We start from the raw sequence: 56,410 nt of genomic DNA on the forward strand, positions 1-56,410 counted from the left end.
CAACCTGGACGGTTCGAAAGTGACGGCGACGCAAGTGGCCGTGGCGCCCGCCGGCGCGGGCAATATCCCGTATCAGCTGGTGAAAGCCAATCCGGCCACGGGCAGCGGCGCCATGCAGGGCGTCAGCTACATCCAGCGCGTGGCCACCAGCGGCGGCGTGGCCCCGGCAACGCCGTGCGGCATGGACACCGTTGGCGTCAAGCAATGGGTGCCCTACCAGGCTGACTATATCTTCTGGAAAGCCGCATAAATCAGTGAAAACGATGGTTGGCAAGCCCGTTTCTGGCCTATACTCGGCACTGAAAACTTGCTAACCGTTAACTCTTGACGATTGCGCCCACCTTGCCAACGCTAGCCACCCCGTTCGATTACGATGCCGCCCTGCGCGCCTGCGCCAGGGGCGAGCAGCAGGCCTTGCACGGCCTGTACCAGCAAGAAAGCCGCTATCTGCTGGGCGTGGCCCTGCGCATCGTGCGCCAGCGGGCACTGGCCGAAGACGTGCTGCACGACGCCTTCCTGAACATCTGGCGCCGCGCCGGCAGTTTCGACGCCACGCGCGGCAGCGGCAAGGGCTGGATCTATGTGGTGGTGCGGCATCAGGCGCTGAACGTGGCGCGCGCCCGCGCCCATGAAGTATCGGCCGACGAGGATACCGTGGAAACCCTGCTGCACGAACGACAAGGCCATGATGCCGGCGACGCCTACGCCCTTCAGGCGGACATGGGCAAGCTGCACGATTGCCTCGGTCACCTGGACGAATCCAAACGCAATAGCATTCTGTACGCCTACGTGGATGGCTGTTCCCACAGCGAAATCGCGCAGCGCCTGCAAGCGCCGCTGGGCACCGTCAAGGCTTGGGTCAAGCGTGGCCTGGCCGCCTTGCGGGAGTGCATGGGATGATGAATAGCGACGAGGAATTGCAAAGGCTGGCCAGCCAATACGTGCTGGGTACCCTGGAACTGGCCGAGCGCGCGGAAGTGGAACAGCGCTTGCCGCGCGAGCCAGCGCTGCGCGACGCGGTTGCTGCGTGGGAACAGCGTCTGCTGCCATTGACCACGCTGGCGCCGCCCGCAGCGCCCTCTGCGCAACTGTGGCCACGCATCAGCGCCAGCCTGTTCACGCCGAAAACCGTGCAGCAGGCGGGCGGCTGGCAAGCGTGGTGGAACAGCCTGGCTTTCTGGCGCGTGCTGGCCGGCGGCGGCCTGGTGGCCACGGCAGCGCTGGCCGTGCTGGTCACGGTGCAGCTGCAAGCGCCAAGCGGACCCGGCTACCTGGTGGTGCTGGTGGCGCCGCAGGATAAATCGCCGGGCTGGATCGTGCAGGCGGGCGGACGCGGCGGCAAGAACCGCGACCTGAGCCTGATCCCGCTGGGCCCGACTAGCGTGCCGCAGCAAAAAGCCCTGCAATTCTGGACCAAGGGCAAGGACTGGGGCGCCCCCGTCTCGCTGGGCCTGGTCAAGCCGGGTCAATCCGTCAAGTTGACATTGGACAAGCTGCCGCCGCTGCAGCCGGAGCAACTGTTTGAAATCACGCTGGAACCGGCTACGGGTTCGCCCACGGGTCGGCCGACGGGGCCGATTTTATACATCGGCCGCGCCGTCAAGGTGATGTAAGCGGAACTTATTTGCCCAGCTCGTCCCCCATCTCGCGCCCCCGCTGCGCGGCCGCCTTGATGCCCTTGACGATGGCAGCCTTGACGCCGCTCTCTTCCATACTGGTCAGCGCCGCATACGTGGTGCCCCCTTTCGAGGTAACGCGCTCGCGCAGCAGCGACACGGGTTCGCTGGAGTTCGCCGCCAGCTGCGCGGCGCCCGTAAAGGTGGCAATCGCCAGCTGCGTGCCCTGCTCCGGCGTCAAGCCCAGTTCTGCGGCCGCCTGCTGCATCGCTTCGATAAAGTAAAACACGTAGGCGGGGCCGCTGCCCGACACGGCCGTCACAGGGTCGATCTTCGCCTCGTCGTCGAGCCAGACGGTCTGGCCGACGGCGCGCAGGATGGCGTCCGCCGTCTTTTTCTGTTCCTCGCTGACGCCGCTGCTGGCCACCATGCCCGTGATGCCCATGCCGATCAGGGCCGGCGTGTTCGGCATGCAGCGCACGATGGCGGGATAATCACCGAGCCAGCGCGACAGGTCTTGCGCGCGGATGCCGGCGGCGATCGACAGGATCAATGGCGCCCGTTCCCCATCGAGGAAGGGCAGCAACTGCGCCGCCACTTCGCGCATGCTTTGCGGTTTGACTGCCAGCACGATCACGTCCACGGCGCGCAGCGCTTCGTCCGCAAGCATCGCCGTCGTGACGCCGAATTGGGCCTGCAATTTTTCCAGCGCTGGCGCGTGCGGGTCGATCACGTGGATGTTGCCGCCCAAGGTCAACTTGCCGGCCAGGCCGGCGATCAGAGCCGCAGCCATATTGCCGCCGCCCACAAATGCGATATTCAATTCTGTCGTCATGGCGATGCTTTCATTCAATCAGTGAGAGTAATTACGGGAACCGAAGATGGCACTGCCCACGCGCACGATGGTGGCGCCTTCCAGCACGGCGGCGCGCATGTCAGCCGACATGCCCATGGACAGGGTATCGAGCGCCAGCCCTTCAGCCTTCAATTGTTCGTACAGCGCACGCAATTGCGCAAAGGCCCGGCGCTGGAGGGAGACATCCGTTTCCGGCTCGGGAATCGCCATCAGGCCGCGCAGGCGCAAGCGGGGCAGCTGCGCCACAGCGCGCGCCAGCGCCGGCAATTCCGCTGGCGTCACACCGCTCTTGCTGGCCTCGCCGCTGATATTGACTTGCAGACAGATATTCAGGTCCGGCAAGCCGGCCGGGCGCTGTTCGGACAGGCGCGCGGCGATCTTTTCCCGTTCCACCGTGTGCACCCAGTCGAAATGTTCGGCGATGGGGCGCGTCTTGTTGCTCTGGATGGGGCCGATGAAGTGCCAGACGGGTGCGCCTTGCGGCAGCGCAAGCTTGACGGCGGCGATCTTGTCGAGCGCTTCCTGCAAATAGTTTTCGCCAAACGCCGCCTGGCCCGCGCGCATCGCTGCCAGCACGGCGTCCGCGCCAAAGGTCTTCGAGACTGCCAGCAGGGTCACGTCGGTCGGCGCGCGCTGCGCGTCAGAGGCGGCCTGCGCAATACTGTCGCGCACGGCTTGCAAGTTCTGTTCGATTGTGGACATAATCATTTTCTAGTGTATAGGGGCGGCGGCACAGTGCGCCAGCCCATCAATGCAGGCACAGGGATTATAAATGGACATCTCCGAATTACTCGCTTTCTCCGTCAGCAACAAGGCTTCCGACTTGCATCTGTCTTCCGGCCTGCCGCCGATGATACGGGTCCATGGCGACGTGCGCCGCCTGAACGTGGCCCCGCTCGAGCACAAGGAAGTGCACAGCATGATCTACGACATCATGAACGACAGCCAGCGCAAGGTCTATGAAGAAGCGCTGGAATGCGACTTCTCGTTCGAGATTCCTGGCCTGGCCCGCTTCCGCGTCAACGCCTACAACCAGGAACGGGGTGCTTCGGCCGTGCTGCGCACGATTCCGTCGAAAGTGCTGACCCTGGACGAACTCAACGCCCCACGCATCTTCGGCGAGCTGGCCATGCGCCCGCGCGGCCTCGTGCTGGTGACGGGCCCGACGGGTTCCGGCAAGTCGACCACCCTGGCGGCCATGGTGAACCACGTCAACGAACGCCTGAACCACCATATTCTCACCATCGAAGACCCGATCGAATTCGTGCATGAACCGAAAAAATGCCTGATCAACCAGCGCGAGGTGGGCTCGCACACGCATTCGTTCAGCAGCGCGCTGCGTTCGGCCCTGCGCGAGGACCCGGACGTGATTTTGGTGGGCGAATTGCGCGACCTGGAAACCATCCGCCTGGCGCTGACGGCGGCCGAGACGGGCCACCTGGTGTTCGGCACCCTGCACACCTCCTCGGCGGCAAAATCGATCGACCGCATCATCGACGTCTTCCCCGCCGAAGAAAAGGAAATGGTGCGCGCCATGTTGTCAGAATCCTTGCAAGCCGTCATTTCGCAAAACTTGCTGAAAACCAAGGACGGCAACGGCCGCGTAGCCGCGCATGAAATCATGCTGGCCACGCCGGCCGTGCGCAACCTGATCCGCGAAGCGAAAGTGGCGCAGATGTATTCGGCCATCCAGACGGGCAGCAACGTAGGCATGCAGACGCTGGACCAATGTCTCACCGACCTGGTGCGGCGCGGCACGATTTCCGCAGAAGCGGCCCGCGCGGCCGCCAAGTCGCCTGAAAACTTCCCCGGATAAGCCATGCAAACGACGCACGAACACTATGAAGCCATGCACGCGCTGCTGGCGCAGATGCGCGCTCGGGGCGGCTCGGACCTGTTCATCACGGCAGGCTTTCCTGCCGCCATCAAGCTCGATGGCAAGCTGACGCCGCTGGCCGGCGGCGCGCTCGCCGCGCAGCAGGCGGCAGGCTACGTGCGCGCCGTCATGAATGCGCGCCAGGCCGCCGAGTTCGAGTCCAGCCGCGAAGCCAATTTCGCCATCAGCCCGGAAGGCCTGGGGCGTTTCCGCGTGTCCGCCTTCGTGCAGATGGGCCAGGCAGGCATGGTCTTGCGATTGATCAATACCGCCATCCCCTCCCTGGACGCGCTGGGCTTGCCCGCCATCCTGCAAGACATCGTGATGAGCAAGCGGGGCCTCGTCATCATGGTGGGCGCCACGGGCTGCGGCAAGTCGACCACCCTGGCGGCGATGGTGGGTCACCGCAACGCCCACAGCCACGGCCATATCATCACCATCGAAGATCCCGTGGAATTCATCCATCCGCACGGCAACTGCATCGTCACCCAGCGCGAAGTGGGCGTCGATACGGACGACTGGGCCACGGCCCTGAAAAACACCCTGCGCCAGGCGCCCGACGTGATACAGATCGGGGAAATCCGCGACCGCGACACCATGGACCACGCCATCGCGTTTGCCGAGACGGGCCATCTGTGCCTGGCGACCTTGCACGCGAACAACGCCAACCAGGCACTGGACCGCATCATCAATTTCTTCCCCGAAGAGCGGCGCCAGCAGCTGTTGATGGACTTGTCGCTTAATTTGAAGGGCATGATTTCGCAGCGATTGATCCCCAACAAGGAAGGCGGCGGGCGCAAGGCGGCGCTGGAAATCCTGCTCAATTCGCCGCTGATGAGCGAGCTGATCTTCAAGGGCCAGGTGCACGAGATCAAGGAATTGATGAAAAAATCGCGCGAGCATGGCATGCAGACCTTTGACCAGGCCCTGTTCGACCTGCACGAAGCGGGCGCCATCAGCCATGAAGATGCGCTGCGCAATGCGGACTCCGTCAACGACCTGCGCCTGACGATCAAACTGAAGGGCACAATGGCACCGGCAGCGGCGCCGTCGGCGAACGCCACCACACTGGGACTCCTCTGACATGAGCAGCATCCACGATTTCCAGGCCGAGGCGCTGGACGGCACGCCCGTCGATCTGGCGCAATACCGAGGCAAGGTGCTGCTGATCGTCAACACGGCCAGCGCCTGCGGTTTCACGCCCCAATACCAGGGCCTGGAAGCGCTGTACCGCGAATTCCATGAGCAGGGCCTGGTCGTGCTGGGCTTTCCCTGCAATCAATTCCGCCAGCAGGAACCGGGTTCGCGCGGAGATATCAAAGCCTTTTGCGAAAAAAATTTCGGCGTCACCTTTCCCCTGTTTGCCAAGGTTGATGTGAATGGCCCGCATGCCCATCCCCTGTTTGCGCAATTGAAACAGGCGGCGCCCGGCATACTGGGCACGCAATCGATCAAATGGAACTTCACCAAGTTTTTGGTGCGCAAGGATGGCAGCGTATTTCGCCGCTACGCGACGGCCAGCAAACCGGCCGGCCTGGCGGACGATATTCGGCAATTGCTACAGGAATAGCAATGCGATGCTTTTAATTTCTAACAATAAATGCTGAAATCAATCAATCTGCATTTATTTCATGCTTGATATCAATATTGTGTTTCCAATAGCAAATTTCGGTGATAATGTTGACATAATTATTCGCAGATATCGATCAAAAAACGATGCCAGTCTTTGGGAAAATAATATCTTCATGGATGCGGATGGGCATTTATTCCCGCCTATTCATTCCTATTTTCTTCCTGATACTCGCCGTTTGCGCTGTCCGCTATCACGCCCTGCTCGGTACGGAAAGCGCGCTGGCCAACGCGCGCTATCAGAGCGATGCCCGGCAACTCGACCTGTTCCTGGCCAATAGCGTGCTGCCGCTGACCGTGCACACGAACAGTCACGCGATGCACGACAAGGTGCGCCAGGTGCTGCGCAGCGCCCTGCCGCTGAACCGCAGCCTCGCCTCCGCGCACTGGGATACAACTGGCGGGCATGTCGAAGTGCTGGCCGACAAACCGCTGGCCGACAGCGTGCCCGCCTGGTTCGCGCGCCTGGCTGGCATCACGCCCATCCGCAGCCGCCTGACGGTGGCGCTGCCGGACGGCGGCGACGGCATCCTCGCCCTGCACTACACGCCCGCACTGCCTCTGGAGCAGGTATGGCACCGGGTGCGCGAACAGGCCGTCCTCAGCACCATCAATATCGCCCTGGTCTTCCTCCTGCTGGGCTTGATCCTGGCGTCGCACCGCCGGCTGCTGGCGCGGCTCGTGCAAGCGACCGATCGCTTCCGCGAAGGCAATTTCGCCGTGCGCCTGGCAGTCGGCGCCACGCCCGAAGCGCGAGCCGTGTCGGACTCGTTCAACAGCATGGCGGGCGATGTCGAAGAGCTGTTGACGTCACTGAAGACCAGCCAGCGCCAGCTGGGCGAACAGCTGAACGAAACCATGCACATGCAGCAGGCGCTGCAAAAACTGTCGTGGCAAAACTACAATGATGTACTGACGGGTTTACCCAACCGTGCCGCGCTGGCCGCCCGCTTCGAACAGGAACTGTTCCTGGCGCGCGAACGCCAGCGCCTGCTGGCCGTCTGCCTGTTCGACCTCGACCACTTCCAGGCCATCAACGACCGCCACGGCGCCGAAGCGGGCGATGAAATTCTCAAGCAGGTGGCTGCCCGCCTGCACAGTTTTACGGGCCAGGTCCACTACGCGGCGCGCCTGGGCGGCGATGAATTCGTCATGCTGCTGTGCGGCCAGGCCAACATCGCCAGCATCGAACAGAACGTCACGCAATTGATGCAGGAACTGAGCCACCCCTACCAGTGCGACCAGCAGGCGCTGCACATGACGGCCAGCGTCGGCATCGCCGTCTATGCGGGCAAGGACTTGAATACGGAAAGCCTGCTGCGCCACGCCGACCACGCCGTCTACCAGGCGAAATTGACGGGGCGCAACCAGTACCACTTCTTCGACACCAATCTCGATGAAGAAGTGCGTACCCAGCACAACCAGCGCACGGAAGTGCGCCAGGCCCTGATCAACGGCGAACTGCGGCTGCATTACCAACCCAAGGTGAACATGCGCGCCGGCACGGTGGTGGGCATGGAAGCATTGCTGCGCTGGCAGCATGCGCGTCGCGGCCTGCTGGCGCCCGCGCAATTCCTGCCGCTGGTGGAGCAGACGGATTTGATCATCGACATCGGCGAATGGGTGCTGCGCCAGGCCCTGTGGCAGACGCATCGCTGGGCGGCTTGCGGCAAGCATTGGGTAGTCAGCGTGAATATCGCGGCGCGCCACTTCCAGCAACCCGACTTTGTCTCGCGCCTGGAAACCATCCTCGGCGAATTTCCCAGCGTGTGCGCCAGCATGCTGGAACTGGAAATCCTCGAATCGTCTGCCCTGCACGACATCCAGGACGTGCGTCGCATCATCCGCGCCTGCCAGGCGCTGGGCATCACCTTTGCCCTCGACGATTTCGGCACCGGCTATTCATCGATGTCCTACTTGAAGCGCCTGCCGGCAAACATCGTCAAGATCGACCAGAGCTTCGTGCGCAATATGCTCAACGACCGCGACGACCTGCACCTGGTGCGCGCCGTCATCGGCCTGGCCCGGTCATTCAGCTTGACGGTGATCGCCGAAGGCGTGGAAAGCGTCGAGCATGGCGCGCGCCTGATCCAGCTGGGCTGCGACCTGGCGCAAGGCTACGGCATCGCCCGCCCCATGCCGGCCGACGCCGTGGTGGAATGGGCGAACAATTTCGTCCCAGCCCCGCAATGGCGCATCGCGCAGTACAGCGAAGTGCCTATGTAGAGCTGATTCCAGCAGATGAATACATCTCCTGCTGGCGCTCCCTACCGGGATAGGCTCTTAGGGGTTCAAGGCCGCGTCGATCAGCTCGATCCAGTGCCGCACGGGCGTCTCGGTGCCAGACTGCAGGTGGCTCAGGCAGCCGATATTCGCCGACACGATCATGTCCGGCTCGCACGCTTCCAGGTTCGCCACCTTGTTGTCGCGCAGCTGCTGCGACAGTGCCGGTTGCAGAATCGAATACGTGCCCGCCGAACCGCAGCACAAATGGCTGTCGGCGCACAGGCGCACATCGACGCCGACGGCGCGCAGCACCTGCTCCACCTTGCCGCGCACCTGCTGGCCGTGCTGCAGGGTGCAGGGCGGGTGATACGCCACTCGCTTGCCGATGCGCCCTTTCAGCAGGTCCACCAGCTCCGTTTCAAACGCCGGCATGATCTCGGACAAATCGCGCGTCAGTGCGGCGATGCGCCGCGCCTTCTCCGCATAGTGGGCATCGTGCGCCAGCAGATGTCCATATTCCTTGACCGTGGCCCCGCAGCCGGATGCCGTCATGACGATGGCTTCTGCGCTGTCCACATACGGCCACCAGGCGTCGATATTGCGGCGCATGTCATCCAGCGCCGCTTCCTGGTCATTCAGGTGATGGCGCAGCGCGCCGCAGCAGCCCGCCTTCGGCGCCACGATCAGCTGCACGCCCAGGGCATCAAACACGCGCGCCGTGGCCGCGTTGATGTTCGGCGACATGGCCGGCTGCACGCAGCCGTCAAGCAGCAGCATGCTGCGCGCGTGCTGGCGCGTGGGCCATGCGCCGGCGGTGGCGCCCGGGCGCAATTTGTCCTGCAAACTTTTGGAGAGCAAGGGCCGCAGCGCCTGCCCCGCCTTGTACACGGGCGTAAACAGCCAGCGGCGTGGCAAGGCTTCCTTCAGGGCGAAGCGCAAGGCCCGTTCGCGCAAGGGGCGCTGCACGCGCTGCTCGACGACATTGCGGCCGATATCGACCAGGCGCCCGTACTGCACACCCGAGGGGCAGGTCGACTCGCAGTTGCGGCAGGTCAGACAGCGGTCCAGGTGCATCTGCGTCTTGGCGGTGACGGGCGCGCCTTCGAGCACTTGCTTGATCAGGTAAATGCGTCCGCGCGGGCCATCGAGTTCATCGCCCAGCAACTGGTAGGTGGGGCAGGTGGCCGTGCAAAAACCGCAATGCACGCAAGCGCGCAAGATGGCTTCGGCTTCGTCGCCTGCCGGCGTGTTCTTGATGAAATCAGCGAGATTGGTTTGCATGCGCGCTCAATACATTCTGTGCGGGTTAAAGATGCCGGCAGGGTCGAAAGCCTGCCGCAGGCGCTGGTGGATGGTGGCAACGGCCGGCGCCAGCGGGTGGAACACGCCCACCGCCTTGTCGCCGCCGCGGAACAGGGTGGCGTGGCCCCCAAGCGCAGCCACCGCCTGGCGAATGTGCCGGGCGCTATCGGCATCGGCGTCGCCGTCGAGCTTCAACCAGCGCTGTGCCCCGCCCCACTCGATCAGCTGGCGCCCCTTTAAAATCACGGCACTGGCGTGCGGCGGCAGAGACAAGCGCCACAGGCTGCCCGCGCCCGCAAAGAAAGCGTGCGTCTGTTCGCGCACGTCCAGCCAGAAGGCGGCCGCGTCATCGGCTGCCAGCAGTTCTCCGTCCAGCGTGCGCAGCGCCGCCGACACGGCCGCTTCGGCGCCGGACAGGCGTACCGTCAGCACGCCGTCGTGCCAGCAGCTGGCCGATATCGGCAGCGGCTTGCCCGCCCATTCATTGAGCAGGCGCAAGGCGGCGATTTCAGCGCACGCCATGCGAAACGTCGCTTCGCGCAAGGGCAAGGGCAGCACCTTCAGCGACACTTCCAGGATCAGGCCCAAGGTCCCCAGCGAGCCGGCCAGCAGGCGCGAGACATCGTAGCCAGCCACGTTTTTCATCACCTGCCCGCCAAACGCCAGGCGTTCGCCATGGCCATCCATCAGCACGGCACCCAGCACAAAATCACGTAAAGCGCCCGCACTGGCGCGGCGCGGCCCGGACAGCGCGCTGGCGACGACGCCGCCCACCGTGGCTTGCGAGCCGAAATGCGGTGGTTCGAAGGCCAGCATCTGGTTGCGCGCGGCCAGCGCCGCCTCGATCTCCGCCAGCGGCGTGCCGCAGCGGGCCGTGATCACCAGCTCCGTTGGTTCATAGTCGATGATGCCCGCATACGCGCGCGTATCGAGCACCTCGCCGTCGAATTGCTGGCCATACCAGTCTTTCGTACCGCCGCCGCGCAGGCGCACGGGACTGCCCGCCGCGCTGGCGGCCAGGATGGTCTGCCTGAATTGTTCCACGATTGCTTGCAAGGGAGTCTCCGGCGGTTAAAAACGGGGCAGGTTGGCGAACGGCAGGCGTCCTGCGGTCACATGCATCTTGCCGAATTCGGCGCAGCGGTTCAAGGTGGGGATCGCCTTGTCCGGGTTCAGCAAGGTGTGGGGATCAAACGCGCGCTTGACGGCAAAGAAGGCATCGAGTTCGGCGCGCGTAAACTGCACGCACATGGAATTGATCTTTTCCATGCCCACGCCATGCTCGCCCGTGATGGTGCCGCCGACGGCCACGCACAGAGCCAGGATGTCCGCGCCAAACGCTTCGGCGCGCTCGAATTCACCGGGCTTGTTGGCGTCGAACAGGATCAGCGGGTGCAAATTGCCATCTCCCGCGTGGAACACATTCGCGCAGCGCAAGCCATGTGTCGTTTCCATGCCGGCGATGCCCGTCAGGACTTCCGCCAGTTTTTTTCTCGGGATGGTGCCGTCCATGCAGTAGTAGTCGGGCGAGATGCGACCAGCGGCGGGAAAGGCGTTCTTGCGGCCGGACCAGAACTTCATGCGCTCCGCTTCCGACTGCGAGACGGCGATGGCGCTGGCGCCCGCCCCTTCCAGCACGGCCGTCATGCGGGCGATTTCCTCTTCCACTTCCTCGTGCGTGCCATCAGCCTCACACAGCAAAATGGCCGCCGCGTCGGTGTCGTAGCCGGCCTTGACGAACGGTTCGACCATGCGCGAGGACGTCTGGTCCATCATTTCCAGCCCGGCCGGGATGATGCCGGCGGCGATCACGTTGGCCACGGCATTGCCACCCGTGACGACGTCGCCGAACGAGGCCATGATGACACGCGCCGTAGCCGGTTTCGGTATCAGCTTGACCGTCACTTCCGTGACGATGCCCAGCATGCCTTCGGAGCCGATGAAGACGGCCAGCAGGTCGAGGCCGGGCGAGTCCAGGCATTCGCCGCCCAGTTCCAGCACATCGCCAGCGATGGTAACAACGCGCACGCGCAGCACATTGTGCACGGTCAAGCCGTATTTGAGGCAATGCACACCGCCCGAATTTTCCGCTACGTTGCCGCCGATGCTGCAGGCGATCTGCGAGGACGGATCGGGTGCGTAGTACAGCGCGTAGGGCGCGGCCGCTTCGGAAATGGCCAGATTGCGCACGCCCGGCTGGACCACGGCCGTGCGCGCGTAGGCATCCAGGCGCACGATGCGGTTCAGGCGCGCCGTCGACAGCACCACGCCATCGGCGATGGGCAAGGCGCCGCCCGACAAGCCCGTGCCGGCGCCGCGCGGCACGATCGGCACCTTCAGTTCCCGGCAGACGCCGAGGATGGCGATGACCTGCTCTTCCGTATCCGGCAGGGTGACCACCATCGGCAACTGGCGATAGGCGGCCAGGCCGTCGCATTCATACGGGCGCGTATCTTCGGCGTCGGACAGCACACAGCGGGCAGGCAGCACCGCCAGCAGGGCCGCAACGACGGCTTGCTGGCGCGCAGCGGTCAATCCGGATTCAGGGGCAGCATTGAGCATAAGATGGGGGCAAAAAGGCATGGGCGTGCAACGATTGTAAGCACAAAAGTGGCGCGCAGCGCATTTTTTGTCCGATTTGCAGCCAAATCCGCAGCCAGGCGGCGCGCAGTGTCGTATGCTGCCCCCATTCTTCTTTGACAGGATCGGCATCATGGGTAACCGACTTTCGAAAATCGCCACGCGCACGGGCGACAATGGCAGCACCGGCCTGGGCGACGGCAGCCGCACCAGCAAGGACAGCGCGCGCATCCACGCCATGGGTGACGTGGACGAACTCAATTCAAATATCGGCTTGCTGCTGTGCGAAGCCATGCCCGACGCCTTGCGCGAGGAGCTGGTGGCCATCCAGCACGATCTGTTCGACCTGGGCGGCGAAATCTGCATCCCGGGCTATCAGCTGATCAAGGAAGAGCACGTGCTGCGCCTCGATGATTTACTGGCGAAATACAATGCGGACTTGCCGGCCTTGAGTGAATTCATCCTGCCGGCCGGTTCGCGCGCCGCCTCGCTGGCGCATGTGTGCCGCACCGTATGCCGCCGCGCCGAGCGCAGCATCGTCACGCTGGCCAATGCGGAAACCCTTCATGAACATCCGCGCCAGTACGTGAACCGCCTGTCGGACCTGCTGTTCGTGCTGTCGCGCGTGCTGAACCGATTTGCCGGCGGCAGCGATGTACTGTGGCGGCATGACCGCACGCGGGGCTGAGACAAAATAGGCGCGGCCAGGCCTGCAAGAACAGGCCTCGCCGCGCGCCGTGCTTATTGATTTACCTGGTCGCAGCGTTGATAGCACATGCGATGAATCTTGGTGCAGGCGCCGGACGACGTCGGCCGGTTGATCATGCACTGCTCCAGCCCCTCATCGCATTGCGTATAACATTCCGCCTCGCCGCCGCCGGCCATCGCGTACGAAGCGCTGACGCCCATGGCAAACAAAAAGAAACCCAGTTTTTTGAACATAAGTACTCCTGTTGAATTGACAGACGATCACAGACATCCATGGCGCGCCGTCTCTTACGCGCCATCCATCAGCTGGTAGTGCATCCGCGCGTCACTGACGCGGTGGGCGCAGGCATTCCTTCTGGCAAGCCTGATAGTTTTCGATGCAGGCCGGCTGGCCGAATTCCACGCAATCGAGCAGGTTGCGATCGCAGACAAAGGTGCAGTCCGGGCCAAATGCCTGGGCACTGAAGGACAGCGCGGCGCCGGCGGCAAACAGGAAAACGGCAATCTTTTTGAACATGGCGAGCCTTTCAAGTTAAAAAACTGTAACGTCAGATTTTCTTCAGCGCCGCTTCCAGCGCACCCGTATTGAAACCCTGGATCTTGCGGTTGCCGATCAGCACCACGGGCACGCCGCCGCCGCCGAGTTCCTCATGGGCTTTTTTTGCTGCCGGGGATTTCTCGATATCGAGATCGACGAATTCGATCTTGTTTTCCTTGAAATACGCACGGGTCTTGGCGCAATAGCCGCACCAGTCCGTGCCGTACAACACCACCTTCGCCTGGGCATTCGGGAAATACGCGGCGTAATTACCTTCCGTGTAAGTCGATTTGAATAGACCAGGCAGCAAGGACAGACCATAACCGCTGCCCAGGCCGGCGGCCAGGATCACCAGGTACAGCGCCGTGGTTTTCAGTTTTTTCTGCATCGTGAGCGCTTCCCTTGTCTGCGACGACATCTACTATGGTTGAAAAAAAATCACGGCCAACAAAGGCACCGTCCTGTCCACAACCCGTGTCCGGCTGCTGCGCATACCGAATAAGCTTGCTACAAAATCGACTATAGACCGCACTTATTTTAGAGTCAACATTTCCTATAGATAAATTTCTATTTTAGAAAATATATCGGCGAAGCCTGTGGAATGTGGCATTTGGAGAGATTACGGCGCGCCAAACGTCTATACAATATGGCGCCGCAGGCAGGAAAAGGCCGGTTGCGGGCGCAACCGGCCGAGCGGCTACAGGGCTTCCAGAAAGCTCTTCAGCGCAATGATTTCATCGGACGTCAGCTGCAATGGCTGCAGCAGCGTCGATGTGACGGGAAACTTCGGATCGGCCGCCTGCTGCGCGTTTTGTGGCTCGGGGCGCGACATGCCCGCGTTGTACATATTCAACATGCCCACCATCTGCGCGAATGCGCCATTGTGCATCCACGGCCCCGATTGCGCCACGCCGCGCAGGCCCGGTGTGCGGAACTTGCCCACATCCTCATTCTTGCCCGTCACCAGGTAGCGCCCCAGATCTTCATACTTGCGGCTGCCGTAATTGCTCATTCCCAGGTTGTGGAATTGCTGGTCCGTCAGCAAGGCGCCGCTGTGGCACGTCATGCAGCGCGCCTTGGTGCGAAACAGGTGCAGGCCCAGCAGTTCGCGATCGGTCAAGGCCGTGCGTTCGCCTTCCAGGAAAGTATCGAAGCGCGTGACGGGCGGCAGCAGGGTGCGCTGGTAATCGGCCAGCGCCGTCAACATGCGCGACAGGGTCACGCCCGCGCCCTGACCGAAGGCCACATCGAATTGCGCCGCGTAGTCGTCCAGCGCAGCCAGCTTGGCGGGCAATTGCGCAGCCACGGCCGCCATTTCATCCGGATGCTGCAAAGGTCCCAGCGCCTGCTCTTCCAGGCTACTGGCGCGGCCATCCCAGAACAGCGGCGTGATCTGGCCCACGCCCAGCAAGCCCGGCACATTACGCTGGCCCAGGCGCCCTTCGTGCCCCACGGAAACTCGCTTGCTGTCGGCGAAACTGTAGGCTGGACTGTGACAGCTAATGCAGGCCACCGCATTCGAGCGCGACAAACGGGGATCATTGAACAGGCGCTGCCCCAGCGCCACGATGGCCGGCGCCACGGGGACCACGGGAATGGCGGAGACGGGCGCCATTTCCGCAGCCGCCACGCCAGCGGGTAACTGAGGACCAGGCCAGTTGGCGATGGGCTGGACATAGACCTGGCGCAAACAGGCCATGTCCCAGCCGCTTGCGCTGGCGCAAACGACAGCTGGGTCCTCGCGCGCCGCGACATCGCCGCCTGCCGGCAATCCCAAGACCATGGCCAGCACGGCAGCGGCCACCCGGCATGTCTTCCCCGCTGTCAATCTATCCACGTCGCTCATTCCTGTTTTATACGCTGGCATCGACAAATGATAACCATCAAGCCTGGCAGCGACAAAGCGAAACCGGACAGCCGTAGTCTATTCGGCGACCTGCGTCAATTTTTCCCGCTTCCCCTGCGCTTGCGCTTGCGCCTGCATATGCTCGCGCAGCAAGCCACGCAGCAGCTGCACCTGAGCCACGGCGTCGGCTTGCAGGGCTGTCAAGCCGTCGCTGGCGCAGGGCGCGGGGGAAGGCGTGCCCGATTCGCCGCGCAGCAGCGCATCGATTTCCCCGCTGACGGCGGCAATCCATTGCTGCAGCTGGGGCGGCGCCGGCTCGGCTTGGGGACTCAAACTGATGCGCGCCGTGCTGCCCGCCACGCGGCGCAGCAGCGGCAAGGTGCGCAGCGCCGCCAGGCCCACGCCGCTGCTGCGGTCCAGGCGGCGCTCGATGCGCAAGCGCTGCAGCACTTGTTCCGCGTTATTGCTGGCCAAGCCCGCCTCGCGGCGCAGGCGCGCGATGGCGCTATCCCAGCGTCCGCCTGCCGCCAGCACGGCCAGCAGGTATTTCAGGTTGGCCGACACGGCTTTCGCCAGGCGCTGGTCCAGGTCGTCCGCCTCGCGGTCCGGCCACAGGAAAAACGTGGCCAGCAGGGCCAGCATGCAACCGAGCACATTGTTGCCCAAGCGGCTCGCGGCATACACCATCTCGCTGGCGGGCGCCGCATAGTCGGCCACCAGCACGAAAGCCGGCGTCATGAACAGCACGTGCAGGCTGTAGCTGACGCGGCGCAAGGCCATGGTGGCGACGATCAGGGGAAACACCACCAGCGAGATCGCCAGCGGGGTGTGCACGGCGAGGCCGATCAGCACGGCCAGCACGGCGCCCAGCACGCTGCCAGCGACCCGCTCGATGCCGCGCGGCCAGGTGGTCGATACGGATGGCTGCAAGATCAGCAAGGTGGCCATGGTCGCCCAGTAACCGAATGGAATATGCAAGGCCTCGACCAGCAGGAAGCCGGCCGTCGTCGCCAGCGACACGCGCGCCGCATGGCGCCAGCTCAGCGACTGCGGCGTGGCGTTGACTTTTGCCGTCTGCCACGCCTGCCCCAGCGCCAGGAAAGCCGCCTCGCGCCACGGCAGCTGCGCCGCACGCGGCAAGCCCAGTTCCATGAAGTCCACGTTCAGGCGCAAGGGCAGCAAGGCGCCAAGCGCCGCTTCCAGGCGCCGTCCGCAGCCAGCCAGGCGGCGCTGCAATTCCAGAGGCGGCGTTTCCGGTTGGCGCTGCACGGCTTGCCCCAGGCGGCGCAACAGCACGGCCATCACTTCCAGGCTGCGCCGCGCGCGCGGGTCCTGGCGCAGACGCTGCTGATCGCGCTCGCACGTATGCGTGACAGCGATCAGATAGGCGAAGATGCGCTCGGCGTCGCTGAGCGCCAGCAGCAGGTTGTCGTACAGGGCGCTGCGGCCCGCACGCGCGGGCGGCACGGCGGCCAGCGCCACCCGCGCCGCTTCCAGCGCAGCGCGTGCCTGCGAACGGTAGCTGGCGCCATGCGCGGCCGCGTCCGGCAATGCCGGACCTTGCGCCAGGAAGCGTGCATTGTCGCGCGCAATACCGGCAAGGCGCGAGTACGCGGCGCGTATCGCGCGCCGGGCCGGGCTAAACGGGTGGATGCGCCAGACCGTAAAACTGAGCACGGTGGCAAACAGGCAGCCAAACATGTAGAGCCCCAGGAAAGGCGCAGTCTGCGTCATCGATGCCAGAGGATGCGTGACCATCACGACGCAGGCCGTGGCCGCCAGGATGGCCACTTGCGCCGTGGCCGCGCCCCAGATGCGCGCCAGTGCGCCGGCCCAGGAAAACAGCAGCACAGCAACGGCGGCGGCCGCCGCGCCATGGCCGGCCGCCAGCGCCGTCAGGCCGCCGGCCACCGTCGACAGCAGGCCGAAGCCCACCATCGAGACGAAGCGCATGCGCCGCGTTCCGGCCGCATCGGCCAGGCAAGTCCAGAAGGCGCCGATGGCGGCCCAGGAAAAATCGGGGTGGTCGAACAGCAGGCCCAAGAGCAACATGGCGCTCGAGGCGCAAGCCGCCCGCAATCCTTCGGACAGATTCGTTTCGTCGATGGCCAGGGTGACCATCCACAGGGGACGGCGTTGTACCAGTTTGTCGGTATAGGCGTGCATGCCCGTCAGCCAGCGGCCGGCCAGTGCACGTGAACGGCGGTGAAGTTTCCTGAAATGCAAGTTTGACTTTGAAAGAGTATCAAAGCGTCATCGTAGCATTCCCGGGTGAATAATGTTGCAGTGCAGCGTAAAATCCCGCTGGACGAAAAAAAAGCGGCACCGCAGTGTCGCTTTTCCGTATGCAAGCCAACTTAGCTGACGGCGGACAGGCGCGGCTGGCTGCCGCCAAAGCGCTGCTCGATCGAGGCGGCGATACCGGTGGCATCGAGGCCCACGCTTTTCAGCAGCTGTACGGGGTCGCCATGGTCTATGAAGACGTCCGGCAAGCCCAGCATCAAAATCGGCTTGACGATGCCTTCGGCCGCCAGCGCTTCCGCCACGGCCGAACCGGCGCCGCCCATGATGCAGCCCTCTTCCACCGTCACCAGGTAATCGTGCTCAGCGGCAAGCTGTTTCACCAGCGCCACGTCGAGCGGCTTGACGAAGCGCATGTTGGCGACCGTCGCGTCGAGCTTCTCGCCCGCCGCCACGCCAGGTGCCACCATGGAACCGAAAGCCAGGATGGCGATGCGCTTGCCGTGGCGCTTGAGCTCGCCCTTGCCAATCTCAATGCTCGTCAGTTCCGGCACGATGGCCGCGCCGGCACCGGCGCCGCGCGGATAGCGGATCGCGGCCGGGCCCGGATAGTGGTAGCCCGTGGTGAGCATTTGCCGGCATTCATTTTCATCGGACGCGGCCATGACGACCATGTTCGGAATGCAGCGCAAAAACGCCATGTCGTAGTTGCCCGCGTGCGTGGCGCCGTCGGCGCCCACCAGACCGGCGCGGTCCAGCGCGAACGTCACGTCCAGGTTTTGCAGCGCCACGTCGTGGATCAGCTGATCGTAGGCGCGCTGCAGGAAAGTTGAATAAATGGCCACGACGGGCTTCAAGCCTTCGCAAGCCAGGCCAGCGGCGAAGGTGACCGAATGCTGCTCGGCAATACCCACGTCAAAGTAGCGGTTGGGGAATTGCTGTTCGAACTTGACCATGCCCGAGCCTTCGCGCATGGCCGGCGTGATGCCCACCAGGCGCTTGTCGTGCGCAGCCATGTCGCACAGCCAGTTGCCGAACACTTCCGTGTACGTCATCTTGGCCGGTGCCGTCGCCGGCTTGATGCCTTCGGCCGGGTTGAACTTGCCCGTGCCGTGATACAGGATAGGCTCCGCCTCGGCCAGCTTGTAGCCCTGCCCCTTCTTGGTGACCACGTGCAGGAATTGCGGACCCTTCAATTGCTTGATATTTTGCAAGGTCGGGATCAGCGAATCGAGGTCGTGACCATCGATGGGACCGATATAGTTAAAACCGAATTCCTCGAACATGGTGGCGGGCACGACCATGCCCTTGGCGTGTTCTTCGAAGCGTTTCGCCAGTTCCAGCACGGGGCCGGGCAAGACGGACTTGCCGACATTTTTAGCCGCCGCATAGAATTGGCCCGACATCAAACGCGCCAGGTGGCGGTTTAGCGCGCCCACGGGCGGCGAGATCGACATATCGTTGTCGTTCAAGATCACCAGCAGGTTGACGTCTTCCTGCACGCCGGCATTGTTCATCGCCTCGAAGGCCATGCCGGCCGTCATCGAACCGTCGCCGATCACGGCGATCGCGTGCAGCGGGTCGCCTTTGATCTTGGCGGCCTGCGCCATGCCCAGCGCTGCGGAAATGGACGTTGACGAGTGCGCCGTGCCGAAGGTGTCGTATTCGCTCTCGTCGCGCTTCGGGAAGCCGGAAATGCCGTCTTTCTGGCGCAGGGTATGCATGCGCTCGCGCCGGCCCGTGAGGATCTTGTGCGAATAGGTCTGGTGGCCCACGTCCCAGACGATGCGGTCGTGCGGCGTGTTGAAGACGTAGTGCAGCGCGACAGTCAGCTCGACCGTGCCCAGGTTGGACGACAGATGGCCGCCCGTCTTGGAAACGGAGTCGAGCAGGAAGCTGCGCAATTCCTGGGCCAGCGGCACCAGTTGCGAGCGGGCCAGCTTGCGCACTTGCGCTGGTTCATTGATGGTTTCTAACAGTTTCATTTATGCCTTCCGCTGCACGACCAGGTCCGCCAGCTCGCGCAAACGGCGTGCCTTGTCCCCGAATGGCGCCAGCGCCGCATGGGCGTCGCACCGCAATTGTTCTGCCAGGGCTCTCGATGGCTCCAGCCCCAGAATCGATACGTAGGTCGGCTTGTTGGCCGCCGCATCCTTGCCCGCCGTCTTGCCCAGTGTGGCCGAATCGGCCGTCGCGTCGAGCACGTCGTCGACCACCTGGAACGCCAGTCCGACGGCGCGCGCATACGCGTTCAGCGCCGTCATCTCGTCTGGCGTCAAGTCCTTGCCTGCCAGTGCGCCAAGCATCACGGCCGCACGCAGCAAGGCACCCGTTTTCAGTTGATGCATCTGTTCCAGCTGCGGCAAGGTCAAGGCCTGGCCGACGCTGTCGAGGTCGATCGCCTGGCCGCCGCACATGCCAAAGGAACCGGAGGCGTGCGCCAGCAGCTTGATCATGGCCATTTGCCGCGCCGGAGGAATCGCCGCGCCGTCTGCCAGCAGCATGAACGCCTGCGATTGCAGCGCGTCGCCCACCAGCAGGGCCGTCGCTTCATCGTAGGCGATGTGCACGGTGGGCTTGCCACGGCGCAAGGCATCGTCATCCATGCAAGGCATGTCGTCGTGCACCAGCGAATACACGTGAATCATTTCCAGCGCACAAGCAGCGCGCGCCAGGGTATCTTGATCGGCGTCAAACAGTTCACCGGCCGCCATCACCAGCAGCGGACGCACGCGCTTGCCACCGCCCAGCAGCGCATAGCGCATGGCCGCGTGCAGTTTGTGCGGCACGGTATCGGCCGAAGGCAGGAATTGGTCGAGCCTGCCTTCCACGCCGGACTGGGTGCTTTGCATCCAGTCGCCGAAAGTCTCGCCGTCCTGTTGTACGCTGGCCATCATAGTGCGGCCTCGCCGGCATCCACGAACGGTTTCAACATGTCGCCTTCCAGTACTTTCACCTGCGCTTCGACGCTATCGAGCTGGGTCGCGCAATACTTGACCAGTTCCGAGCCGCGCTGATACGCCGCGACCGATGCTTCCAGCGGCAACTGGCCCGCTTCCATTTGCGTTACCAGCTGCGCCAGTTCCGCCATTGCCTCTTCAAACGAGGCCGGCGCTGCGGCAGCGGCAGTTAATTTCTTCGACATAGACTCAGATCTCTTCGTGGCACGAGGGGTATGTAGGGAGACGCCGGGGACTCCCGGCCAGCATAGAAGCGTTATTTTAGAACAAACCACACTATTAAGTGAAAACTAAAGCGCAATCGGCGTGCTCAACGGGGAAGACGTTACCAGCTTGGCAGTGAATTCTAGCGCAATCGCCCCTATTCGCTGGAAATGAGACGGTAAATGACAATGTTTCTCATTAATAGCGTATTTACCGGGGGGGGTTTGGCAATGCCGAGGCCGATACGCGCTATAATCGCCGGTTCTGTCCGAAATACCGTTTCAACAAATTTGAATTCAGGTCTTTGCGGATTCTTTCTCTCTGTAGCGGTTGCCCAGGGAATGGCCTGGGGCACTGCTGACCGTTGTACATTTATGGGGGGTTGGGATGTCCGATCTGGCTACTCACGCCAAGCTGGCGCGTTCAAACGCGCAACTTCCGGTCCACGTCTATTTTGACGAAACGCTGTTGCAGCGTGAAATGCAGCAATTGTTCCAAGCCGGCCCGCGCTATGTCGGGCATGCACTGATGGTGCCGGAAACCGGCGATTTTGCGACCCTGGCGTCTGAGAACGAAGGGCGCATGCTCGTGCGCAACGCCAATGGCATCGAAGTGCTGTCCAATGTGTGCCGCCACCGGCAGGCGCTGATGTTCAATGGCCGGGGCAATGCGAACCATATCGTCTGTCCGCTGCACCGCTGGACTTACGACCTCAAGGGTGAATTGATCGGCGCGCCGCATTTCCCCGAGACGCCGTGCCTGAACCTGTCGAAAACGCCGCTGCAAAGCTGGAATGGCTTGTTATTCGAGCAAAATGGCTACAACGTGATGGAAAAATTGAAAGATTTATCCGTCTCGAAAGACCTCGATTTTTCCGGCTATATGTTCGACCACGTGGAAATCCACGAGTGCGATTACAACTGGAAGACTTTCATCGAAGTCTACCTCGAGGATTATCACGTGGAACCGTTCCACCCGGGCCTGGGCAGCTTTGTCAGCTGCGACGACCTGCGCTGGGAATTCGGCAAGGATTACAGCGTGCAGACGGTAGGCGTGCACCGCGGCCTGCAGCAGGCCGGTTCGCCCGCCTATAAAAAATGGCAGGAGCAGGTGCTGCAATTCCGTGGTGGCGAAGTGCCACCGTATGGCGCCATCTGGCTGACCCTGTATCCGAACATCATGGTCGAATGGTATCCGCACGTGCTGATCGTCTCGACCCTGTGGCCGGACGGCCCGCAAAAAACGCGCAATGTGGTGGAGTTCTATTACCCGGAAGAAATCGTGCTGTTCGAGCGCGACTTCGTCGAAGCGGAACGGGCTGCCTACATGGAAACCTGCGTCGAGGACGATGAAATCGCCCTGCGCATGGACGCCGGCCGCAAGGCCCTGATGGCGCGCGGCGAGAACGAAGTGGGGCCTTACCAGTCGCCCATGGAAGACGGCATGCAGCACTTCCACGAGTGGTACCGCAACAATATCGAACTGTAATTCCCTCAAGGGCCGCATTGCGCGGCCTTTTTCATTTTCATCACCAGGATTACTCATGCAATCGCTATGGATGTTATTCGCCAGTTTCATGTTTGCCATCATGGGCGTGTGCGTCAAGCTGGCGTCGGATATGTATTCGACCTCCGAAATCGTCATGTACCGCGGCATCATCGGCATGACCGTCATGAGCTGCACGATTTTGTACCAGGGCGGCAGCTTTAAAACCACGATGCCGGGCCAGCATCTGTGGCGCGGCGTGGTGGGCGTGATCGCCCTGTGGCTGTGGTTTTATGCCATCGCCATCCTGCCGCTGGCCACGGCCATGACGCTCAATTACATGGCGCCCATCTGGATCGCCGTGATCCTGCTGGCGGGCGGCTGGTGGAAAGCGACGCAACAAGTCGAGTGGCCGCTGGTAGCAGCGATTGCCATGAGCTTTGTCGGCGTGACCCTGCTGCTGCAACCCGTGTTCGAGACGGACCAGTTGGCTGGCGCCATCACGGCCTTGATTTCCGGCATGCTGTCTGCGCTCGCCTACTTGCAAGTGCGCAAGCTGGGCTTGCTGGGCGAACCCGAATACCGCGTCGTGTTTTATTTCTCGGTCGTCAATTTCCTCGCCGGCGTGATCGGCCACGTGGCCAGCGCCGGCGGCGGCCCCGTCGTCTGGCACGCGCACACGAGCGGCTACGGCATCGGCTTGCTGGCCGCCATCGGCCTGTGCGCCACCATGGCGCAGATGGCCATGACGCGCGCCTATCGCCTGGGCAAGACCCTCGTTGTTGCTAATTTGCAATACACGGGCATCGTCTTTTCCAGCTTCTGGGGCGTGGTGATCTTTGGCGACCTGTTCGACTGGCACGGCTGGGCCGGCATCGGCATCATTCTCGCTTCCGGCATTGCCGCGACCTATTACAATACCCGCAACACGACCCGTGGCGCCGCCATCGCGCGCACGGATCCCATCGCCAGCGAAGTGTAAAGGAGCGTTCCTGATGTACACCACCTTGATCCAGGCCAACGAACTGGCCAGCCACCTGAATGACAGCGACTGGGTCATTTTCGATTGCCGCCACGACTTGCTCAAGCCGACAGCCGGCAGCGATGCCTTTGCCGCCGGCCACATCCAGAATGCACAGTTCGCCGACATCGACACGGCCCTGTCCGCCCCCAAGACGGCGCGGGGTGTGGACTTTACGGGCCGGCATCCCTTGCCCGACCGCAACGCCCTGCTGGCCACCTTGCGCGGCTGGGGCATCGATGACGACACGCAAGTGGTCGCCTATGATAGCCAGGGCGGCATGTTCGCCGCCCGTCTGTGGTGGCTGCTGCGCTGGCTCGGCCATCCGGCCGTCGCCGTGCTCGACGGCGGCCTTGCCGCCTGGCAAGCGCAAGGCTTGCCCCTGGTCACGCCCGTGGCGCCCCGCGCGGCGGGCAAGCTCACGGAAAAACCCAGCCTGACGCGTACGGTCAGCGTGCAAGAGCTCATCGCCAACCTGGAAACCCAGGCCTTGAACGTCATCGACGCGCGCGCCCCCGACCGTTATCGCGGAGAGAACGAAACCATCGACCCCGTGGGCGGCCACATCCCCGGCGCAAAAAACCGTTTCTTCAAGGATAACTTGCAGGCGGATGGCCGTTTTAAAAGCGCCGATGAACTGCAGCGCGACTTCAGCGCCTTGATAGCCTCACCGCAAACGGCCGTCATGCAGTGCGGCTCCGGCGTGACGGCTTGCCACAACTTGCTGGCACTGGAAGTGGCCGGTTTGCCTGGCGCGGCCCTGTACCCGGGCTCGTGGAGCGAATGGTGCGCCGATCCGGCACGACCCGTGGCAACGGGCAACTAAAAAAAAAGCGGACCACGGTCCGCTTTTTCATGTCCGGTGGATAACTACGAGCTTATCCCCAGCGACTGATTCAAGCGCGCCAGTTCCGCCAGCCACGCCTGCTGGCTGGCCGGCTTCTGGTGGCGCGCCTTGCGGGCCAGGTCCTCGGCCAGCAATTGCTCCAGTTCACACAAGCGCTCCAGCTGCACGTCGATGTCCGTCAGTACCGCAGACGCATTCTCCACGCGCGGAGCAGGTGTCAGCGCCTGCCCATCCTCCGTGCTCAGCCGTGCATACGCGCTGGCGGCATCGGGCCACTCTTCCAGCTGGCCATCGGCCACCACCCAAAAACGGTTGCACGCTGTCTCGATCAGGTCGCGGTCGTGCGATACCAGCAGGCAGCCCCCTTCAAAGCCGCGCAGGGCTTGGCCCAGTTCCACCTTGCCCTGCATGTCCAGGTGGTTGCTCGGTTCGTCGAGCAGCAGCAAGTGATAACTGGCCAGGGACAGCCCCAGGAACAACAGCCGCGCCCGCTCGCCGCCACTCAGGGTCGCCACTGTCTGTCCATGGCGCGCATACGGAAAACCGGCGGCAATCAAGGCTTGCTTGCGCGCCACCTGGCTGCGTGCGGCCTCGTTTTGCACGGCAAACGGGTACAAGGCGTCGGACAAGTCAGCCGTATCGGCCAGTTGCCTGAGCGACTGGTCGTAATAGCCGATGTTCGCCGCCTTGTGATAACGCAAGTCGGCCCGTTCGTCCTGCGCCTGGATCGCTTGCCAGCACAGGCGCAGCAAGGACGACTTGCCGCTGCCGTTGGCACCCAGCAAGGCGATGCGGTCGCCCGGTTTCAGCCACAGCTGATCAACGTGGAAAAGCAGCGGCGAGGCAGCTACGGCGCGCACGTCCAGTCCATCGAGCGCCAGCAGCTGGTCGGCAGCCAGCGCCTTGCCGCGCAAACTCAAGCGCCAGGGCGCGCCATCGCTGACGAACGATTGCGCATCCTTCAACTTGTCGATGCGCCGCTGCATGGTCTTGGCCTTGCGCGCCAGGTCTTCATTGTCATAGGTGCGGCCCCACAGGGCCAGGCGGGCGCTGCTGGCGGACAGGCGGTCGATTTCCTTCTGCTCGGCCGCATGCCGGGCGGCAGCGGCAAGATCGGCTTCGGCCAGCGCCGCCAGCGCGGGGCCGCACGGCAAATCGAAGTCGTACAGGCGGCTATCGCGCAAGATCCAGCTGCGCGTGGCCACGTTGTCGAGCAGGCGCTGGTCGTGCGAGACGAGGATGAAGGCGCCGCGCCAAGTCAGCAGGAATTGCTCCAGCCACAGCAGCGACGGCAAGTCCAGGTGATTGCTCGGCTCGTCCAGCAGCAGCACATTCGGTTCCTGCAGCAGGGCGCGCCCCAGCAGCAGCCGCGTGTGCTGGCCGCCGGATAGCGCATGCACGGGCACTTGCGCCGTATCAGGGTCGAAACCCAGTTCGGCCAGCAGGCTGTCGACCCGCCAATGCAGCTCGGGTTGCTCCAGCACGGGCGCCAGCAAGGCGTCGTACAGGCTCAGGCTGGCAAGTTCGGCCGGCAAGTGCTGCTCCACGTGCTGCAAGCGGCAGGCACGGGCGACATGGATGATGCCTGCAGTCGCTTCCCGCGCGCCGCTGAGCAAGCCCAGCAAGGTGGATTTGCCGCAACCATTGTGGCCGATCAGGCCGATGCGGTCGCCCTGGCGCAAGGTAAAGGCGAGTTCGTTGAACAGGAAACCGTCGTGGGTATCCAGCTGTAAAGCTTGTGTCGAGATAAGGGTAGTCATGGCTCTTGTCTTTGTTCGGGATGCAAGCATCCGCGTTAACAGGAGCGCTAACGACAACGGAGTACCAGGAAAGGACTCGTGTAGGAGGGTAACTTTGCTCTGGCCAGGTTATCGCAGCGCGATAGAACGTGGGCAAGAGCGGGCAAATGCGCTTAAAGAGCGTGCGCGCCACAAGGCGAGCAACAGGTTTTCTTCCATTATATTTTCCTCCTTTCTGTTCAAGTTAATCAAAAAGGCAATATAGCATAGGTGACACTGCGCCGGTAGAACGGCGCCTCAACCGCCGTGGCGCTTGTGCGTGAGGAACAGCACGATACACACGCCCAGCGCGATGAGCAGCACTTGCGGGATGGTTTCGCGCAAGGTGGCGCGGCGCTGCATCTGCGGCATCAGGTCGGACAAGGCAATATAGATGAAGCCGGACGAGGCGAACACGAGCACATAAGGAATCAGGTTGCTGGCGCGGTCCAGGGTGAAATAGCCAAGCAAGCCACCCGCCACCGCCATCAGGCTGCACAGCAGATTGAAGACGTAGGCGCGCAGGCGCGAGAAACCCGCATTGAGCAGCACGATGAAGTCGCCGATTTCCTGCGGGATTTCATGCGCGATGATGGCCAGGCCAGTAACCAGGCCTAGCTTCGGGTCGGCCAGGAAAGCGGCGGCGATCAAAATGCCGTCCGTGAAGTTGTGCATCCCATCGCCGACCAGGATCATCCAGCCGGACTTGCCCGCCTCGTGCTTGTCGTGGCCGTGCGCATGGTGGTGGCCATCGCCTTCATGGTGGTGCGAATGGCGCAGGATGGCGAACTTTTCCAGCATGAAAAAGGCCAGCAAGCCCGCCAGCAGGGTGGCGAACAGGCTGCGCGGATCCGCCTGCGACTCGAACGCTTCGGGCAAGGCGTGCAGCAGGGACGTCGACAGCATGATGCCGACGGACAAGCTGACCATGCGCTCGACCACCTTGGACAGGAATGCAAACGAAAAGATCGCCGCCGCAGTAATGCTGAAGACGCCCGCGATCGTGGTCGCGAGCAAAATGGATATAAGGACGGGATCGATGATTTTCTTACCTCAAAATGGCGCCGGGTCACTGGCGCCCGCGATGCTGGCGTCTGGCCTGATGAATGCGTTGTTATCTATTATTTAATTTTTTGCGCGTTTGGCGGCAGCGTAGCGCGATGAAGATGCAATTGTACTGCATTGACGCGCACCGGGCATTTTACAGCCCGGTGCGCCTTTCGCGTCAAGGGATGGAAAAATGTGCCAATCAGGCACTTTTAGCGCCGTTCAGCTTGCAACCTCAGGCAACGCCATGCTTTTTAAACCAGGCTAAACAACGGACATAGCCGTCTTTCGCATCGGCCGCCACATAGCTGGGACGGTAATCGGCATTGAAGGCGTGGCCCGCATCTGGGTAGACGACAAATTCCGACTTGTTGCCGCCCTTGGCCAGCGCGTCTTTCATCTTGGCGATCGATTCCTGCGGAATGCCCGTATCCTTGCCGCCATACAAGCCCAGCACGGGGATCTTCAAGGTGGCGGCGAAATCGATGGGGTTGCTTGGCTGCAAGGGAGTCGGTTCGCCCACCAGACGGCCATACCAGGCCACGCCTGCCTTGACGGCCGGATTGTGCGCCGCGTACAGCCAGGTGATGCGCCCACCCCAGCAAAAGCCCGTGATGCCCAGGCGGCTGGTGTCGCCGCCATTCTGTTTCGCCCACGCAACAACAGCATCGAGATCCGCCATCACTTGCGCGTCCGGCGTCTTGGCAATGATGCCTTTCATGAGTTCCGGAATACTGCTGACCTTGGTAGGATCGCCCTGGCGCACGAACAAATCGGGCGCCAGCGCCAGATAACCCTGTTTGGCGAAGCGGCGCGCCATGTCGGCGATATGTTCATGCACGCCAAAGATTTCCGAAATGACCAGGACCACGGGCAAGCCCGTCTTGCCCTCAGGCTGCGCCGCATATACGGGCACGGCCTGGCCATCGACCATCACCGACATGGTGCCCGTGACGAGTCCGGCGGAATCCGTCTTGATGACGTTTTGCGCCGCCACGGGCAGCACGGCCACGGCAAAACCGGTCCCCAGCGCCACCTTCAGGAAACCACGCCGGCCGTCCGGCCCGGACAAGCTGCTCTGGCCCAGCAAACTTTCACAATCGGTGATCATGTTGCTCATGCGTTTCTCCTGAAAGGTGTGTTGACAAAAAATGTCGGCTTACGCGCTGCGCGCTAAGCCGACCTACGGTCAATGCTAATGTTAAACATGTAGGTCAGCCTAGCGGGGCATGCCCCGCGTAAGCCGACACCGCATCAGTGCGCTTCGTCCCAGTTCTTGCCTACTCCTACCTCGGCCGTCAGCGGCACTTTCAGCTCGGCCACGCCGGCCATCAGCTCAGGCAGCTTGCGCTTGACCAATTCGAGCTCGGCGTCCGGCACTTCCAGCACCAGTTCATCGTGCACCTGCATGATCATCTTCGTCTGCAAATTGTCCGTCTCCAGCCAGTCTTGCACGGCGATCATGGCCAGCTTGATCAGGTCGGCGGCCGTGCCCTGCATGGGCGCGTTGATCGCCGCCCGTTCCGCACCCTGGCGGCGTGGACCGTTCGGCGAATTGATTTCCGGCAACCACAAACGGCGACCAAACACCGTTTCCACGTAACCGCGCGCCTTGGCTTGCTGGCGCGTGTCTTCCATATACTGTTTCACGCCAGAAAAACGCGCAAAGTAGCGGTCGATATAGCTTTGCGCGGCCGTGCGGTCCACGCCCAGGTTACCGGCCAGGCCAAACGCGCTCATGCCGTAGATCAAACCGAAGTTGATGACTTTCGCATAGCGGCGCTGTTCGCTCTGCACTTCCGCAGCCGGCACGCCAAAGATTTCGGCGGCCGTGGCCCGGTGAATGTCGATGCCGTCGGCAAACGCGCGCAGCATGGCTTCGTCGCCCGAAATGTGCGCCATGATGCGCAATTCGATCTGCGAATAATCGGCCGAGACGATGTGGCTGCCTGGCGGCGCGATAAAGGCTTCGCGGATGCGGCGGCCTTCCGCGCTGCGGATGGGAATATTCTGCAAGTTCGGGTCGTTCGACGCCAAGCGCCCCGTCACGGCCACGGCTTGCGCGTAGTTCGTATGCACCCTGCCCGTGGTGACGTTGATCATCTTCGGCAATTTGTCCGTGTAGGTCGATTTCAGCTTGGCCATGCCGCGGTATTCCAGCAGCACCTTCGGGAGCGGATAATCCTCGGCCAACTTTTGCAGCACTTCTTCATCGGTCGATGGCGCGCCCGTCGGCGTCTTCTTGACCACTGGCAACCTCAGCTTCTCGAAGAAGATTTCACCGATCTGCTTGGGCGAGCCCAGGTTAAACGGCTGCTCGGCCAGTTCATACGCCTTCTTTTCCAGTTCGAGGATTTTCACGGCCAGTTCGGCCGACTGGATGTTGAGCAATGCGTCATCGATCAGCACACCGTTGCGCTCGATCTTTTGCAAGACCACGGCCGTCGGCATCTCGACCTTTTCATAGATGAAAGTCAGCTTGTCATCGTTCGCCACATTGCCCCACATGGCATTGTGCAAACGCAAAGTCACATCGGCGTCCTCTGCCGCATACTTGGCCGCCTGCCCTACCTCAACCTGATTGAAGGTGATCTGCTTGGCGCCCTTGCCGCACACGTCTTCGAACGGAATCGTCGTGTAATTCAGGTGGCGCAGGGCCAGGCTGTCCATGTCGTGCTTCTTGTGCGATTCGAACACATACGATTCCAGCAGGGTATCGTGGGCGATGCCGCGCAGAATCACGCCATGGTTGGCGAAGATGTGGCTGTCATACTTCAGATTCTGGCCCAGCTTGGGCTTGTTCGCATCTTCCAGCCATGGACGCAGTTTCGCCAGCACGTGTTCACGCGTTAATTGCTCGGGCGCGCCCGCATAGTCGTGGGCGAGCGGGATGTAGCAGGCGGCGTGCTCGGCAACGGACAGGGAAATGCCAACCATTTGCGCCGTCATCGGTTCCAGCGAGGTGGTTTCCGTGTCCACGGCCGTCAGGGGCGCCGCGTCGATCAGGGCCAGCCATTTATCGAGCTGCTCGTCCGTCAGCACGGTTTCATACACGGCTTCCACCGTTGGCGCGGCGTCGGCAAACATGTCGCCCGTGGTATTGGCGGCAGCACCGGCCGCAACTGGCGCACCGACTGGTGACATCGGCGGCGGCGTGGCACCCAGTTCGCGCAGCAGGGCCTTGAAGCCGTAGCGGTTGAAGAAAGCCAGCAGCGCTTCCTTGTCTTCGTGTTTCGCCACCAGCGAGTCGGCGATCGTCGTCATGTGGCCGGACAAATCGCAATCCGTCTTGACGGTGATCAAGGCGCGCGCCTGCGGCAGCCAGGGCAGGGCCGTGCGCAGGTGTTCACCCACGGCGCCGCCCACCTTGGCCGCGTTTTCCATCACACCTTCCAGGCTGTCGTACAAGGTCAGCCATTTGACGGCCGTTTTCGGGCCGCATTTCGATACGCCCGGCACGTTGTCCACCGTATCGCCGATCAGCGACAGATAATCGATGATGCGGTTCGGCGGCACGCCGAACTTGGCCAGCACGGCCGCCTCATCGAGCTTTTCATTGCTCATGGTATTGATCAGGGTCACCTGGCTGTTGACCAGCTGCGCCAGGTCCTTGTCGCCAGTGGAGACCACCACGTTCATGCCCGCTGCCGCAGCCTGCACGGCCAGGGTGCCGATCACGTCATCGGCTTCCACGCCGTCGACCATCAAGATAGGCCAGCCCATGGCGCGCACGGCTTCGTGGATGGGTTCGATCTGCAGGCGCAGGTCGTCCGGCATCGAGGCGCGCGTGGCCTTGTACTCGGGATACATGTCATCGCGGAAAGTTTTACCCTTGGCATCGAACACGCAGGCGATATAGGCGGCCGGGTAATCGGCGCGCAGGCGGCGCAGCATATTGACCATGCCGTGCATGGCGCCCGTGGGATAGCCGTCCGGGCTGCGCAAGTCTGGCAGCGCATGGAAGGCGCGATAAAGGTAACTGGAACCGTCGACTAACAGCAGGGTGTTTTGCATAATGCCAATAAAATAAGGTGAGCCGCGCCAGCAGGGAAGAAACAGCGGCGGGCGGAATATCGCACAATTATCGCAGAGTTTAGGTCCGCGCCACCGGGGACGCGGCCCCCGATTTTGCGCCGTTTGCCATGGCGAAGCCCCCGCCTGGCCACCTGCACGGCGGCCAGGGCCTATTTCCGCGCATTTAATCAGCCGTGTTAAGCAGCATTGCCTACCAGTTTGTTACAATGCCCTATAGATAAATTGACGGCAATACAGCACTGCACGCGCTGCAGTCCCACACATGGAAGCGAACCCATCATGATGCGTACCTCGACACTCTGGACATTCCTCGCCCTGCCCCTGCTGGCATGTTCGGCCATCGCCAGCGCCCAGACGCCGGCCAAACCGAGCGAAGCGCCGCCAAAGCTCGAGCGTATCGAGGAAATGGGCGAAGCGCCCATCACCGTGGCGCCGGCCCCCGCCAAGCAGCAGATTACCGAAAAACGCGAAGCCGGCGTGACGTCCGAAGTGAAAGTGACGACGGGCGGCAGCACCTATTACATGAAGCCGGCCGCCGGCGCCGACCAGGCCAACGGCAACGCCCTGCGCGGCCCGCAATGGAAAGTGCTGGAATTCGACCTGGGCAAGAAGAAACAGAAACAACGCGATGAAGAGGCAGTGGACGCGCCAGCACCGCCCGCAACAGCGAAGTAAGCAGCCACTCTCCTCTGCCCTGTCCCGGCCACCTGCGGGACAGCCGGCTTTTTTTGACCTTTTAGACCACTCCTCTCTTTCCCATGGCAGTTTTTACCGCGCTACACCTGGACGATATCGGCCCGTGGCTCACGCAGTTTCCACTCGGCAAACCTCTGGCGCTCAAGGGCATCGCGTCCGGCATCGAAAACAGCAATTTCTTCCTGAGCACGGAGCGCGGCGAGTACGTGCTGACGATCTTTGAAAACCTCAGCTTCGAGCAATTGCCGTTCTATCTGCAACTGATGCGCCATTTGGCGGACCGGGGCGTGCTGGTGCCCGCACCGATCGCCAATGCCGATGGCGAACTGGTGACGGCACTGCAGGGCAAGCCGGCCGCCATCGTCAGCAAACTCGACGGCACCTCGCAGATGGCGCCGCAAGCCGTGCATTGCGCGGCTGTCGGCGCCATGCTGGCGAAGATGCACCTGGCGGGGCAGGACTTCCCCCTGCAGCAGCCAAATCTGCGCGGCCTGGACTGGTGGAACACCACCACGCCGCTGGTCTTGCACCACCTCGACGATGCCAAGGCGCATTTGCTGCGCGCGGAAATCCATTTCCAGGATGCCTTCGCTGCCTGCGCTATGTATAAAGCCATCCCGCGCGGCCCCGTGCATGCCGACTTATTCCGCAACAATGTCATGTTTGACGGCGAGCAACTGACGGGCTTTTTCGACTTTTACTTTGCCGGCTGCGACACCTGGCTGTTCGATGTGGCCGTCACCGTCAACGACTGGTGCGTCAACCTGGCCACGGGCGTGCTCGACACGGTGCGCGTGCGCGCCCTGCTCGACGCCTACCGGGCCGTGCGCCCGTTCACGCACGAAGAACAGACGGCATGGCAAGCAATGCTGCGCGCCGCCGCGCTGCGCTTCTGGCTGTCGCGCCTGTACGATTATTACCAGCCGCGCGAAGCGGAAATGCTGACCCCGCACGATCCGGCGCATTTCGAACGCATTCTGCGCGAACGTATCGCCACACCTGCTCCGGAACTGTTTTAAACATGGAAAAATTACCTGCAAGTACAGGTTGGCAATGGGTGAAACAAGGCTTCGCCCTGTTTCGCAAGCAACCTGGCGGCATGTCGATGCTGTTTCTCGGCTATATGTTCTGCATGCTGGCCGTCAGCATCGTGCCCCTGCTCGGCCAATTGCTGCCCGTCATCCTCGTCCCCGTGTTTTCCGTGGCCTTCGTGCAAGGCTGCCTGAATATCGACCAGGGCAAGCGCGTCTTGCCCAGCCTGTTGATCTCGGGCTTCCGCAAGCCGGCGTTTCCTTCCCTGTTGGGCCTGGGCGTGTTGTACATCCTGATGGCCATCGCGGCCATAGGCGCCTCGACTCTGGTGGACGACGGTTTGCTGTGGCAACTGGTCACGGGGCAACTGACGGAAGAAGCGGCGCGCACCGCCATCCCCGAATCACGCCTGGGCCTGGGCATCCTACTGGCCATCGTGCTGTATGTGCCGGCCGCCATGGCCTTCTGCTTTGCCGCGCCGCTGATCTACTGGAGAAAAACCGGTTTGGGCAAGGCGCTGTTCTTCAGCTTTTTCGCCGTCTGGCGTTCGCTGTCGGCCTTCATCGTCTTCGCTTCCACCTGGTTCGCCATCAGCGTCGTCACCAGCCAGTTGCTGGCCGTCATCTTTGGCCGCACGCCGCTGATGATGCAACTGATGATGCCGCTGTCGATGCTACTCACCATCATCATGCATTGCTCGTTCTACGCCGCCTACCGCCAGATCTTCGGCGTGCCCGTCGATGAGAGCAAGACGGTGTCGCTGGACAAGACCGGCGAGTGATCGCCGGTCAGGCGTAGGTCGGATTAGCGGCGGCACGCCGCGTAATCCGACGCTGCGAGGCCAACAATGGTGTCGGATTACGCTACGCTAATCCGACCTACGCACCCTGCCAGATCACCGTCCCAGCCGTTCCAGTTTCGCAATCCCCAGGTCCAGCACCTTCATGCCATGCTGGCCGAAGTTGATCTGCGCGCGCGCATTGCCGCCGCCGCCTTCGATATTGACGATCACGCCTTCGCCGAACTTGGCGTGCGCCACCGATTCGCCGATGCGCCAGCCGCCACCCGTGGCTTTTTGCGCGATCTTTTGCGCAATCGCATTGTCCGAACCCAGGCTGGCAACGCGCGGCGCCTCGTCCCAGGCCGACTTGCGGTTACCGAACCAGTTCGCCTGTACCTTGGGCGACAGCCATTTCAGCGCTTCTTCCGGTAATTCATCGAAGAAGCGCGACTTCATGTTATAGCGCGTCTGGCCGTGCAGCATGCGCGTCTGCGAAAAGCTCATATACAACCGCTTGCGCGCGCGCGTGATCGCCACGTACATCAGGCGGCGTTCTTCTTCCACGCCGTTTTCTTCCTTCGAGCTGCTTTCGTGCGGGAACAGGCCCTCTTCCAGGCCTGTGATGAACACGTTGTCGAATTCAAGGCCCTTGGCCGAGTGCACCGTCATCATCTGCAGCGCATCCTGGCCCGCCTGCGCCTGGTTATCGCCCGCTTCCAGCGACGCGTGCGACAGGAAAGCGGAGAGCGGCGACATCACGGCCGGCAGCGGCGCATCGGCATCCAGAATTTCGATGCCATCCTGGTTGACGACGGGCGCGCCCGCCTGCGCCTGGGCGGCTGGCCCCAGATGGGCCGGTGCTGCCTGGCCGAAACCTTCTTCGGAAACGAACTGGCTGGCCGCGCTGACCATCTGCTCCAGGTTTTCGATGCGGTCGGCGCCTTCCTTTTCATTCTGATAATGCTGCAGCAAAGTACTCGCTTCCAGCACCACGCGCACCATTTCGGGCAAGGACAATTGCTGCGTTTCGAAACGTACGCCCTCGATCAGCTTGACGAAACCGGCCAGCACGCTGCCCGCCTTGCCCGCCACGTAGGGCACGGACGCATACAGCGAGATGCCGTACTGTTCCGACGCGGCCTGCAATTGCTCGATCGAGCGCATGCCGATGCCCCGCGTAGGGAAATTGACCACGCGCAAGAAAGCGGAGTCATTGTGCGGATTGTCCATCAATTGCAAATAAGCAATCGCGTGCTTGACCTCGGCGCGCTGGAAATAGCGCTGGCCGCCATACACGTGGTACGGAATACTGGCTGAAAACAGCGCATGTTCGATCACGCGCGACTGCGCGTTCGAGCGGTAGAGAATAGCGATTTCGCTGCGCGAGGCACCATCGGCGATCAGGCTTTTCGCCTCTTCGATGATCCACTGCGCTTCCTGCAAGTCGGAACTGGCTTCGTACACGCGCACCTGCTCGCCATGGCCCGCGTCCGTGCGCAGATTCTTGCCCAGGCGCTTGCTATTGTTCGCGATCAGCACGTTAGCGCTGTCGAGGATGTGGCCATGCGAGCGGTAGTTCTGCTCCAGCTTGATCAAGTTCTTGACCTGGAATTCATGCTCGAAGGCGCTCATATTGCCCACGTTGGCGCCGCGAAACGCGTAGATGCTCTGGTCATCGTCGCCGACGGCAAACAGGGCGCCGCCATCGCGGCTGCCGTGGCCGGCCAGCAACTTGAGCCAGTTGTATTGCAGGTTGTTCGTATCCTGGAACTCGTCCACGAGGATGTGGCGGAAGCGCGCCTGATAGTGTTCACGCAGCGGCTGGTTGCGGCTGAGCAATTCGTACGTGCGCAGCAGCAATTCGGCAAAATCGACCACGCCTTCACGCTGGCACTGGTCGTCATACAGCTGGTACAGCTCGACCATCTTGCGCTCGTGCGCGTCGTACGCTTCCACGTCCGTGGCGCGCAAGCCCTGATCCTTGGCATTGTTGATGAAATACATCACCGTCTTCGGCGGGAATTTCTCATCATCGATGTTGTTCGCCTTCAACAAGCGCTTGATCACCGACAATTGATCCTGCGAATCGAGGATCTGGAAGGTCTGCGGCAAGGCGGCATCGCGGTAGTGCGTGCGCAGCAAGCGGTTGCACAGGCCGTGGAAGGTGCCGATCCACATGCCGCGCGTGTTGATCGGCAGCATGGCTGACAGGCGCGTGAGCATTTCCTTGGCGGCCTTGTTCGTAAAGGTCACGGCCAGGATGCCGGGCGGCGATACCTGCTGAGTCTGGATCAGCCACGCGATGCGGGTGGTCAGCACGCGGGTCTTGCCCGAACCGGCGCCAGCCAGGATCAACGCATGCTGGGCCGGCAAGGTGACGGCAGCCAATTGTTCGGGATTGAGGTTATGAAGAAGATTTTGCATGCCGTGATTATACCGGCATGGCTAAAAATACTGTGCATTTGTCCAGCGGTCGCGCCAGTTTTCCATGTGCGCGCTACAATCGGCGTCCCGACACAGCAGCCCGTATCCCATGACACCACCCACTCACCTCGACGGCGCCCGCGTACTGGCCTGGGCCTGGTCCGACCTGCCCTTCGGCCACGTCACCGATGAGCATGCTGGCGCAGCCCCCATCGCCATTCACGGCCTGGCCGTGTGCCGCTACGGCGACGAGGCGCGCGCCTACCGCTTCAGCTGCGATGCGCGCTGGGAAACGGTGCAGGATGAAGTGTATGCCAGCGTGGACGAGGCCCGGGAGCAGCTGCCTGCGCAATACCGCGCCATGGCCGCCACCTGGAAGACGCCGTGAGCTACGCCATCCGCGCGGCCAGCCAGGTCGACTTGCCCCTGCTGGCCCAGGTCGAGCGCAGTGCCGCGGCCCTGTTTGCGCAGGCCGGGGCGGACTTGGCGTGGCTGGCGCACGGTGAACCCTTGCCACTGCGCACCTTGCAGGCGCTGCAGCAGCATGGCGGCGTGTGGGTGGCTGCCGATGGGCAGGACAGGCCCGCGGGTTTCCTGGCAGCCCAGCCGCTTGACGGCCAGATATTCATCGTGGAATTGTCCGTTGCCCTGTTGCATCAACGGCAGGGACTGGGCGCGCGCCTGCTTGACGCGGCGGAGGCCCACGCCCGGGCGCAGGGCTGCGCCAGCCTGACACTGAGCACCCACCGCCATCTGCCTTGGAACGCGCCCTACTATGCGCGTCACGGTTTCAGCGAAATCGATGCCGTAGCGCTGGGCGCGGGTCACGCGCTCAAGCTGGCGCGCGAAGCGCAGGACGGGCACGATCCGGCGCTGCGCTGCCTGATGCGCAAGCCGCTGGCCCGCTGATTCAGCACACCATTCAGCGCACCAGCTTTGCCTTGCCTTCGCTGAGCGCCTGGGCGATCACCTGGCGCGTGGTCTTGTCGGCTGCTTTTGATGCCTTTTCCTGCTGGCGTCCCAGCGCTTCCATTTGCTTGCCCAGGGTTTCCATCGGCTTGCCGCGCTGATCCATCTGGCGCGACAGCGCATCCACTTTGGCCGCTTCGCGCTCTTGCGTGGCGGCAATGCGATCGTTGACCTCTTCCATGGCATCCTGCGCATCCTCCATCTGCTGCTGCAGGCGTTCCACCTCGCGCCCTGCCGCACGGCGCGCTGTCTCTGTGGTCGCTTGCGCCTGGCGGCGCGCCGCCTCGCCCATCTTGCGGCCCAGTTCCTGCTGCTGGCGGCCCAGCGTTTGCAGCTGCTGCGCATCGCGCGTACCGCCATTCGCCTGCGCAGCGCCATGAACGCCCATCTTGCTGCCCAGTTCGCCCATCGCCTTGCCGTGCTCGCTCATCTGCTTGCCCAGACCGCTCATCTGCAAGCCCAGCTGCTGCGATGGCTTCCAGGCGTCGCGGACGCGGGCCAACAGCGCGGCATCCTGCGTCACATAGCCCTTGCCCTGGTCACGGAACCACAGGAAATGCCCCTTGAGCGAACGCTGTAGCTGTTTAATCTGCTGGCCATCGACATCGCGGCCTGCCATGGTGACGCTATCCTCGCTGCTGTCGACGAGCGCATAGCCATCGCCGCTGTCCATGGAGATAGTGATTTTCTTGCTGGGTGCGGCCGGGGCGGCCGGTGGCGCGGGCGGCTCGGGCGGCTGCACGGCCAGTGCACTGCCGCCAAGCACGATACCGGCCAGGCTGAGGATCAAACGATAGGAAGTGGACATGGCTGCCTCGTCGCAAAAGTAGTGGAGCGTTGACTTTAACGGCGGATGAATCACGTCTCCAGCGCGGTGCGACAGGCTGCACAAAGGCTGGCCTGGACGGCAGGCTTGCGCGATGAATGGCAAACCACGGACGAAAAAAACGGAGGCCGCAGCCTCCGCAAAAACGCCGTGGTACGGCGTATGTTTATCAGTACAACACGACGGAGCGGATCGATTCGCCGCTCTTCATCAAGTCGAAACCCTGGTTGATATCGTCCAGTTTCAAACGGTGCGTGATCAAATCATCGATATTGAGCTTGCCTTCCATATACCAGTCGACGATCTTCGGCACGTCCGTGCGGCCGCGCGCGCCACCGAAGGCGGAACCTTTCCACACGCGTCCCGTCACCAGCTGGAACGGACGCGTAGAAATTTCCTGGCCGGCCGCGGCGACGCCGATGATGATGGACTGGCCCCAGCCCTTGTGGCAGCACTCGAGCGACTGGCGCATGGTGGTGGTGTTGCCGATACACTCAAAACTGTAGTCGGCGCCGCCGTCCGTCAGCTGCACGATGGTGTCGACCACGTTTTCCACTTCGTTGGCGTTGACGAAATGCGTCATGCCGAACTTGCGCGCGATGGCCTGGCGCGCCGGGTTGATATCCACGCCGATGATCTTGTCTGCGCCCACCATCTTGGCTGCCTGAATCACGTTCAAGCCGATGCCGCCCAGGCCGAACACGACCACGTTGGCGCCTGCCTCAACCTTGGCCGTAAACAGCACGGCGCCCACGCCCGTCGTGACGCCACAACCGATGTAGCAGACTTTATCGAAAGGCGCGTCTTCGCGGATCTTCGCCAGCGCAATTTCCGGCACGACGATGTAGTTCGAGAAGGTGGACGTGCCCATGTAGTGGAAGATGGGTTTGCCGTCGATGGAAAAGCGCGACGTCGCGTCCGGCATCAGGCCGCGGCCCTGGGTCGAGCGGATCGACTGGCACAGATTGGTTTTTTGCGACAGGCAGAATTTGCACTGACGGCATTCCGGCGTGTACAAGGGGATGACATGGTCATCCTTTTTCAGGCTTTTCACGCCCGGCCCCACATCGACGACGATGCCGGCGCCTTCATGACCGAGAATGGATGGGAAAATGCCTTCCGGATCGGCGCCCGACAGGGTGTAGTAATCGGTGTGGCAAATGCCCGTGGCCTTGATTTCGACCAGTACCTCGCCCTCGCGCGGGCCCGCCAGGTCGACTTCTTCGATGGTCAAAGGCGCGCCCGCCTTCCATGCAATCGCTGCTTTGGTTTTCATGTATGTCCTGTCTATGGTTGAACCAGGCGCGCCAGCGCGCCATATCGTCACATCATAACAAGGCAGGCGCCGACGTGCCACGCCGGCGCCGGTGCAACGCTTACTTGGTTTTCGCCCTGTTGAGGAAGGCGCCATGCAAGCCGTTCAGGGTTTCTTCGGCCAGCAGCAGCTGGCTGGCGATTTCATTGATCTTGCGGCGGCTGGAGCGGGCGTGGTCGCGCAGCACCTCGAAAGCCGTGTTGCGGTCCGTCTGGAACTTGCCCATCAGCAAGCCGACGGCCAGGCTGGTTTCGCGGCCGGCGGCCAGGGCCGCGTTCAGGTTCAGCTCGGTGCGCCGGAGCTGGCGGATTTCATCGGCGCGCGCCAGGCCCGCTTCGAAGGCGGGCATCAAGCGGCCTTCATCGACGGGTTTCACCACGTAGCCGACGGCGCCGTAGGCGGCCGCCTGCTTGCCCGATTCGCTGTCGCCGCTGCCGGACAGGAACATGAATGGCACGCCCGTCTCGCCATGCAGGCGCTTGGCCAGTTCCAGGCCCGACATGCCCGGCATATGGATGTCGAGCAAGGCCAGGTCCGGCTCGCGCTGGGCGACCATTTGCAGCGCCACTTCGGCCGAATTGGCCAGGGCCGTCTCATAGCCGGCATGGCGCAGGATTTCGCCGAGGAATTCCAACAGGAGTTGGTCATCGTCAACGATCAGGATTAGGCGTTTCGCGGCGGCTGGCTGACTCATGGGTAAAGGAACCTCGGTAATGAAGATGCTCTTATTATATGCCGATTATTCCCCCAAATCAGCCCCCATGCCCATGCTCACGCCGCAAACAATTGGTTGAATTGCTGCACTGCAATATTCACATCGTGCGCCTGGCCTGCCTTGCCAAATACGCTGCTGATGGCCGCCACCATGTCGGCGCCACGCGCTGCCAGCGGTGCCGCGTTTTCCGGCGTCATGCCGCCGATCACCACGCACGGCAAGGCTATCTCGCGTTTGGCTTGCAGCACCATATCCAGGGGCGTGGTCACCGGGTATTTTTTCACCAGCGACGGATAAAAGCCGCCGAAGGCCACATAGCTGGCGCCGCCCGCCTCGGCCGTTCGTGCCAGGGCCATGTCGCCATAGCAGGAAGCGCCAACGATCTTGTCCTTGCCTAGGCGCGCGCGCACCTGTGCGACGGATGCATCCGTGCCGCCCACGTGCACGCCATCGGCGTCGAGCTCTTCGCACAATTCGATAAAGTCATTGATGATGAAGGGCACGCCATACTTGCGGGCCAGGGCCAGCAGGGCGCCCGCCTGTTCGCGCCGTTGTTGCGCCTCGGCGCTCTTGTGGCGGTATTGCAGCAGAGCCACGCCTTCCTGCAAGGCTTGCTCGCTCACGTCGAGCAGGCGGTCGGTGTCATCCCAGTTCGGAGTGACCAGATACAGTCCACGCATGATGTTTTCCTTATTGAATGAATCGTTGGGGCATGAGCTGGCCTGGCGCAATGGCATACGCATCGGACAAGGCCGCATGGCAATAGGCTTGCGCCAGATCAAGCGCGTCCGGCAGCGCCTCTCCCAGCGCCAGACGCGCCGCGATGGCGGACGCCAGAGTGCAGCCGCTGCCGTGGAATTGGCCAGGCAGGCGTGGCCAGCGCCACGCTCGCTCGCCGCCATTCGCGTCTATCCAGCGGTTGACGATCACCTCGCCCTCGCCATGGCCGCCCGTCACCAGCACGTGCTTGCAGCCTTGCGCGCGCAGGTTTTCTTCGCCGCCCAGTGCCAGCGCTTCCGGCCCGTTCGGCACGATGACGGTCGTCAGCGGCAGCAAGGGTGCCAGCGCCATCACCGCGTCGTCACGGCTAAGCACATCGCCATGACCGCTGGCCAGCACGGGGTCTAGCACCACGGGCAAGGTGGGGCGGGCCAGCCGCAATTGCGCGATCAGTTGCGCGATGACGGCTGCATTCGCGGCACTGCCGGGGATGCCGATCTTGACGGCGTGAATGGCGATCTTGGCTATCAGCGCCTGCGCCTGCCGGCGCAGCAATTCCGGCGCCACCGGTTCGACAGCAAACACGCGGTCGTTGTCCTGCACCGTCAGCGCCGTGATGACGGGCAAGGCATGCGCACCCTGCGCCGCAATGGCCACGATATCGGCGGCGATGCCGGCGCCGCCGGAAGGATCGAGGCCGGCAAACACCAGCACAACCGGACGACACGGCAGACGCTGTCGCCCCGTCACGCCAGGCGGCCGGCCATCGGCGACGACGGCGAGGCGGCGAATTTACGGGGCATGCGGCCCGCCAGAAACGCTAGACGCCCGGCCCGCACGGCCTGCTTCATCGCATGCGCCATGCGCACGGGGTCGCGCGCGCCGGCAATGGCCGTATTCATCAGCACGCCATCGCAACCGAGTTCCATGGCAATGGCCGCATCCGACGCCGTGCCCACGCCAGCATCGACGAGCACGGGCACTTTCGCCTGGTCTATGATCAGCGACAAATTCCACGGATTCAATATGCCCATGCCCGAACCGATCAGTGACGCCAGCGGCATGACAGCCACGCAGCCGATGTCTTCCAAAATCTTCGCCTGGATGGGGTCGTCGCTGCAGTAGACCATTACGTCAAAGCCATCCTTGACCAGCGCTTCGGCCGCGATCAGGGTTTCCGGCATATGCGGAAACAGGGTCTTTTCATCGCCCAGCACTTCCAGCTTGACCAGATTGCGCCCGCCCAGCAGCTCGCGCGCCAGTTGCAGGGTGTAGACGGCATCTTTCGCGTTGTAGCAGCCGGCCGTGTTCGGCAAGATCGTGTACTGGTCCGGCGGCACAAAATCGAGCAGGCTGGGCGCGTTCGGATCTTGCCCGATATTCACCCTGCGGATGGCCACCGTGATGATCTGCGCTTCGGCCGCGTCCGTCGCCTCGCGCGTCTGTGGCAAGTCCTTGTACTTGCCGCTACCCACCAGCAAGCGCGATTGGTACTGTTTTCCTGCGATAGTCAGCAAGTCGTCGTTGTTATTACTTGTCATTGCTTTTCCTTAGTCTAGCCGCCGCCGATGGCGCGGACTATTTCAACCTGGTCTTGTACCTGCAAGACCTGTCCCGGCCACGCCTTGCGCGGCACCACATTGCGGTTGACGGCCAGCGCCAGCGCCTGGTTTTCCAGCGACAGCGCGGCGATCAGTTGATCGAGGGTTTGCCCCGGCGGCACCTGGTGCGGCGCGCCGTTGAGCGTGATGGATATCAATGCTGGCATCACGCTCTCCTTCAGACCTTGCGGTACAGCTCGGCGCCGTTCTTGATGAATTCAATGGCCTTGATTTCCATGCCCTGCTTGAGCGCCTTGTCTTCCGCGATGCCCATGCCGGCCGCATATTCGCGCACTTCCTGCGTGATCTTCATCGAGCAGAAGTGGGGGCCGCACATGGAGCAGAAATGCGCCACCTTGGCCGAATCCTTGGGCAAGGTTTCATCGTGGAATTCGCGCGCCTTGTCCGGGTCCAGGCCGATGTTGAACTGGTCGTCCCAGCGGAATTCGAAGCGGGCTTTCGACAGGGCGTTGTCGCGGATTTGTGCGCCCGGATGGCCTTTTGCCAGGTCAGCCGCGTGCGCAGCGATCTTGTAGGTGATGATGCCGTCCTTGACGTCGGCCTTGTTGGGCAGGCCCAGGTGTTCCTTCGGCGTCACGTAGCACAGCATGGCCGTGCCATACCAGCCGATCATGGCCGCGCCGATGCCCGACGTGATGTGGTCATAACCAGGCGCGATGTCGGTCGTCAACGGCCCCAGGGTGTAGAACGGCGCTTCGCCGCACTGCTCCAGCTGCAAGTCCATGTTTTCCTTGATCAATTGCATGGGCACGTGGCCCGGGCCTTCGATCATCACTTGCACGTCGTGCTTCCAGGCCACTTGGGTCAGTTCGCCCAGGGTTTTCAGTTCGCCCAGCTGCGCCTCGTCGTTGGCGTCGTAGATGGAACCGGGGCGCAGGCCGTCACCCAGCGAGAACGACACGTCGTACGCCTTCATGATTTCGCAGATCTCTTCGAAATGCGTGTACAGGAACGATTCCTGATGATGCGCCAGACACCATTTCGCCATGATGGAGCCGCCGCGCGAGACGATGCCCGTCAATCGCTTGGCCGTCATCGGCACATAGCGCAGCAGCACGCCCGCGTGGATGGTGAAGTAATCGACACCCTGCTCTGCCTGCTCGATCAGGGTGTCGCGGAAAATTTCCCACGTCAGGTCTTCAGCCTTGCCATTGACCTTTTCCAGCGCCTGATAGATAGGCACGGTGCCGATGGGCACGGGGCTGTTGCGCACGATCCATTCGCGCGTTTCGTGGATGTGCTTGCCGGTAGACAGGTCCATCACGTTATCGCCGCCCCAGCGGATGGCCCAGGTCATTTTTTCCACCTCCTCGCCTATCGACGAGGTGACGGCCGAATTGCCGATATTGGCGTTGATTTTTACCAGGAAATTGCGGCCGATAATCATCGGTTCGACTTCAGGGTGATTGATGTTGGCGGGGATGATGGCGCGGCCGCGGGCGATTTCCTCGCGCACGAATTCCGGCGTGATTTCCGCAGGTATGCTGGCGCCGAACGACTGGCCTGGGTGCTGACGGCCCATCAGCTCGGCCAAGCGCCCGCCCATGGGACCGGAGGCTTTCAGTTCGCGCAAATACTCCTGGCGGCGCATGTTTTCGCGGATGGCGACGAATTCCATTTCCGGCGTGATAATCCCGCGCCTCGCGTAATGCATTTGCGTGACGTTCTTGCCGGCAATGGCGCGGCGCGGCTTGCGGTGCAAATTGAAGCGCAGCTCGGCAAGTTTCGGGTCGGCCAGGCGGGCGATGCCGTAATCGGAGGTGGGGCCGGGCAATTCTTCCGTGTCGGCCCGCTCCATGATCCACGGCAGGCGCGGCGTATCGAGGCCCGAGCGGATATCGATCTGCACGTCCGGGTCCGTGTAGGGGCCGGACGTGTCGTACACGTAGATCGGCGGATTTTTTTCGCCGCCGAACGACGCTTCCGTGTCGGATTGGCTGATTCTCCGCATGGGCACGCGGATGTCGGGGCGGCTGCCTTCCACATAGATCTTGCGCGAATTGGGCAGTGGCGCGATGGCGGCTTCGTCGACCGTGGCGGTGGCAGAGAGGAATTTCGGGTTGGCGTTCATTTTGGCTCCTTGGCTAGACTTGCAGCTAGACTATTTATAGCCTGGAGCCAGCTAAGGAGGTTCGGAATTGCGCACGCGGAAAAGCGAGGTGCGTTCATCCTAAAGCTTCCCTTCGCTGGCATTATCCAGATCAGGTTCGGAGGGTATTTCTCACCCGCGCTTGCACTGTGTTTCCACAGCGAAAGGCAGGACCCCTAGCGTTTGCCGCCTTGCGGCAGCGAGCCAATTATACGCGGTTCGCGCCGCGTGGCCAGATGATTTCTTGCTTTGTCTCCTATGTGCATCTGCTGCAATGCAGCAGATGCCGGCACGTCTATTTCTTCTTGCCCCAGCGCCAGGCGGTGGGTTCGCCCTTCCACTGGCACACGGCGATCAGCGCGGCAACGATGGCCACTTCATACACGATATAGCCTGCCAGCATGGTTTGCGGGGGAAACAGGAAGGCGCCGCAGGCGAACAGCGCCAACGCGGCCAGGAACACCAGCCAGCCCTGCCACGTGATGGGCAAGCCCCAGCCCCAGCCATAGGTCTTGGCGGGAAACCAGTAGGAGGGAGATTTGTCAGCCATGGTGCTTTCCTTGTGGATGTCGATAGCAGCAAGTATAAATCAGGCGCTGCGATGACGCTCCGTGACATCGAGGCCAATACCGCGGTAGCCGATGAAGCGGCTGCCATTGTCGAACATCGGTTCGCCGCTGACCTGCAGGTACTGCGTGCTGCCATCGAGGTTGGCGCGGCTGTAGATGAAGTCGAGAAACGGTTCGCGCGCAGCAATCTTGGCATCGAGCAGCGCTCGTTCGGTGGCGTTCCAGCGCTGCGGCTCTTCCTCGCTGCCGATGCCCAGCATTTCAGCCACGGGACCGGAAAAGCGCGTCAGATTGCCTTGCGCATCCTGTTCCCAGTACCAGTCGGACGACAGTTCCGTGAAGCGCTGGAAGCGCGCTTCGCTTTCGCGCAACTCCGCCGTGCGCTCTTCCACCATCAGTTCCAGCGACTTATTGTATTCGGCCAGCTTCTGGTACAGCAAGCGCACTTCCAGCATATTGTGGATGCGCGTCTTCACTTCCACCAAGTCGAAGGGCTTGCTGACGAAATCCTTGGCGCCCGCCTGCAGCGCGCGCAGCTTGTGGCCTGGCTGGGCAGTGATCACCAGCACGGGCAGATAACTGCCGGCCTCGATGTCGCGCAAGCCTTCCATCACTTCGAAGCCATCCATTTCCGGCATCTGCAAGTCGAGCAGGATCAAGTCGTAGCGGTGCTGCTGGTGCAGCGCGTGCACGGCTTGCGGGTCCATGGTGGAAGTGATGCGCGTATAGCCGGCATTGCGCAACACCTGTTCCAGCAGCATGACGTTAGCCTCCTGGTCATCGACGATGAGAATGCTGGCGTTCAGGATCTCGGTGGCTTGAAGCATGGCGGTGTTCCTAAAATGAAGTGCTGAATTAGCGTACTGTGTGAATGTCGTCGGCCAGGCCGTGCTCGGCCGCATGGTGCAGGGCCACGTCAAGCGCATCCATGAATTCAACGACCTTGATCGGCTTGGTCAGGTAGCGGAAGAAGCCCGCTTCCAGGCCTTTCTCGATGTCGCGCGGCACGGCGTTGGCGGACAGGGCCATCACGGGAATGTGGCTGGTGAGCGGATCGTCGTGCAGGATGTGCAGGGCGCCATAGCCGCTGATACCGGGCAGGTTGATATCCATTAAGATCACGTCCGGTTGATACGTGCGCGCCAGGTCGATGCCCAGATGCGCATCGACGGCCGTCAGCAATTTCAAATCGCTGCGACGGGCGATCAGTTGCTCCACCAGTGCCAGGTTGGCGGGATTGTCTTCCACGTACAGCAGGGTACGCTGGCTTTCCTGGTTCTCCTGCACCACCGGCAGCACTGCCCCCTCTTCCAGATGCAGCTCCGGCGCACGCGAGGCCTTGAATTCGACCCAGAAAGTGGTACCCACGCCCACCGTGCTGTCCACGCCGATGGTGCCGCCCATCAATTCGACCAGCTGCTTGGTGACGACCAGGCCGATGCCCGTGCCCTCTTCCGTGCTGCTTTCCTGGCCCAGGCGGTTAAAGGGCTGGAACAGCTGACTCATCTGTTCGGCATTCAGGCCGGCGCCGCTGTCGGTGACACTGACGCGCACCCGGTCGCCGTGGCGGCTGCACTCGACCTTCACGCTGCCGCCGCTCTGGTTATATTTGATGGCGTTCGATAGCAGATTGATCATCACCTGTTTCACGCGCGTGCGGTCCGCATGCACATAGAAGGCCTTGCCGCAGCGGGGGAAATGCATGCTGATGCCGCGCTTTTCCGCCTGCGGCGCGATCATCGCCTGGCAATCCTGCAGCACGTCGAGCAGGGACATCGCCTCTTGCGACATGGTGACCTTGCCCGACTCGATCATGGCCAAGTCGAGGATTTCATTGATCAAGCGCAAGAGATACCAGCCGCCCTTGAGGATCTGGTCGATCGAGCGCTGTTGCGGCAAGCTTGGCGCCGGCGTCTCGGACGCCATCAGCTGGGCAAAGCCCAGGACGGCGTTCAAGGGCGTGCGCAATTCATGGCTCATGCTCGACAGAAACTCGGACTTCGCCAGGTTCGCCTTTTCCGCCGCCTGGCGGGCCTTTTCCATTTCGATATTCGTGTCTTGCAAGGCTTGCTCGAACTGCTTGCGTTCCGTCACGTCGCGGGCGGCGGCAAACACGCCCTGCAGCTTGCGGTCGCGGTCATGGAAGGTCGACGCGTTGTACGACACCACCGTCTGCTTGCCGTCTCGCGCCAGGGCCGTCAGCTCGTAATTGGTCAACTTTCCTTCACGCAACACGCGCGCGATGGCTTCCTCGGCCCGTTCTGGTTCCGTAAAGTAATTCTTGCACGGCGCGCCGATCAATTCGTCGCGCGTGCAGCCCGTCAGCGCTTCCATCTGCTGGTTGACGTCGCTGATGATACCGCGCGGGTCCGTCGTCATCAGGGCATCGATATTCGATTCGATCAGAGAGCGCGTGTAGAACTGCTGCTCGCGCAAGCGCTGGTCCAGCTGCGCCTGTTCCGCCTCGACCTGCTTGCGCGCCGTGTTGTCGGTGCCGATCAGCAAGTAACCGATGACCTTGCTCTGCGCGTCGCGCAGGGCCGTCACGGAAACCATGGCCGGGAAGCGGCTGCCATCCTTGCGGATGTAGGTCAATTCGTAAATGTCTTCGATGCCGCGCGAGGCCTTGAACACCAGCGCTTCCACGCCCGGCGTGATAACGGTGTCGAGTTCAGCACTAAGGGCGGCAGCGCGCGCAACGATTTCTTGCGCGTCGGAAATGCCGGCCGGCGTCAGCTTGTCGACCACGTCGCTGGCTTCATAGCCGAGCATGCGTTCGGCGCCCACATTGAAAATCTGGATCACGCCTTGCGCATCGGTGGCGATGCAGGAAAAATTGGCACTGTTGAAAATCGCATCCTGCAAGGCACCCGCCTTGAGCAACTGGCGCGGCAGGCTGGCCGACACCGTGCGCCGGTACAGCGCCGCGAGCAGCATCAGCAGCAAAAATACCAGCGCGTCAATGACGCATGCCGTCTCGAACGGCGCGCGCCAGGCCAGCACGCCGACGGCCAGCAACACGACGGCGCTGAACGAAAACGCCAGCGCCATGGGCCAGCGCGACGGCGCGCGCGGGGGGATGTTTTCGACAGATTGCATGATGAGCCTGGGCAATGACAACGATAAGAAGGGAAATGCGGTATCAGGTGCGGTGTTCACTGCGCCTGGCGCTGGCGCACGTCCGACAGCAGGCGCGTGAATTCCTTCTTGACCACGCCATAGCATTCGCACACATGGCCTTCGAGGCCGGCGCGGTCCAGCACGGAAATATGGCCGCGCCGGTAACTGATGAAACCGCGCGCCTGCAAGCGCCCCGCCGCTTCCGTCACGCCTTCGCGGCGCACGCCCAGCATGTTGGCGATGAGTTCCTGCGTCATGGTCAGCTCGCGGTTCGGCAGCCGGTCCATGGTCAGCAGCAGCCAGCGGCACAGCTGCTGCTCTACCGTATGGTGGCGGTTGCACACGGCCGTCTGCGACATTTGCGTGATCAAGGCTTGCGTATAGCGCAGCAGCAAACGCATGACGGGACCGGCGCGGTCGAATTCTTCCATCAGCAAATGCGCCTTCAGGCGATAGCCGACGCCCCCCGTCTGCACCACGGCGCGGCTCGGTGTCGAGTTGCCGCCCATGAACAGAGACACGCCCACCACGCCTTCATTGCCCACGCCGGCGATTTCCGACGAGCCGCCGTTTTCCAGCAGATAGTGCAGTGAAACGATGGCCGTGGTGGGAAAGTACACATGCTGCAGCTTGTCGCCCGAATCGTAGATCACGTCACCGAGCAACATGGAGACTTGCTCCAGGTGGGGGGCCAGGCGCGCGAAATCGGCGTCTAGCATGGCGGCGAGCAAATGGTTTTGATTCGGGTTGTGCAGCTGGGCATGCGGACTCGACATGGGCAGTTTTCCTGGTTTCCAGTCGTCAGCTAGGGGATAGAGGTAAGACGTCCGAACGAGGGGCGCCATATGCAGCAGCGTAACACAGCGCTTGCACAGTGCCCACTATATTTCTTGTAGGCATGCTTGTCCGTTCGCCAGCGAACGGACGTCCATGTGCCGCGCGCCCTACAGTCGGCATCACTGCCAGGGCTGCCGGATCATGGATCGGCACCGGCACTGATACCGGACGCCATCATGCAATCATTCTTCAAACGTATTTCCATTTCCGTTTCCACCTCGGCCCTGATCACCCTGGCGGTCGGGCTGTGCCTGACGGCCCTGTGCTATGTCTCGGCGCGCCAGATCGAGTCGGAAAGCACCCGGCTGCTGCTGGAATACCACGCCAGCGGGCACACGCTGGGCGCCGCCCTGCTGCCAGCCAGCGGCATGAGCTTCAATGCGAACCATCGCGGCTCCCTGTATGTACTGCTGGGCGGATTACTGTCGAGCCTGCTGGCAACCGCCTATGTCTTTCAGCTTGTGACGCGCAATTCCGTGATTGCCCGCATCACGGGCGAACGCACGGTGGCGCTGCAGTTTGCCAATTTGCGCCTGTCCGAAGACATTGCCACGCGCATGCACAATGAGAAGTCGTTGCGTTTGCGCGAACGCATCATCGAAGTGTCGGCCAATGCCATCATTCTGTGCAGCGCCGACGCACCCGGCTACCTGATCGAATACGTCAATCCCGCCTTCGAACGCATCACCGGCTATGTGGCCGCGGAAGTCATCGGCCAGCGCCTGGAAGACTTGCAGGGTCCCGCGCAAGGGCGGCAAGACATGCACCCAATTACGGCGGCCCTGCGCGAACAGCGCGAAGGCAAGGCCATCGTGCGCAATTTCCGCAAGGATGGCAGTTGCTACTGGAGCGAGCTGTTCATCGCTCCCGTGCACGACGATGGCGATGGCACCGTCAGCCACTTTGTCGTGGAGCAATACGACATCAGCACCGTCATGCGCTTCGAACAGGAGCTGGAATTCCAGGCCCGGCACGATATCCTCACGGGCCTGGCCAACCGGGCCCTGCTGCGAGAACGGCTGGAACTGGCGATGGCCGTGACGCGGCGCAGCGGCATGCCCCTGTGGGTGGTGTTCATCGACCTCGACCGCTTTAAATTCGTCAACGATACCCTGGGCCACGATGCGGGCGACAGCGTGCTGAAAAACGTGGCCGAGCGCCTGCGCGGCGCCACGCGCGAAGTCGACACGGTGGCGCGCCTGGGCGGCGACGAATTCGTGCTGCTGCTGCCCCAGCATGGCAATGGAGAACCGGGCGCGGCTATCCTGCAGCGCATCCAGGACGCCGTGGCGCAGCCGCTGCAACTGGGCGAATATGAATTTTTTCTCAGCTGTTGCATGGGAGTGGCCGTGTATCCCGACGATGGCCAGAATGCCGACACCCTGATCAAGCATGCCGACATCGCCATGTACCGCGCCAAGGAACAGGGACGGGGCCACTGGCAATTCTATGCATCGAGCATGAACGCGGGCACTCTGGAGCGGCTGGGACTGGAAAGCGAGTTGCGCCACGCCCTGGAACGGGGACAGTTTCACCTCGAATATCAGCCCCAGCTGGACTTGGCCAGCGGCAAGGTGGTGGGCATGGAAGCGCTGCTGCGCTGGCACCATCCGCAACTGGGGCGTATTCCACCTGCCAGCTTCATCAGCCTGGCCGAGGAAATGGGCTTGATCACCCCCATCGGCGACTGGGTGCTGCACACGGCGTGCGCCCAAACCCGCGCCTGGCAACTGGCCGGCCATGGCCGGCTGCGCCTAGCCGTCAACTTGTCGGCGCGGCAATTCAAACAAAGGAATCTGCTGCACGCGGTGGCGCAGGCATTGGCCGAGACAGGCCTCGATGCCGCCCATCTGGAACTGGAATTGACGGAAAGCATGGTCATGCATGACGTGGAGCAAGCCACGGCCATCATGAGCAACCTCAAGGCGCTGGGCGTGCAACTGTCCATCGACGACTTCGGCACCGGCTATTCCAGCCTGGCCTACCTGCGCCACTTCCCCATCGACGTGCTGAAAATCGACAAGACCTTCGTCAGCGACATCACAAACAGCGACGATGACGTGGCCATCGTGCGCGCCATCATTTCGCTGGCGCACAGCCTGCGCCTGAAAGTGATCGCCGAAGGCGTGGAAACGCCGCAGCAGCTAGCCTTCCTGCGCCAGCACGGCTGCGACCAGATGCAGGGCTATCTGTTCAGCCGCCCGCTGACCGCAGACGCCTTCGAGGAACTGTTGCTGCGGAGAAAAATGCTGGCCGCTTAGAACGCGTGACGCAAGCCGATATTCAGCGCGCGGTTGCCCGTGCCCACTTCCGTGGCATTGCCTACCATGTAGGCAGCGTCGTTGCGGTTGCGGATATGCGCGTAAGCAAGATACACCTTGCTGCGCTTGGACAAGGCATACGTGGCGCCGATGGCCAGCTGCTGCGCATCGCGGTTGGCCGCGTCGCGGTCATCCTTGCGCACGTACGAGGCCAGCAAGGTGGTCGCGCCCAGCGGCACGGACACGCCGACGATGGCGTCGCGGCTGTCGCTTGAGCGGGTTGGCGCCTGCGCCGCGCCATACGGGTTTTCCGCAAAGAACATGGTGCTGCCATCGCCCGTGTTGCGGCCATAGCCGGCAAACGCGGTGGCCACGCCGAAGTTGTAGTTGCCGGCCAAAATGGTGTTGTTCACATCGGCCTTGCCCGGCTCGCCGGCACGGCTCTGGCGCGCCAGGCGCAGGGTCAGGGGGCCGTTGACATAACCGAGGGCCAGACCCAGCGAACGTTGATCGGCCACAACACCCGTATGTTCGCCAAAGCCAAACATGACGGTGGCCGTGACGCCGCGCAGCTCGGGCGAGGTGTAGCGCACGGTGTTGTCGATGCGCGTGGCCGAATAGCCGGCCAGGTTGGTCGCCGCCCCGGCCAGGCCGCCCTCGAACGGATCGGCTACGTCGGTCAGCGCCTGGCTTTGCAGGTTGTACTGGCGCCCCACGGTCAGCATGCCCAGCGGGCTGTCGAGGCCGACAAAAGCCTGGCGGCCGAACAATTGCCCCGCCTGGTCCGAGCGGCCCGTATCGCCCTGCACACCCGCTTCCAGGGTGAACACGGCTTGCCAGCCGTCGCCCAGCGATTCCGTGCCGCGCAGGCCCAGGCGCGAGCCGGCCGACACACCACTGGTGAGCTTGCTAATGCCGCCTTCCTGCACCAGGCCCGCATCCATCAGGCCGTACACGTCGACGGACGACTGAGCATAGGCAAGGGGAATGGCGCCCAGGCTGGCGATGGTCGAAACAAGGCGGATGGTGAACGAGATTTTCTTCATGGTGGTTTCCTTGTAAAAGCAAAACCGGGAAAGCGCGCGGCCATGGCATGGCCACAGGCGTCAAGGCGCGCTGTAGTGACATGCCGTATCGAAAGACGACGGGCCAGATAACAACATTCCTGGCTAAGCTGTGGCGGCAGCGGCGCGCAATAACGAGCCGCTTTGATTCCGCCGTGAATGGTGCACCGCTGAGGGTGCGCGTGGCTCAGGCGCCCGGCCCGAAGGGGACGCTCTGAAATGGCTGGCATCGCTGATGCGCTGGCCTTGTGACGCGGACGGGAGTTGGATAAAACTGCGTCTGCAGGCGCCGTCCGCAAAGATGGGGCAGGAGGCGCCGAGGCAGGCATTATAACATCGGCAGCGCGTTTATCCCCGTTCTGTTGCGGGAAAACGGCCCGCAAAGCCGCCAAAACACTGAAAAAGGCCAGTTGCCACGCTGCGGGCGATGCCGCGTCATCTATAATGGTTCCTTTTGCCAATCACACGCCAAATCATGGAATTAGCCAAGTCTTTCGAGCCCGCCGACATTGAACAATTCTGGCGCACCGAGTGGGAACAGCGCGGTTACTTTACCGCCACCCTCGATGCCGGAAAACCTTCCTTCAGCATCCAGTTGCCGCCGCCGAACGTCACCGGCACCCTGCACATGGGCCATGCGTTCAACCAGACCATCATGGATGGCCTGACCCGCTATCACCGCATGCTGGGCCACAACACGGCCTGGATTCCCGGCACCGACCACGCCGGCATCGCCACGCAAATCGTCGTGCAACGCCAGCTGGACGCGCAAAAGATTTCACGCCATGACCTGGGCCGCGAGAAATTCGTGGAAAAAGTGTGGGAATGGAAAGAAAAATCCGGTTCCATCATCACCGGCCAAATGCGCCGCCTGGGCGCCTCGGCCGACTGGCAGCGCGAATACTTCACGATGGATGAACCGCGCTCGAAAGTCGTCACCGACGTCTTCGTGCGCCTGTTCGAGCAAGGCCTGATCTACCGCGGCAAGCGCCTCGTCAACTGGGACCCCGTGCTGGGTACGGCTGTGTCCGACCTGGAAGTGGTGTCCGAGGAAGAAGACGGCTCCATGTGGTACATCAAGTACCCGCTGGCCGATGGCAGCGGTTTCCTGACGGTGGCCACCACCCGTCCTGAAACCATGCTGGGCGATGTGGCCGTCGCCGTCGACCCGACGGACGAGCGCTACGCAGCGCTGGTGGGCAAGATGCTGAAACTGCCGCTGACGGACCGTGAAATTCCCATCATCGCCGACGAATACGTCGACAAGGAATTCGGCACGGGCTGCGTGAAGATTACCCCCGCGCACGACATGAACGATTACGCCGTCGGCCAGCGCCACAAACTGGCGCAGATCGTCATTCTGACCCTGGACGCGAAGATCACCGACGACGCACCTGAAGCCTACCGCGGCATGGACCGCTTCGCCGCACGCAAGCAAATCGTCGCCGACCTCGATGCGCAAGGCTTGCTCGAGCAAGTCAAGCCGCACAAGCTGATGGTGCCGCGCGGCGACCGCACTGGCGTCGTCATCGAGCCGATGCTGACGGACCAGTGGTTCGTCGCCATGAGCAAGCCGGCCCCGGAAGGCACTTTCTTCCCAGGCAAGTCGATCGCCGAAACGGCACTGGACAAGGTCGCCAATGGCGAAATCAAGTTCGTGCCGGAAAACTGGAGCACCACCTACAATCAGTGGCTCAACAACATCCAGGACTGGTGCATCTCGCGCCAGCTGTGGTGGGGCCATCAAATCCCGGCCTGGTACGACGACAAGGGCAATATCTTCGTTGCCAAGACGGAAGCTGAGGCGCAAGCCAAGGCCGTGGCCGCCGGCAGCACGGGGCCCTTGAAGCGCGATGACGACGTGCTCGACACCTGGTTCTCGTCGGCCCTGGTGCCATTCTCGACCATGGGTTGGCCTGAAGAAACGCCGGACATGAAGGCGTTCCTGCCGTCGTCCGTACTGGTGACGGGTTTCGATATCATCTTCTTCTGGGTCGCGCGCATGGTCATGATGACGGCGCACTTCACGGGCAAGGTACCGTTTGAAACTGTCTACGTGCACGGCCTGGTGCGCGATTCGACGGGACAGAAGATGTCCAAGTCGAAGGGCAATACGCTGGACCCGATCGACTTGATCGACGGCATCGACCTGGAAGGCTTGATCGTCAAGCGCACCACGGGCCTGATGAACCCGCGCGACGCGGAAAAAATCACCAAGGCGACGCGCAAGGAATTCCCGGAAGGCATTTCGGCCTACGGCACGGACGCCGTGCGCTTCACCATGGCCAGCTATGCCTCCCTGGGCCGCAACATCAACTTCGACCTGGGCCGCTGCGAAGGCTACCGCAACTTCTGCAACAAGATGTGGAACGCTACCCGTTTCGTCATGATGAATACGGAAGGCAAGGATTGCACGCCGAATGACGCCGACCTGTCGCAAGCGGACAAGTGGATTATTTCCCTGCTGCAAAAGGCGGAACTGGACGTGGCCAAGGGCTTTGAAGACTTCCGTTTCGACAACATCGCCGCCACCATCTACAAATTCGTCTGGGACGAGTATTGCGACTGGTACCTGGAAGTGGCGAAAGTCCAAGTGCAACAGGGCACGGAAGGCCAGCAACGCGCCACCCGCCACACCCTGCTGCGCGTGCTGGAAGTGGTATTGCGCCTGGCCCATCCGATCATCCCGTTTGTCACGGAAGCGCTGTGGCAAACGGTGGCGCCTTTGGCCGGCAAGACGCTCAAGGCGGAAGGTGATTCCATCATGATGCAGCCGTATCCGATCGCCAATACCGACAAGATCGACGAGTCGGCCGAAGCATGGATGCAGCAACTGAAAGCCTTGACGGATGCGACGCGCAACCTGCGCGGGGAAATGCAAATTTCTCCTTCCGTGCGCGTGCCGCTGATCGTCGAAGCGGGCAATGCCACGGAAAAGGCCGCGCTGGCGTCGTATGCGCCCTACATCCAGTCGCTGGGCAAGCTGGCCGAAGTGCAGATCGTCGATGCGCTGCCGGACTCGCCTGCGGCCGTCGCCATCGTCGGCACCACCAAGCTGATGCTGAAAGTGGAAATCGACGTGGCCGCCGAACGCGAACGCCTGGGCAAGGAAATCGCCCGCATCGAAGCGGAAATTGCCAAAGTAAATAGCAAATTAGGCAATGAAAGCTTTGTCGCGCGCGCCCCGGCCGCCATCGTTGCGCAAGAAAACGAGCGTTTGCTCAGTTTTTCGGCCACAATTGAAAAATTGCGCGAACAGTTTGCTAAACTAGCCAGCGCATAAGGCAAGTTTGGAAGGATTGCGCGGCGTCATCCGTGACGCCGCGCAGTACCGCTGGTCTTGCCTTGGTATATAAACTGTTCGTGACCCGATCAAAAAAACCATTGGAGACTAGCAATGCATAAAATATTCAAAGCAAGCGTCACAGCAAGCATCATGATGGCCGCCCTGGCCATCGCCGGCAGCGCCACAGCGCGCGACGATAACCACACGCCCGTAGGCACGTGGAAAACCATCGACGACGCCACCGGCAAGCCGAAATCGCTTGTCGTCATCACGGAAAACAACGGTGTCTTGCAAGGCAAGATCGACAAGCTGTTCCGCGCCCCGAATGAAGATCAAAACCCGAAGTGCGACAAGTGCACGGGCGCCAACAAGGACCAGCCCATCATCGGCCTGGTAATCCTGTCCGGCCTGAAGTATGACGGCAAGGAATGGACGGGCGGCGAAATCACGGACCCGGCCAATGGCAAGACTTACAAGAGCAAGGCCGAACTGATGGAAGGCGGCACCAAGTTGCAAGTGCGCGGCTACATCGGTGTACCAATGTTTGGCCGCTCGCAGACGTGGGTGCGCGAAGAGTAAGCAGCGCACGCCCTGCCCTGATGAAGCCGGCCCTGCGCCGGCTTTTTTACGTCTGACGCACGGCTGGCGCCGGCTTGCGGTGATGCTTGCTCAGATGCCGGTCCAGGCTGTTGGCGAACTGCTGCCGGTCGGACTGGCTGAAGGCGGCCGGGCCGCCCGTGTCCACGCCACCGCTGCGCAATTCTTCCATGAAGGCGCGCATCGTCAGTTGCTGGGCGATATTATCTTTCGTATAAAACTCGCCACGGGGATTCAGCGCAAAACCGCCCTTGGTCAGCACGTCGGCAGCCAGCGGGATGTCACCCGTGATGACGAGGTCGCCGGGATTGAGCAGCCGCACGATTTCCTGGTCGGCAACATCGGCGCCGGACGGCACTTGCACGGTGCGGATGAAGCGCGACGGCGGCACGCGCAAGCCCTGGTTGGCCACCAGGATGAGCGGCAACTCCAGGCGATCGGCCACGCGGTACAGGATTTCCTTGATGACCACGGGGCAGGCATCGGCGTCGATCCAGATTTGCATGCCCGGCATGGCTTGCTGACTACCGTCCGCCATCACAGTTCCCACGCTTCGCCGCCCGGGCCCATGCGCGGTGCGCTGACGCCGAAGTGCAAATAGGCGGCCGGCGTGGCAACGCGGCCACGCGGCGTGCGCTGCAAGAAGCCTTGCTGGATCAGATACGGTTCCAGCACGTCTTCGATGGTATCGG

53 protein-coding genes and 1 riboswitch (2 of these 54 running past the window's edge) are annotated in these 56,410 nt (G+C 62.3%); of the genes, 20 read left to right on the forward strand and 33 right to left on the reverse strand.

What is annotated here, in order from left to right; genetic code table 11:
- From ACQ4WZ_RS25020 to ACQ4WZ_RS25030, 3 genes are all read left to right on the forward strand, one after another.
- Positions 1–250 carry the final stretch of a DUF3455 domain-containing protein gene (locus ACQ4WZ_RS25020; RefSeq protein ID WP_133988640.1) on the forward strand. It extends 308 nt beyond the left edge of the window, so only the last 250 of its 558 coding nucleotides appear in the window; its start codon lies off the left edge, out of view; its stop codon occupies positions 248–250.
- Positions 251–342: 92 nt separating this feature from the next.
- Positions 343–900: a sigma-70 family RNA polymerase sigma factor gene (locus ACQ4WZ_RS25025; protein WP_180338660.1), complete on the forward strand. Its 558-nt coding sequence runs from the start codon at positions 343–345 to the stop codon at positions 898–900.
- On the forward strand, positions 897–1,613 hold the full coding sequence (locus ACQ4WZ_RS25030) for an anti-sigma factor (protein ID WP_208327661.1): 717 nt from the start codon (positions 897–899) through the stop codon (positions 1,611–1,613). The genes ACQ4WZ_RS25025 and ACQ4WZ_RS25030 overlap by 4 nt, the downstream gene beginning before the upstream one ends.
- Before the next feature lie 7 nt (positions 1,614–1,620).
- Here the strand turns inward: ACQ4WZ_RS25030 and proC are convergent, their stop codons facing one another.
- Positions 1,621–2,451, reverse strand: coding sequence for a pyrroline-5-carboxylate reductase (gene proC, locus ACQ4WZ_RS25035; protein ID WP_101483867.1), 831 nt, complete (start codon positions 2,449–2,451; stop codon positions 1,621–1,623).
- Positions 2,452–2,469: 18 nt separating this feature from the next.
- The gene (locus ACQ4WZ_RS25040) at positions 2,470–3,174 is read right to left on the reverse strand and encodes a YggS family pyridoxal phosphate-dependent enzyme (RefSeq protein WP_133988642.1); all 705 of its coding nucleotides are present in this window, start codon (positions 3,172–3,174) and stop codon (positions 2,470–2,472) included.
- 70 nt (positions 3,175–3,244) lie between these two features.
- Between ACQ4WZ_RS25040 and ACQ4WZ_RS25045 the strand changes: the two genes are divergently transcribed.
- The 4 genes from ACQ4WZ_RS25045 to ACQ4WZ_RS25060 all read left to right on the forward strand — a co-directional run bounded on the left by ACQ4WZ_RS25045 (position 3,245) and on the right by ACQ4WZ_RS25060 (position 8,203).
- Positions 3,245–4,288, forward strand: a complete 1,044-nt coding sequence (locus ACQ4WZ_RS25045) for a type IV pilus twitching motility protein PilT (protein ID WP_133988643.1) — start codon at positions 3,245–3,247, stop codon at positions 4,286–4,288.
- Positions 4,289–4,291: 3 nt separating this feature from the next.
- Positions 4,292–5,431 (forward strand): PilT/PilU family type 4a pilus ATPase, encoded by a 1,140-nt coding sequence (locus ACQ4WZ_RS25050; protein ID WP_436574751.1) that lies wholly within the window; start codon positions 4,292–4,294, stop codon positions 5,429–5,431.
- A 1-nt stretch (position 5,432) separates the two neighbouring features.
- On the forward strand, positions 5,433–5,918 hold the full coding sequence (locus ACQ4WZ_RS25055) for a glutathione peroxidase (protein ID WP_133988645.1): 486 nt from the start codon (positions 5,433–5,435) through the stop codon (positions 5,916–5,918).
- 185 nt (positions 5,919–6,103) lie between these two features.
- Positions 6,104–8,203 carry a putative bifunctional diguanylate cyclase/phosphodiesterase gene (locus ACQ4WZ_RS25060; protein ID WP_133988646.1) on the forward strand — a complete coding sequence of 700 codons (2,100 nt, stop codon included), beginning with the start codon at positions 6,104–6,106 and terminating at the stop codon, positions 8,201–8,203.
- Between the two features lie 57 nt (positions 8,204–8,260).
- Here the strand turns inward: ACQ4WZ_RS25060 and glcF are convergent, their stop codons facing one another.
- The 3 genes from glcF to ACQ4WZ_RS25075 are packed head-to-tail and all read right to left on the reverse strand — an operon-like array spanning position 8,261 to position 12,067.
- Positions 8,261–9,484 (reverse strand): glycolate oxidase subunit GlcF, encoded by a 1,224-nt coding sequence (glcF, locus tag ACQ4WZ_RS25065; RefSeq protein WP_133988647.1) that lies wholly within the window; start codon positions 9,482–9,484, stop codon positions 8,261–8,263.
- 6 nt (positions 9,485–9,490) lie between these two features.
- Positions 9,491–10,561, reverse strand: coding sequence for a glycolate oxidase subunit GlcE (gene glcE / locus ACQ4WZ_RS25070; protein ID WP_436574752.1), 1,071 nt, complete (start codon positions 10,559–10,561; stop codon positions 9,491–9,493).
- A 15-nt stretch (positions 10,562–10,576) separates the two neighbouring features.
- A complete protein-coding gene (locus ACQ4WZ_RS25075; protein WP_133988648.1) occupies positions 10,577–12,067 on the reverse strand; it encodes an FAD-linked oxidase C-terminal domain-containing protein in 1,491 nt (496 codons plus the stop codon).
- A gap of 151 nt (positions 12,068–12,218) precedes the next feature.
- On the opposite strand from ACQ4WZ_RS25075, the gene ACQ4WZ_RS25080 reads away from it, so the two are divergent.
- The gene (locus ACQ4WZ_RS25080; protein ID WP_101484860.1) at positions 12,219–12,773 is read left to right on the forward strand and encodes a cob(I)yrinic acid a,c-diamide adenosyltransferase; all 555 of its coding nucleotides are present in this window, start codon (positions 12,219–12,221) and stop codon (positions 12,771–12,773) included.
- Between the two features lie 53 nt (positions 12,774–12,826).
- Here the strand turns inward: ACQ4WZ_RS25080 and ACQ4WZ_RS25085 are convergent, their stop codons facing one another.
- From ACQ4WZ_RS25085 to ACQ4WZ_RS25120, 8 genes are all read right to left on the reverse strand, one after another.
- A complete protein-coding gene (locus tag ACQ4WZ_RS25085) occupies positions 12,827–13,027 on the reverse strand; it encodes a hypothetical protein (protein ID WP_101483858.1) in 201 nt (66 codons plus the stop codon).
- 91 nt (positions 13,028–13,118) lie between these two features.
- A complete protein-coding gene (locus ACQ4WZ_RS25090) occupies positions 13,119–13,310 on the reverse strand; it encodes a hypothetical protein (protein WP_101483857.1) in 192 nt (63 codons plus the stop codon).
- A gap of 31 nt (positions 13,311–13,341) precedes the next feature.
- On the reverse strand, positions 13,342–13,719 hold the full coding sequence (locus ACQ4WZ_RS25095) for a glutaredoxin family protein (protein WP_101483856.1): 378 nt from the start codon (positions 13,717–13,719) through the stop codon (positions 13,342–13,344).
- 309 nt (positions 13,720–14,028) lie between these two features.
- Positions 14,029–15,168 (reverse strand): cytochrome-c peroxidase, encoded by a 1,140-nt coding sequence (locus ACQ4WZ_RS25100; protein ID WP_208327662.1) that lies wholly within the window; start codon positions 15,166–15,168, stop codon positions 14,029–14,031.
- Positions 15,169–15,255: 87 nt separating this feature from the next.
- A complete protein-coding gene (locus tag ACQ4WZ_RS25105; RefSeq protein WP_436574753.1) occupies positions 15,256–17,343 on the reverse strand; it encodes an FUSC family protein in 2,088 nt (695 codons plus the stop codon).
- Positions 17,344–17,534: 191 nt separating this feature from the next.
- Positions 17,535–19,403 (reverse strand): 1-deoxy-D-xylulose-5-phosphate synthase, encoded by a 1,869-nt coding sequence (gene dxs / locus ACQ4WZ_RS25110; RefSeq protein WP_101483855.1) that lies wholly within the window; start codon positions 19,401–19,403, stop codon positions 17,535–17,537.
- Complete coding sequence (locus tag ACQ4WZ_RS25115) at positions 19,404–20,315, reverse strand: polyprenyl synthetase family protein (protein ID WP_436574754.1); 912 nt, start codon at positions 20,313–20,315, stop codon at positions 19,404–19,406.
- On the reverse strand, positions 20,312–20,563 hold the full coding sequence (locus ACQ4WZ_RS25120) for an exodeoxyribonuclease VII small subunit (RefSeq protein WP_010394784.1): 252 nt from the start codon (positions 20,561–20,563) through the stop codon (positions 20,312–20,314). Before ACQ4WZ_RS25120 ends, ACQ4WZ_RS25115 begins: the two co-directional genes overlap by 4 nt.
- A gap of 406 nt (positions 20,564–20,969) precedes the next feature.
- Between ACQ4WZ_RS25120 and ACQ4WZ_RS25125 the strand changes: the two genes are divergently transcribed.
- From ACQ4WZ_RS25125 to ACQ4WZ_RS25135, 3 genes are read left to right on the forward strand one after another with little or no spacing between them, the layout of a single operon-like run.
- Positions 20,970–22,070: an aromatic ring-hydroxylating oxygenase subunit alpha gene (locus ACQ4WZ_RS25125; protein WP_101483854.1), complete on the forward strand. Its 1,101-nt coding sequence runs from the start codon at positions 20,970–20,972 to the stop codon at positions 22,068–22,070.
- 55 nt (positions 22,071–22,125) lie between these two features.
- Positions 22,126–23,049 (forward strand): DMT family transporter, encoded by a 924-nt coding sequence (locus ACQ4WZ_RS25130; RefSeq protein ID WP_133988652.1) that lies wholly within the window; start codon positions 22,126–22,128, stop codon positions 23,047–23,049.
- 13 nt (positions 23,050–23,062) lie between these two features.
- The gene (locus ACQ4WZ_RS25135) at positions 23,063–23,914 is read left to right on the forward strand and encodes a sulfurtransferase (protein ID WP_436574755.1); all 852 of its coding nucleotides are present in this window, start codon (positions 23,063–23,065) and stop codon (positions 23,912–23,914) included.
- Positions 23,915–23,958: 44 nt separating this feature from the next.
- Here ACQ4WZ_RS25135 and ACQ4WZ_RS25140 read toward each other — a convergent pair whose 3' ends face one another.
- Both ACQ4WZ_RS25140 and ACQ4WZ_RS25145 read right to left on the reverse strand, forming a co-directional pair.
- Entirely contained in the window at positions 23,959–25,695 is a 1,737-nt protein-coding gene (locus ACQ4WZ_RS25140; protein ID WP_436574756.1) for an ABC-F family ATP-binding cassette domain-containing protein, read from the reverse strand.
- A gap of 276 nt (positions 25,696–25,971) precedes the next feature.
- Positions 25,972–26,730: a ZIP family metal transporter gene (locus ACQ4WZ_RS25145; RefSeq protein WP_101483850.1), complete on the reverse strand. Its 759-nt coding sequence runs from the start codon at positions 26,728–26,730 to the stop codon at positions 25,972–25,974.
- Here ACQ4WZ_RS25145 and ACQ4WZ_RS25150 point away from each other — a divergent pair.
- Positions 26,642–26,842 carry a hypothetical protein gene (locus ACQ4WZ_RS25150; RefSeq protein ID WP_166674637.1) on the forward strand — a complete coding sequence of 67 codons (201 nt, stop codon included), beginning with the start codon at positions 26,642–26,644 and terminating at the stop codon, positions 26,840–26,842. The genes ACQ4WZ_RS25145 and ACQ4WZ_RS25150 overlap by 89 nt on opposite strands.
- A gap of 153 nt (positions 26,843–26,995) precedes the next feature.
- Here the strand turns inward: ACQ4WZ_RS25150 and ACQ4WZ_RS25155 are convergent, their stop codons facing one another.
- Positions 26,996–27,880 (reverse strand): dienelactone hydrolase family protein, encoded by an 885-nt coding sequence (locus tag ACQ4WZ_RS25155; RefSeq protein ID WP_436574757.1) that lies wholly within the window; start codon positions 27,878–27,880, stop codon positions 26,996–26,998.
- A gap of 134 nt (positions 27,881–28,014) precedes the next feature.
- Entirely contained in the window at positions 28,015–30,774 is a 2,760-nt protein-coding gene (polA, locus tag ACQ4WZ_RS25160) for a DNA polymerase I (protein ID WP_436574758.1), read from the reverse strand.
- A gap of 300 nt (positions 30,775–31,074) precedes the next feature.
- Between polA and ACQ4WZ_RS25165 the strand changes: the two genes are divergently transcribed.
- The 3 genes from ACQ4WZ_RS25165 (at position 31,075) to ACQ4WZ_RS25175 (ending at position 33,304) form a co-directional block, all read left to right on the forward strand.
- The gene (locus tag ACQ4WZ_RS25165) at positions 31,075–31,470 is read left to right on the forward strand and encodes a hypothetical protein (protein WP_436574759.1); all 396 of its coding nucleotides are present in this window, start codon (positions 31,075–31,077) and stop codon (positions 31,468–31,470) included.
- A gap of 83 nt (positions 31,471–31,553) precedes the next feature.
- Complete coding sequence (locus ACQ4WZ_RS25170) at positions 31,554–32,510, forward strand: homoserine kinase (RefSeq protein WP_436574760.1); 957 nt, start codon at positions 31,554–31,556, stop codon at positions 32,508–32,510.
- Positions 32,511–32,512: 2 nt separating this feature from the next.
- Positions 32,513–33,304, forward strand: a complete 792-nt coding sequence (locus ACQ4WZ_RS25175) for a BPSS1780 family membrane protein (RefSeq protein WP_101483845.1) — start codon at positions 32,513–32,515, stop codon at positions 33,302–33,304.
- Between the two features lie 114 nt (positions 33,305–33,418).
- On the opposite strand, the gene ACQ4WZ_RS25180 is transcribed toward ACQ4WZ_RS25175, so the two are convergent.
- Positions 33,419–35,728, reverse strand: a complete 2,310-nt coding sequence (locus tag ACQ4WZ_RS25180; RefSeq protein ID WP_101483844.1) for a UvrD-helicase domain-containing protein — start codon at positions 35,726–35,728, stop codon at positions 33,419–33,421.
- Between the two features lie 109 nt (positions 35,729–35,837).
- Here ACQ4WZ_RS25180 and ACQ4WZ_RS25185 point away from each other — a divergent pair, with 109 nt between their 5' ends.
- Both ACQ4WZ_RS25185 and ACQ4WZ_RS25190 read left to right on the forward strand, forming a co-directional pair.
- Positions 35,838–36,116, forward strand: coding sequence for a hypothetical protein (locus ACQ4WZ_RS25185; protein WP_436574761.1), 279 nt, complete (start codon positions 35,838–35,840; stop codon positions 36,114–36,116).
- Positions 36,113–36,637, forward strand: coding sequence for a GNAT family N-acetyltransferase (locus tag ACQ4WZ_RS25190; protein WP_436574762.1), 525 nt, complete (start codon positions 36,113–36,115; stop codon positions 36,635–36,637). The genes ACQ4WZ_RS25185 and ACQ4WZ_RS25190 overlap by 4 nt, the downstream gene beginning before the upstream one ends.
- A gap of 13 nt (positions 36,638–36,650) precedes the next feature.
- On the opposite strand, the gene ACQ4WZ_RS25195 is transcribed toward ACQ4WZ_RS25190, so the two are convergent.
- The 12 genes from ACQ4WZ_RS25195 to ACQ4WZ_RS25250 form a co-directional block, all read right to left on the reverse strand.
- Positions 36,651–37,505: a hypothetical protein gene (locus ACQ4WZ_RS25195; RefSeq protein ID WP_436574763.1), complete on the reverse strand. Its 855-nt coding sequence runs from the start codon at positions 37,503–37,505 to the stop codon at positions 36,651–36,653.
- 187 nt (positions 37,506–37,692) lie between these two features.
- Positions 37,693–38,799, reverse strand: a complete 1,107-nt coding sequence (locus ACQ4WZ_RS25200) for an S-(hydroxymethyl)glutathione dehydrogenase/class III alcohol dehydrogenase (protein ID WP_034749160.1) — start codon at positions 38,797–38,799, stop codon at positions 37,693–37,695.
- A 100-nt stretch (positions 38,800–38,899) separates the two neighbouring features.
- Positions 38,900–39,532, reverse strand: coding sequence for an ANTAR domain-containing response regulator (locus ACQ4WZ_RS25205; protein WP_096233822.1), 633 nt, complete (start codon positions 39,530–39,532; stop codon positions 38,900–38,902).
- Positions 39,533–39,609: 77 nt separating this feature from the next.
- The gene (gene thiE, locus ACQ4WZ_RS25210; RefSeq protein ID WP_133988661.1) at positions 39,610–40,233 is read right to left on the reverse strand and encodes a thiamine phosphate synthase; all 624 of its coding nucleotides are present in this window, start codon (positions 40,231–40,233) and stop codon (positions 39,610–39,612) included.
- 10 nt (positions 40,234–40,243) lie between these two features.
- Entirely contained in the window at positions 40,244–41,023 is a 780-nt protein-coding gene (thiD, locus tag ACQ4WZ_RS25215) for a bifunctional hydroxymethylpyrimidine kinase/phosphomethylpyrimidine kinase (protein ID WP_436574764.1), read from the reverse strand.
- The gene (locus ACQ4WZ_RS25220) at positions 41,020–41,814 is read right to left on the reverse strand and encodes a thiazole synthase (protein ID WP_436574765.1); all 795 of its coding nucleotides are present in this window, start codon (positions 41,812–41,814) and stop codon (positions 41,020–41,022) included. The genes thiD and ACQ4WZ_RS25220 overlap by 4 nt, the downstream gene beginning before the upstream one ends.
- A 14-nt stretch (positions 41,815–41,828) precedes the next feature.
- Positions 41,829–42,032: a sulfur carrier protein ThiS gene (gene thiS, locus ACQ4WZ_RS25225; protein WP_071079564.1), complete on the reverse strand. Its 204-nt coding sequence runs from the start codon at positions 42,030–42,032 to the stop codon at positions 41,829–41,831.
- 20 nt (positions 42,033–42,052) lie between these two features.
- Positions 42,053–43,966 (reverse strand): phosphomethylpyrimidine synthase ThiC, encoded by a 1,914-nt coding sequence (thiC, locus tag ACQ4WZ_RS25230; protein ID WP_436574766.1) that lies wholly within the window; start codon positions 43,964–43,966, stop codon positions 42,053–42,055.
- A gap of 90 nt (positions 43,967–44,056) precedes the next feature.
- Positions 44,057–44,172: riboswitch (TPP riboswitch) on the reverse strand.
- Between the two features lie 107 nt (positions 44,173–44,279).
- A complete protein-coding gene (locus ACQ4WZ_RS25235) occupies positions 44,280–44,534 on the reverse strand; it encodes a hypothetical protein (RefSeq protein WP_101483835.1) in 255 nt (84 codons plus the stop codon).
- 39 nt (positions 44,535–44,573) lie between these two features.
- Positions 44,574–45,380 (reverse strand): response regulator, encoded by an 807-nt coding sequence (locus tag ACQ4WZ_RS25240; protein WP_436574767.1) that lies wholly within the window; start codon positions 45,378–45,380, stop codon positions 44,574–44,576.
- A 28-nt stretch (positions 45,381–45,408) separates the two neighbouring features.
- Positions 45,409–47,652, reverse strand: a complete 2,244-nt coding sequence (locus ACQ4WZ_RS25245) for a hybrid sensor histidine kinase/response regulator (protein WP_133988663.1) — start codon at positions 47,650–47,652, stop codon at positions 45,409–45,411.
- 56 nt (positions 47,653–47,708) lie between these two features.
- Entirely contained in the window at positions 47,709–48,449 is a 741-nt protein-coding gene (locus ACQ4WZ_RS25250) for a Crp/Fnr family transcriptional regulator (RefSeq protein WP_133988664.1), read from the reverse strand.
- 237 nt (positions 48,450–48,686) lie between these two features.
- Between ACQ4WZ_RS25250 and ACQ4WZ_RS25255 the strand changes: the two genes are divergently transcribed.
- Entirely contained in the window at positions 48,687–50,771 is a 2,085-nt protein-coding gene (locus tag ACQ4WZ_RS25255) for a putative bifunctional diguanylate cyclase/phosphodiesterase (RefSeq protein ID WP_436574768.1), read from the forward strand.
- Here ACQ4WZ_RS25255 and ACQ4WZ_RS25260 read toward each other — a convergent pair.
- Positions 50,768–51,817, reverse strand: coding sequence for a porin (locus ACQ4WZ_RS25260; RefSeq protein WP_101483830.1), 1,050 nt, complete (start codon positions 51,815–51,817; stop codon positions 50,768–50,770). The genes ACQ4WZ_RS25255 and ACQ4WZ_RS25260 overlap by 4 nt on opposite strands.
- 493 nt (positions 51,818–52,310) lie before the next feature.
- Between ACQ4WZ_RS25260 and ACQ4WZ_RS25265 the strand changes: the two genes are divergently transcribed.
- Positions 52,311–55,118, forward strand: coding sequence for a valine--tRNA ligase (locus tag ACQ4WZ_RS25265; protein WP_436574769.1), 2,808 nt, complete (start codon positions 52,311–52,313; stop codon positions 55,116–55,118).
- 114 nt (positions 55,119–55,232) lie between these two features.
- Complete coding sequence (locus tag ACQ4WZ_RS25270; protein WP_101483828.1) at positions 55,233–55,700, forward strand: DUF2147 domain-containing protein; 468 nt, start codon at positions 55,233–55,235, stop codon at positions 55,698–55,700.
- A 46-nt stretch (positions 55,701–55,746) separates the two neighbouring features.
- Here the strand turns inward: ACQ4WZ_RS25270 and ACQ4WZ_RS25275 are convergent, their stop codons facing one another.
- Together ACQ4WZ_RS25275 and ruvB are read right to left on the reverse strand one after the other, a co-directional pair.
- On the reverse strand, positions 55,747–56,223 hold the full coding sequence (locus ACQ4WZ_RS25275; protein ID WP_133993064.1) for a YaiI/YqxD family protein: 477 nt from the start codon (positions 56,221–56,223) through the stop codon (positions 55,747–55,749).
- Positions 56,224–56,255: 32 nt separating this feature from the next.
- On the reverse strand, positions 56,256–56,410 hold the end of the coding sequence (gene ruvB, locus ACQ4WZ_RS25280; protein ID WP_101483827.1) for a Holliday junction branch migration DNA helicase RuvB. Its footprint extends 901 nt past the window's final position; only the last 155 of its 1,056 coding nucleotides appear in the window; the start codon falls outside the window, past its right edge; the stop codon is at positions 56,256–56,258.

Origin of the sequence: Janthinobacterium darwini (genome assembly GCF_051380905.1) — a bacterium.
Classification (GTDB): domain Bacteria; phylum Pseudomonadota; class Gammaproteobacteria; order Burkholderiales; family Burkholderiaceae_D; genus Janthinobacterium.

Bases quoted from the DNA above. Each gene is read 5' to 3' on its own strand.
- ACQ4WZ_RS25140 (WP_436574756.1), bottom strand. From the start codon at position 25,695: ATGACTACCCTTATCTCGACACAAGCTTTACAGCTGGATACCCACGAC.
- ACQ4WZ_RS25200 (WP_034749160.1), bottom strand. From the start codon at position 38,799: ATGAAAACCAAAGCAGCGATTGCATGGAAGGCGGGCGCGCCTTTGACC.
- ACQ4WZ_RS25080 (WP_101484860.1), top strand. From the start codon at position 12,219: ATGGGTAACCGACTTTCGAAAATCGCCACGCGCACGGGCGACAATGGC.
- dxs (WP_101483855.1), bottom strand. From the start codon at position 19,403: ATGAAACTGTTAGAAACCATCAATGAACCAGCGCAAGTGCGCAAGCTG.
- ACQ4WZ_RS25060 (WP_133988646.1), top strand. From the start codon at position 6,104: ATGGGCATTTATTCCCGCCTATTCATTCCTATTTTCTTCCTGATACTC.
- ACQ4WZ_RS25050 (WP_436574751.1), top strand. From the start codon at position 4,292: ATGCAAACGACGCACGAACACTATGAAGCCATGCACGCGCTGCTGGCG.
- ACQ4WZ_RS25085 (WP_101483858.1), bottom strand. From the start codon at position 13,027: ATGTTCAAAAAACTGGGTTTCTTTTTGTTTGCCATGGGCGTCAGCGCT.
- ACQ4WZ_RS25120 (WP_010394784.1), bottom strand. From the start codon at position 20,563: ATGTCGAAGAAATTAACTGCCGCTGCCGCAGCGCCGGCCTCGTTTGAA.
- ACQ4WZ_RS25250 (WP_133988664.1), bottom strand. From the start codon at position 48,449: ATGTCGAGTCCGCATGCCCAGCTGCACAACCCGAATCAAAACCATTTG.
- ACQ4WZ_RS25270 (WP_101483828.1), top strand. From the start codon at position 55,233: ATGCATAAAATATTCAAAGCAAGCGTCACAGCAAGCATCATGATGGCC.
- thiC (WP_436574766.1), bottom strand. From the start codon at position 43,966: ATGAACGCCAACCCGAAATTCCTCTCTGCCACCGCCACGGTCGACGAA.
- ACQ4WZ_RS25235 (WP_101483835.1), bottom strand. From the start codon at position 44,534: ATGGCTGACAAATCTCCCTCCTACTGGTTTCCCGCCAAGACCTATGGC.
- ACQ4WZ_RS25180 (WP_101483844.1), bottom strand. From the start codon at position 35,728: ATGCAAAATCTTCTTCATAACCTCAATCCCGAACAATTGGCTGCCGTC.
- ACQ4WZ_RS25090 (WP_101483857.1), bottom strand. From the start codon at position 13,310: ATGTTCAAAAAGATTGCCGTTTTCCTGTTTGCCGCCGGCGCCGCGCTG.
- ACQ4WZ_RS25175 (WP_101483845.1), top strand. From the start codon at position 32,513: ATGGAAAAATTACCTGCAAGTACAGGTTGGCAATGGGTGAAACAAGGC.
- ACQ4WZ_RS25275 (WP_133993064.1), bottom strand. From the start codon at position 56,223: ATGCAAATCTGGATCGACGCCGATGCCTGCCCCGTGGTCATCAAGGAA.
- ACQ4WZ_RS25105 (WP_436574753.1), bottom strand. From the start codon at position 17,343: ATGCACGCCTATACCGACAAACTGGTACAACGCCGTCCCCTGTGGATG.
- ACQ4WZ_RS25115 (WP_436574754.1), bottom strand. From the start codon at position 20,315: ATGATGGCCAGCGTACAACAGGACGGCGAGACTTTCGGCGACTGGATG.
- ACQ4WZ_RS25155 (WP_436574757.1), bottom strand. From the start codon at position 27,880: ATGAGCAACATGATCACCGATTGTGAAAGTTTGCTGGGCCAGAGCAGC.
- ACQ4WZ_RS25185 (WP_436574761.1), top strand. From the start codon at position 35,838: ATGACACCACCCACTCACCTCGACGGCGCCCGCGTACTGGCCTGGGCC.
- ACQ4WZ_RS25255 (WP_436574768.1), top strand. From the start codon at position 48,687: ATGCAATCATTCTTCAAACGTATTTCCATTTCCGTTTCCACCTCGGCC.
- ACQ4WZ_RS25165 (WP_436574759.1), top strand. From the start codon at position 31,075: ATGATGCGTACCTCGACACTCTGGACATTCCTCGCCCTGCCCCTGCTG.
- ACQ4WZ_RS25195 (WP_436574763.1), bottom strand. From the start codon at position 37,505: ATGTCCACTTCCTATCGTTTGATCCTCAGCCTGGCCGGTATCGTGCTT.
- thiE (WP_133988661.1), bottom strand. From the start codon at position 40,233: ATGCGTGGACTGTATCTGGTCACTCCGAACTGGGATGACACCGACCGC.
- ACQ4WZ_RS25220 (WP_436574765.1), bottom strand. From the start codon at position 41,814: ATGACAAGTAATAACAACGACGACTTGCTGACTATCGCAGGAAAACAG.
- ACQ4WZ_RS25075 (WP_133988648.1), bottom strand. From the start codon at position 12,067: ATGCTCAATGCTGCCCCTGAATCCGGATTGACCGCTGCGCGCCAGCAA.
- ACQ4WZ_RS25240 (WP_436574767.1), bottom strand. From the start codon at position 45,380: ATGCTTCAAGCCACCGAGATCCTGAACGCCAGCATTCTCATCGTCGAT.
- ACQ4WZ_RS25205 (WP_096233822.1), bottom strand. From the start codon at position 39,532: ATGAGTCAGCCAGCCGCCGCGAAACGCCTAATCCTGATCGTTGACGAT.
- ACQ4WZ_RS25135 (WP_436574755.1), top strand. From the start codon at position 23,063: ATGTACACCACCTTGATCCAGGCCAACGAACTGGCCAGCCACCTGAAT.
- proC (WP_101483867.1), bottom strand. From the start codon at position 2,451: ATGACGACAGAATTGAATATCGCATTTGTGGGCGGCGGCAATATGGCT.
- ACQ4WZ_RS25130 (WP_133988652.1), top strand. From the start codon at position 22,126: ATGCAATCGCTATGGATGTTATTCGCCAGTTTCATGTTTGCCATCATG.
- ACQ4WZ_RS25095 (WP_101483856.1), bottom strand. From the start codon at position 13,719: ATGCAGAAAAAACTGAAAACCACGGCGCTGTACCTGGTGATCCTGGCC.
- ACQ4WZ_RS25150 (WP_166674637.1), top strand. From the start codon at position 26,642: ATGCGCTCGACCACCTTGGACAGGAATGCAAACGAAAAGATCGCCGCC.
- polA (WP_436574758.1), bottom strand. From the start codon at position 30,774: ATGCAAAACACCCTGCTGTTAGTCGACGGTTCCAGTTACCTTTATCGC.
- ACQ4WZ_RS25245 (WP_133988663.1), bottom strand. From the start codon at position 47,652: ATGCAATCTGTCGAAAACATCCCCCCGCGCGCGCCGTCGCGCTGGCCC.
- ACQ4WZ_RS25170 (WP_436574760.1), top strand. From the start codon at position 31,554: ATGGCAGTTTTTACCGCGCTACACCTGGACGATATCGGCCCGTGGCTC.
- ACQ4WZ_RS25125 (WP_101483854.1), top strand. From the start codon at position 20,970: ATGTCCGATCTGGCTACTCACGCCAAGCTGGCGCGTTCAAACGCGCAA.
- ACQ4WZ_RS25040 (WP_133988642.1), bottom strand. From the start codon at position 3,174: ATGTCCACAATCGAACAGAACTTGCAAGCCGTGCGCGACAGTATTGCG.
- ACQ4WZ_RS25260 (WP_101483830.1), bottom strand. From the start codon at position 51,817: ATGAAGAAAATCTCGTTCACCATCCGCCTTGTTTCGACCATCGCCAGC.
- ACQ4WZ_RS25045 (WP_133988643.1), top strand. From the start codon at position 3,245: ATGGACATCTCCGAATTACTCGCTTTCTCCGTCAGCAACAAGGCTTCC.
- glcF (WP_133988647.1), bottom strand. From the start codon at position 9,484: ATGCAAACCAATCTCGCTGATTTCATCAAGAACACGCCGGCAGGCGAC.
- ACQ4WZ_RS25055 (WP_133988645.1), top strand. From the start codon at position 5,433: ATGAGCAGCATCCACGATTTCCAGGCCGAGGCGCTGGACGGCACGCCC.
- ACQ4WZ_RS25265 (WP_436574769.1), top strand. From the start codon at position 52,311: ATGGAATTAGCCAAGTCTTTCGAGCCCGCCGACATTGAACAATTCTGG.
- ACQ4WZ_RS25030 (WP_208327661.1), top strand. From the start codon at position 897: ATGATGAATAGCGACGAGGAATTGCAAAGGCTGGCCAGCCAATACGTG.